Genomic DNA, 45,631 nt, shown 5'->3' on the forward strand with positions numbered 1-45,631 from the left:
CGTCCGACCCCCGCCCGTCCGACCGGGGCGCGGCGGGCCGGGGCGCGGGTCAGGGGGCGATGCGCCGGGCGAGCCAGGCGAGGGCCATCGGGTAGCGGTAGTCGATGCCGCCGTGCGCGGCGTCGAACAGCTCGAAGCGGACGGCGTCGTCGGCGACGCCCGCGTCCCGCAGGGCCGCCCGGAACGCCTCGGCGCCGACGTCGAGGTACCACTCGTCGCGGGTGCCGCCGTCGATCCAGATGGCGCGCTGCGCGCGCAGCGCGTCCGCGTGGGCGGGGGCCATCCGCACCGGGTCCCAGGCGAGCCACCGCTCCCACACGTCCTGCCGGATCACGCCGGTGACCGGGTCGAACGGCAGCTCGGGGGTGCCGTCCTCGCGGGCGGAGTAGCAGACCGCCATGCCGAGGACGTTGAGCAGCGCCATGTCCTCGGGCTCGGTGAACGCGACCCGGGAGTTGAAGGCGTCCCACCAGCGCATGATGTCGCCGCCGTACTTGCGCAGGTGCCGGACGCACTTGGGGAACTCGGTGAGGTAGCAGTACTCGAACAGCGCGTCGCCCGCGTGGGTGGCGAGGGCGCCGAACAGGTCGGGCCGCAGCATCGGGGTGACCATCGCGCCGTAGCCGCCGCTCGACTTGCCGCTGATGGCGCGGTGCCCGGGCGCGTCGAGCGTCCGGTAGCGCGCGTCGACCCACGGGACGATCTCGTCGCAGATGTACGAGTGGTAGCGGCCGGTGCCGGGGGAGTCGATGAACTGGCTGCCGCCGTGCGCGGTCCAGGCGTCCACGAAGACGACGATGGCGGGCGGTGCCTCGCCGCCCGCGAAGACCGCGTCGGCCGCCTCGGGGAACGTCCGCCGGTACGGGGTGCGGTTCCGCCAGATCCCGACGTGCCCGGTGAACCCGGTGATCACGTAGACGGACGGGTAGCGGCGTTCGGGCTCGTCGTCGTACCCGGGCGGGAGGTACACCAGGACGGGGCGTTCGTGCGGGTCCTTCAGCGGGTTGCCGCGCAGCAGCTCGCTGCTGACGACGTGCTCTTCCAGGCGTCCGGCGAGTTCCGCCGACCACGGCAGCATGCGCACTCCCTCGTGCAGACTGATGATCGTTCCCGAGGGTACGCGCCGGATGTCACAGATCACGGGGCCGCATCGTCCTACTTCGGACGATCACCCGCGGACCAGGGGGAGGACCTGATGGCCGACACGGCGAACGGCAGTGCGAACGGCGAGGCGAAGGGCAGGGCGGCGCGGCTGCGCGACCTGCACCGGCCGGGCGACCCGCTCGTCCTGCCGAACGTGTGGGACGCCGCGAGCGCGCGCGTCGTCCAGGAGGCGGGGTTCCCGGCGCTCGCCACGGCCAGCGCGGCGGTCGCCGCGATGCTCGGCCACCCGGACGGGGAGGGCGGGCCGGTGGACGAGATGCTCGCGGCGGCCGCACGGGTGGTGCGGGTCGCGGAGGTGCCGGTGACGGTGGACGCCGAGGCCGGGTACGGGCTGCCGCCCGCGGAGCTGGTGGAGCGGCTGCTGGCGATGGGCGCGGCGGGCTGCAACCTGGAGGACAGCCGCGGCGGGGCGCTGACGGACCCGGACGAGCAGGCCGCGTACCTCGCCGGGGTGCGGGACGCGGCCGGGGACGCGCTCGTCGTCAACGCGCGGGTCGACACGTTCATCCGGCAGGCGCCGGACCCGCTGGACGGCGCCCTGGACCGCGGCCGCCGCTACCTGGCGGCGGGCGCGGACTGCGTCTACCCGATCATGGCGCCGGCGGACGCGGTGCGGGCGCTGGCCGAGGGGCTGCCGGGGCCGGTCAACGTGAACCAGTTCCCGGGGACGGCGCTGCGCGAGCTGGCCGAGGCGGGCGCCGCCCGCGTCTCGTACGGGCCGTTCCCGCACCACCACGCGATGGAGGCGCTGAAAGGGTTCGCCGAGCGGCTCCGCGCGGGCGAGGACCCGGCCTAGGGGCGGCGGGGACGGCGGGGGCGGCCGGGACGCCCGCGGCGCGCGGGCGTCCCGGGGCTTGCAAGTGACCACTTACTGAGGCACAGTGGTACGCGCAACGCACTTTCGTTCCCCCCGGGAAGTGAGGCCCCCCGAATGACCGTGACGCCGGAGCAGGCGCCGCCCAAGGTCGTCACCGACGCCATCAGCGGCCTGGCCCTCGCCGCCGCGGCCGCGAACGTCGTCATGCAGCTCGCCCGCCTCCCCGTGGGACACGGTGTCGCCAACAGCACGGTCGAGAGCGGCCGGATCGACAAGCACCCGATCAAGCGCGCCCGCACCACCCTCAGCTACATCTCCGTGGCCATGCTCGGCTCCGAGAAGGAGCGGGCCGCGATGCGCGACGAGGTCAACCGCTCCCACCGGCACGTCAACGCCCGGGAGCCCGTCAAGTACAACGCCTTCGACCGGGACCTCCAGCTCTGGGTCGCCGCGTGCCTCTACATGGGCACCGAGGACATCTACCGGATCCTCTACGGGGAGCCGACCGGCGAGCAGCGCGAGATCCTCTACCGGTACGGCGCCCGCTTCGGCACCACCCTGCAGATGACCGAGGACATGTGGCCCGCCGACCGCGAGGCGTTCCAGAAGTACTGGGACGCCTCGGTGGCCGAGATCGAGATGGACGACCTCACCCGCGGCTACCTGCGCGACCTCGCGGAACTGAAGTTCCTGCCCGCGCCGTTCCCGCAGCTGCTCGGCGCCTTCAACCGCTTCCAGACGGTCGGGTTCCTGCCGCAGCCGTTCCGCGACGAGCTCGGCTACCGCTGGACGGCCCGCGACCAGGCCCGCTTCGACCGCCTCATGCGCGTCCTCGGCCGGATCAACCGCGCCCTGCCGCGCCCCGCCCGCGAGTTCCCGTTCAACGTCTACCTGTGGGACGTGCGCCGCCGCATCCGGCGCGGCCTCGCGATCGTCTGACGCTCCCGCCCCGAGCCGAGGACCCGCGGCGTCCGGCATCCGCGCCCGCCGGACGCCGCGGGTCCTCTTCTTCACGCGCGCGTCAGCGCAGGGACGCGAAGAACGCGCGGACGTCGTCGACGAGCGCGTCCGGCTCCTCCATCGCGAGGAAGTGCCCGCCCTTCCCCAGCTCGGTCCAGCGGACGACGCGGTGGTCGCGCTCCGCCCACGGCCGGACCGTCACGTCGTGGGCCGAGACGAGCACGCCGGTCGGCACCGTCCCCCGCTCGGGCGCCCAGCCGCCGGACGCCCCGTCGCCCCCGTCGCCCTCGTCGTCCGCACCGGCGCCCCAGTCGCCGTCCGCGCCGTCGCCCGTCCACGCGTTGGCGGTCATCTCCTCGTAGTACACCTGCGCCGCCGACGCCGCCGTGCCCGTCAGCCAGTACAGCGACACGGTGGTCAGGACGCGGTCGAGGCCGAGCACGTCCTCGGGGAGCTTGTCCTCGGGCTCGGTCAGCTCCTTGAACTTCTCCACGATCCACGCGAGCTGCCCGGACGGCGAGTCGTGCAGGCCGTACGCGACCGTCTGCGGGCGCTTCGCGTTGCACCGCAGGTAGCCGTCGTTGAAGTCCTGCATCCGCCGCCACCGGCCGCGCTCGGCGTCCGACAGCCCGTCCATCTCGCCCTCGACCCCCGCCGGGAACGTGATCATCGCGTTGACGTGGACGCCGACCACCCGGTCGGGCGCCGCCTTGCCCAGCTCCGGCGCGACCCACGAGCCGGTGTCGTAGCCGTGGACGCCGTACCGTCCGTACCCGAGCCGGTCCATCAGCTCCGCGAGCACCGCGGCCATCCGCGCGGCGCCCATGCCCGGCCCGGCCAGCGGCGTCGAGAACCCGAAGCCCGGCAGCGACGGGATCACCAGGTGGAACGCGGCGGACGGGTCGCCGCCGTGCGCCCGCGGGTCCGACAGCGGCCCGATGACGTCGAGGAAGTCGGTGAACGCGCCCGGCCAGCCGTGCAGGAGCAGCAGCGGGACGGCGTCCGGCTCGGGCGACCGGACGTGCAGGAAGTGCACCCTCTGGCCGTCCATGACGGTTTCGAAGTTCGGCAGCGCGTTGAGCGCCGCCTCGTGGGCGCGCCAGTCGTAGCGGGTCCGCCAGTGCTCGGCCAGCTCCCGCAGGTACCCGGCGGGGACGCCGCGGCTCCAGCCGACGCCGGGAAGCTCGTCCGGCCAGCGGGTGCGCGCGAGCCGGTCGGCGAGGTCGTCCAGTGCCGCCCGGTCGATGTCGATGGCGAAGGGGCGGATCTCGTGTTCGGTCGTCATGCGGAGCACGCTAGGAACGGGTTAGGTCGGGAACGGTCCTAACCGTCCGGCAGACTCGGTGGCGTGCCGACGACCTCCTCCGCGCGGCTGCTGAGACTGCTGTCGCTGCTCCAGACCCACCGTGACTGGTCGGGCGCCGAACTCGCCGGCCGCCTGGGCGTGACGCCCCGCACCGTCCGCCGGGACGTCGACCGGCTGCGGGACCTCGGCTACCCGGTGCACGCGGCGCGCGGCACCGCCGGGTACCGGCTCGGCGCGGGCTCGTCCCTGCCGCCGCTGCTGCTCGACGACGACGAGGCCGTCGCCGTCGCCGTCGGGCTCCGCACGGCCGGCACGGTCGCCGGGATCGAGGAGACGGCGCTGCGGGCGCTCGCCAAGCTCGAACGGGTGCTGCCCGCGCGGCTGCGGTACCGGGTCGGCGCGCTGAACGCGGCGACCGTCCGGACCGGCGCCGCGCCCGGCCCCGCCGTCGACCCCGGCGCCCTCGTCGCGATCGCCGATGCCTGCCGCCGTCACGAGAGCCTCCGCATCGACTACCGCAGCCCGCGCGGCGGCGAGACCCGCCGGACCGTCGAGCCGCACCGCCTCGTCAGCTTCGGCCGCCACTGGTACCTCGTCGCGTGGGATCCGGGGCGCGACGGCTGGCGCACGTTCCGCGTCGACCGGCTCACCCCGCGCACCCCGCCGGGGCCCCGGTTCGTCCCGCGGCCCCCGCCGGACGGCGACGCCGCCGCGTACCTGGAGCGCACGCTGTCGTCCCGGGCCTGGCCGGTGCGGGCGACGGTCGTCCTGCACGTCCCGGCGGCCGACGCCGCCGAGCGCGTCTGGCCCGGCATGGGCACCGTCGAACCCGTCGACGACCGCAGCTGCCGCCTGCACGTCGGCGCCGACACCCCCGCCGATCTCGTGTGGATGATCACCTCGGTGGGCGTCGGCTTCACCCTCGCCGACGGCCCGCCGGAGCTCGCCGACGCCCTGCGCGTCCAGGCCCGCCGCTGCCTGGACGCGCTCGGCTGACCGTCAGGACTTGCGGACGTCCGGGTCGGGCCGGTCCGCGGTGTACTCCTCCTCGGGGAACGCCTTCTTGGTGATGCCGCCCTCGGTGTCGTCCCCGTCGCCGGACGGGCGGAGCGCCAGCTCGAAGTCGCCCTGGTGCTCCCGGACGCCCGTGACGACCGCGTCCTCCAGCACCTCGACGCCCTTGCGCTGGCGCCGCATCATCGGGTCGTTCCGCAGGTCCTTCGCGAGGGCGGCGCACAGGACGATCAGCACGATCGTGAACGGCAGCGACCCGATGAACGTGATGTTCTGGATGCCGTTCAGCGCCTCGTCCCCGCCGATCACCAGCATGATCGCCGCGACGGCGCCGGTCACCGCGCCCCAGAAGATCACGATCCAGCGGGCGGGGTGCACCGAGCCCCGCTGCGACAGCGTCCCCATGACGATGGACGACACGTCCGCGCCGGAGACGAAGAAGATCGCCACCAGGATCATCACCACGACGGCGGTGATGCCGGACCACGGCAGGTCGCCCAGCACGTTGAACGTGATCGCCTCCGGCGAGCCGTCGCCGTACGGGTCGTTGCCGTTCTGCTGGTCGCGGATCGCGGCCCCGCCGAACACCGAGAACCAGAGGAGGCTGACCACGCTCGGGACGACGATGACCCCGGCGACGAACTGCCGGATCGTCCGGCCGCGGCTGATGCGGGCCAGGAACATCCCGACGAACGGCGCCCACGAGATCCACCACGCCCAGTAGAAGATCGTCCAGTTGGAGAGGAAGTCCTCCATCTCCTCCCCGCCGGTGGCGCCCGACCGCGACGCCATCTGCCCGAAGTCCTGGATGTACACGCCGACGGACGTGGGGATCATCTGCAGCATGAAGACGGTCGGGCCGACGACGAAGATGAACAGCGCCAGGACGATGGCCAGCACCATGTTGATGTTGGACAGCCACTGGACGCCCCGGGCGACGCCCGACACCGCCGACAGGATGAAGCAGATCGTCAGCACGACGATGATGAGCACGAGCACGGACGTGCCGAGCGTCTCGATCCAGCCCGCCTCCTGCATGCCGGTGCGGATCTGCAGCGCGCCGATGCCCAGCGAGGCCGCGGAGCCGAACAGCGTCGCGAACAGCGCGAGGATGTCGATGATCTTGCCCGCCGGCCCCTCGCCGCGCCCCCTCGGGAACAGCGGCGCGAACGCCGAGCTGATCAGCTGCCTGCGCCCCCGCCGGTAGTGCCCGTACCCGATCGCGAGCCCCAGCACCGCGTAGATCGACCACGGGTGCAGCGTCCAGTGGAACAGGGTGGTGGCCATCGACGTCTCGACCGCCGCCTCGCTCTGCGGCGGGTCGGTGCGCGGCGGCGGGTTGACGAAGTGCTCCAGCGGCTCGGCCATGCCGAAGAACATCAGGCCGATCCCCATGCCCGCGCTGAACATCATCGCGATCCAGGAGACGGTGCGGAACTCCGGTTCGTCGCCCTCCTTGCCGAGCGGGATCCGGCCGTACTTGCTGACCGCGAGCCAGAGGGAGAACACCACGAATCCGGTGGCCGCGAGCACGAACATCCAGCCGACGTTCGTCAGCAGCCAGTCGAGCGTGCTCTGCGCGACCGAGCTGAGGTTGTCGGTCCAGAACGACCCCCAGACGATCAGCGCGAGGGCCAGCACCGCACTGATCCCGTAGACGATCCAGTCGGTGCGCGGGCGCCCCCTGGAGCCCGGCGGCGCGCCGTGGCCCGGCTCTCGATCGGTCCCGTGATCGGTGATCCCCATGACCCAGGCTTTTCCCGAGAATCTACGTTCTCACTTGAACGCGTTGGTAAAACGTTCCCGGCCGCCGGGTCAGCCCGTTCCGGCCGCGCCGCTGCGCCGCTCCAGCAGCACCACGTCGCGCCACCGCCCGTGGTGCCGTCCGATCCGCTCCCGCATCCCCACGGTGCGGAAACCCGCGCCGCGGTGCAGCCGCAGGCTCGCGGCGTTCTCGGGGAAGACGCCCGCCTGGAGCGTCCAGATCCCGGCCCGCTCGGCCGCGCCGACGAACGCGTCCAGCAGCACCGTGCCGACGCCGCGCCCGGCCGCGTCCGGCGCCACGTACAGGCTGTGCTCGACGACCCCCGCGTACACGGGCCGCGCGGACACCCGCGAGCCCGCCGCCCAGCCGAGCACCGCGCCGCCCGCGGCGTCCACGGCGACGAGCCGGGGCTCCTCCAGCTTCGCCGCGTCGAACTCCGCCCACGACGGCGCCGCCACCTCGAAGCTCGCCTGCCCGGTGTCGAGCCCCGCCTGGTAGATCTCCAGCACCCGGGCGGCGTCCGCCCGCCGCATCTGCCGAACCGCGACCCGTCCCGCCTCCATGCCGCACGTATACCGCACCGCCGCCCCGGGCGGGACCGGCAGGATGGGGGCGTGGTCGAGGTCGCGGTGCTGATCGGGTTGCAGGCGTCCGGGAAGACGACGTTCTACCGGGCGCGGCTCGCGGCGACGCACGTCCACGTGAGCAAGGACCTGTTTCCCAGGGCGCGGCGGAAGCAGGCGCGGCAGATGCGGCTCGTCGCGGCGGCGCTGGAGGCCGGGCGGGACGTCGCCGTCGACAACACGAACCCGTCGCCGGACGAGTGGGCGCCGCTGATCGGGGCCGCGCGCCGGTTCGGGGCGCGGGCGGTCGGCTACTGGTTCCCGCCGGACGTCGCCCTGTCGATGCGCCGCAACGCGCTGCGCCCGCCGGAAATCCGAGTGCCGGACGTCGGCGTCTATGCGACGCTCAAGCGGCTGCGCCGCCCGGGGCCCGGGGACGGGTTCGACGAGCTGTGGACGGTGCGGCCGGACGGGCGCGGCGGGTTCGCCGTCGCGCCGCTGGAAGGCGGGACCGATGAAGTTCGACGACCTTGACGCGCGGATGCGGGCACGGGAACGGTTCCACGCGCTGACGCTGCACCCGGGCGCGTGGGCGATCGTCCGGGTCGACGGCCGGGCGTTCTCGAAGTACACCGAGGGGCGGTTCGACAAGCCGTTCGACGCGCGGTTCTCCGCGCTGATGGCCGGGACGGCGGAGGCGCTGCTCACCGAGCTCGGCGGGCGGTACGCCTACACCGAGAGCGACGAGATCTCCGTGGTCCTCGACCCGGCGTACGAGCTGTTCGGGCGCGGGGTCGAGAAGCTGGTGTCGCTGTCGGCGGGCATCGCGTCGGCCGCGTTCACGCAGGCCGCCGGGGAGTACGCCGTGTTCGACTCCCGCGTCTGGACGGGGACGGGCCCGGACGACGTCGTCGACTACCTCTCGTGGCGGCAGGCGGACGCGGCGCGGTGCGCGCTGAACGGCTGGTCCTACTGGACGCTGCGGAAGGAGGGGCGCAGCCCGCGGCAGGCGTCGCGGGAGCTGTTCCGCGCGTCGGTGTCCGACAAGAACGAGTTGCTGTTCGCGCGCGGGATCAACTTCAACGACGTCCCCGCCTGGCAGCGCCGCGGGGTCGGGCTGTGGTGGGAGACGTTCGAGAAGGCCGGGCGCGACCCGGTCGCGGACGTCGCGGTCACGGCGACGCGGCGGCGGGTGCGCGTCGAGCGCGAACTGCCGATGCGGGACGAGTACCGCGCGTTCGTCCGGGACCTGCTGTCGCGGTGACGCGGCCCTGGCGGGACCGGCGCGGGTGCTCCAGGATGATCGACCATGGTGTTCGTTCGGCGTGATGTCCGGCTCTCCGCACTCCCCGACGGGCTGCCGGACGAGGTCGCGGGGCCCGTCCTGGACGCGGTGGAGGCGCTCGCGATCGGCGGCGACGGCCTCCACGCGGGCGGCGGCGTGGTCGCGGCGGCCCGGCTCGTCCAGGGGAGGCACCTCGCGGCCGGGTCCCGGTACGCGGTCGAGCTCCCGGACGGCGGCGCCGCGGAGATCACCGTCCGCTCGTGGGACCGGGCGCGGCGGATCCGGCTGGACGGGACGTTCGCGTGGGACGGGCACGAGGTGACGGCGGCCCTGGACGTCGGCCTGACCGCCCGCCGGATCCGGACGGTGCGGCTCACCGGCGGGTACCGGGCGACGCGGGGGCGGCTGCGCTCCCTGCGCCGCGCGGACTGGACGGGCGAGGCGCGGCTCGGGGACGGGACGGCGGCGCCGGAGCTCGCGCTCCGCGTCGCGCACCGGTTCGGCGCCGCGACCGCGCGGGTCGAGCCGAAGGGGGCGCGGCGCGGGGAGTGGCGCGCCCGCGTCGCCGCGGGCGGGCGCGGCCGGGGCGTCCTGCGCCCGTTCGCCGCGCTGGGCCTGCTCGTCGCCCGGCGGCGGATCGGCGCGGGGTTCGCCGAGGCCGTCGACGGGTTCGCGGACCGGTGGAACGCGGCCGTCCCGGGGCTCGCGCAACGCGACCTGGACGCGCCCGTCACGCTGCGGCACACGGTGACGGCGCGGGCGGTGCCCCGGGAGTGGGCCGGGGAGTTCGTCGCGGGCCTGCGCGCGGCGGTGGAGGGGCTCGAGTTCCGGCGCGGCCGCCTGGTGCGCGGCGGCGGCACGACGGACGACGTCCGGCTCGACGGGAAGCACCTCGCGCGCGGCGCCCGCTACCGGCTGGCCGCCGTCCACCGGCACCCGGCCGAGGCGACCGTGGCCGCGTGGGACGACGACCGGGTCCGCGTCGAGTTCCGGACGGACGACGGCGCGACGACCGGCGCGTTCGAGGTCCGGACGGCCGGCCGTCCCGGCGCGGTCCACGCGGAGTGGCGCGGCGGGCGGCCGGGCCCGTGGGCGGCGCTCGACACGGCCACCGGCCGGATCGACGCGGACCTGGACGGCTGGTGGACGTCCGGCGCGCCGATCGTCCGCACGAACGTCCACGTGCTCGGGACGGAGACTTTGGCGGTGGCGTGCGCCCCGGCCGGGGACGGGTGGGCGGTGACCTTCACGGAGACGCAGGAGCCGCGGGAGTGGGCGCGCCCGCTGGTCTCCGTCGTCGCCGCGCTCGCCCCGGCGGAGGACGCGTTCCGCGACCTGGCCGAGGGCGCCGCCGAACGCTGGAACGACGCCCTCGCCCGGGCGGGCGACGACCCGCGCGCGGCCGCGGCCGCGCTCGTGGACGCCGTCCTGGCGGGCGGCCTACTTGAGGACCTCCGCCTCGCGCGACCCGCCGGGGTGGACGACCAGGAGGTGCCGCCGGGCGGGGAGCGGCCATGAGTCGGGCTCGCCGCGTAGAGGACACCTACGACAAGTCGTTCAGGGGGCGGAGTGGCGCTCGGCATCGAGTTCGCGAACGTGGTCGGGCGGGTCGCGGAATGCGACCGCGCCGTTCCCGGCGGGCTGGACGGGTTCGCGGAGGCCCGGCACAACTACACCGAGGACGCGCACCTGTTCCGCGTCGGGTTCATGAGCACCGGGGAGGCTCGCGCCCTCGCCGCCGGGCTGCCCGGCGGCGCCGCCGCCGTCGTGGCGTCCGACGGCCCGCTGCCCGGCTGGCTGCGGCGCGGCGAGGTCGGCGGGTCGCGGGCGGTCTGGCTCGCCGGGCACGCGCCGGGGCCCGTCGTCCCGCCCCTGCAGGGCGTCCTGCTGCAAGGGCCGCCGGGCCTGCGGGACGCGCTCGCCCGGGACGGCGCCGCGACCGTCCGGCGGCGGGCGTCCGGCGGGGACGGGGAGTACGAGGTCGTCCGGGGCGGCGGGCTCGTGGACCTCGACGTGATCGGCGTCCCGGGCGGCGCGTGCGTCTACCGGGCGGCGCGGCGGCGGGAGCGGAACCGCCGCTGCGGGCCCGACATCGCGCTGCTGCGGTGGCTCGACGCGGCCCTGCGGGACGCGGGCGCCCGCGGGTGAGGACGGGCCGGCGGCTTACGAGGCCAGCCGCGCGCCCGGGCCGGGGCCCGAGCCCGCGAGTCCGGCGTCGCCGTCGGAGCGGTTGATCTCCGCCCACACCGCGTCGAGGGAGAGGCCGAGGACGGCGGCGATGGCGGCGATGGTCGGGAAGGCGGGGGTGGCCACGCGGCCGGACTCGATCTTCCGGAGGGTCTCCGGCGAGACGCCCGCGTCCAGCGCGGTGCGGAGCATCGACCTCTCCCCCCGGGCGCGCCGCAGGAGGGCGCCGAGGCGCTGCCCGCGTTCGATCTCTTCGGAAGTGAGCGGCAACCTGACCATGCCGCCGATTCTAGTACCGGGATAGTATGGCCGGGATAGTTATTGGCAACGCCGAGGAAGGCGCCGGATGATCGAGATCCTGACCCCCACCGAACTGCCGCGCGCGCGGGCCGCGGGCGCGCTCGTCGCCGACATCCTGCAGGCGATGCGGAGCCGCAGCGAGGTCGGCACGAACCTCCTGGACATCGACCGGTGGACCCGGGAAATGATCGTCGAGGCCGGGGCGGAGTCCTGCTACGTCGACTACGAGCCGTCCTTCGGGCGCGGGCCGTTCGGCCACTACATCTGCACGTCGGTGAACGACGCCGTGCTGCACGGGAAGCCGCACGACTACGAGCTCGCCGACGGCGACCTGCTGTCGCTCGACCTGGCGGTGTCCCTGGACGGCGTCGTCGCGGACTCCGCCGTCAGCTTCATCGTGGGCGGCGCGCGGTCCGCGGAGAGCACCGCGATGATCGGCGCGACGGAACGCGCGCTGAGCGCGGGGATCGCCGCGGCCGGGCCGGGCGCCCGCATCGGCGACATCTCCCACGCCATCGGCTCGGTCCTCACCGAGGCGGGCTACCCGATCTGCACCGAGTTCGGCGGGCACGGCGTCGGCTCGACCATGCACCAGGACCCGCACGTCCCGAACCAGGGGCGGCCCGGCCGCGGCTACAAGCTGCGCCCCGGCCTGCTGCTGGCCCTGGAGCCGTGGATCATGGCGGACACCGCCGAGCTCGTCACCGACGCCGACGGCTGGACGCTGCGGAGCGCGACGGGCTGCCGGACGGCGCACAGCGAGCACACGATCGCCATCACCGAGGACGGCGCCGAGATCCTCACCGTGCCGACGCGGCGCTGACGGCGGTCAGCCCGCGGGGGCCGCGTACAGGGCGGCGATGGAGCGTTCGACGCCGGCGCGCGCCGCGTCCGGGGCGGTGATGCCGATCAGGACGTAGTACGCGAGGCCCTCGGCGTGCGCGACCAGGCCGACGGCGGCGGCGTCGGGGTCGGTCCCGGCGGGCAGGGCGGCCGGGTCGCGGCGCAGCAGGTCGGCGACCCGCCCGTGGAACCGGGCGTACTCGTCGCGCATCCGGGCGGCGATGGCCTCGTCGGCGAGGGCCAGCGCGGTGAACGACTGGCGGACGCGCAGGTGCGCGCGGGTCTCGGCGTCGTGGGCGATCAGTTCGGTGAGGACGACCGTGAGGACGTCCCGGGGCGCGGCGTCGGCGAGTTCCCGGCCGACCTTCGCGCGGATGCGGGCGGCGCTCAGCGCGTTGCCGCGGTCGAACGCCGCCTCGATCAGCCGCTGCTTGGCGGGGAAGTAGTGCTGGACGCGTCCGGGCGAGACGCCCGCGCGCGCCGCGACCTCGGTCAGCGAGACCGCCGCCAGGCCCCGCTCGGCGACGATCGCGAGGACCGCGTCCGCGATCTCGTTCCGCCGCTCCTCGTGCCGGGCCCCGGGCCCGCGCGTCCGCCGCTCCATGCACTCTTTCCAATGTGATCGCATCGGATTGACCGCTCCCAGTGTAGCCGCCTAGCCTGCGAGGCAAAGCGATGCGATCACATCGATCCGGGGGTGCCGATGGCGCGGACCGTCCTCGCGCTCGCGTGCGCGGCGCAGTTCATGGTGGTCCTGGACGTCTCGGTGGTGAACGTCGCGCTGCCCGCCGTGCAGGACGACCTCGGCTTCACCGACGCCGGCCTGCCGTGGGTCGCGGGCGCCTACACCCTCGCGTTCGCCGGGTTCCTCCTGCTCGGCGGGCGGCTCGCCGACCTCGCGGGAGCCGGGCGGGTCCTCCTGCTCGGCCTCCTGCTGTTCTGCCTGCCCAGCCTCGTCGGCGGCCTCGCCGCGACGCCCGGCCTGCTGGTCGCCGCCCGCGCCGCGCAGGGGATCGGCGCCGCCGTGCTCGCCCCCGCCACCCTGACGGCCATCACCACGACGATCCCCGAGGGGCCCCGCCGGACCCGCGCCCTCGCCGTCTGGACGGCCGTCGGCCTGGTCGGCGGGGCGTCGGGCAACCTCGTCGGCGGGCTGCTCACCGAGGCGCTGTCGTGGCGGTGGATCCTGCTGGTCAACGTGCCGGTCGGGCTCGCCGCCGCCGTCCTGGCCCGGCGCGTCCCGGACGGGCGCCGCGCCCGCGCCCGCCGCCTCGACGTCCCGGGCGCGGCCGTCGCGACGGCCGGGCTGACGCTCCTCGCGTTCGGCATCATGCAAGCCGAGACCCGGGGCTGGACGGACGCCCGCACGGCCGGGGCGCTCGCCGCCGCGGCCGTCCTGCTGGCGGTGCTCGCCCGCGTCGAGGCGCGCGCCGCCGACCCGCTCGTCCCGCCGCGCCTGCTCCGGTCCCGCGCGATCGGGCTCGGCAACGTCCTGATGCTGCTCGCCGGGGCCTGCTTCGCGGTGCCGATGTGGTACTTCCTCACCCTCTACATGCAGGACGTCCTCGGCTTCTCCGCGCTGGAGACCGGGCTCGGCTTCCTCCCGCACACCCTGCTGACGATGCTCGTGGGGCTGCGCGTGACGCCGCGGCTGATGCGGCGCCTGGACGACCGGGTGCTCGTCGCCGCCGGTGCCGCGGCCGCCGCCGCGGGCTTCCTCTGGCAGGCCGCCGCGGCGGGCGGCGACCCCTCGTACGTCCGCGGCGTGCTCGGCCCGGCCGTCCTCGTCTCCGTCGGCGGCGGGCTGCTGAACACGCCGCTGACCGCGACGGTCACGGCGGGCGCCGCCGGGGGCGACGCGGGCGCCGCGTCCGGGCTGATGAACACCGCCAAGCAGGTCGGCGGCGCGGTCGGCCTCGCCGCGCTCGCCGCCGCGACCACCACGTACGGCGCGGCGTTCCTGGCCATGGCCGCGGTGCTCGCGGTCGTCGCGGTCGCGTCGCTCGCCCTCCCCGCCCGCCGCGACACCCCGGCCTCCCGGTCCTTCCGTCACCGCCGGGTCTCGCGGTGACGGAAGGACCGGGAGGCCGGAGTGCGACGCATCCTTCCGGGCCGTCGTCGGCGGGGACGCCGATACGTAGCGAGGTGCCGCCCACGGCATCACTCATTGATCGGCGCCGGGGTGCTTCCGGGGCCGGAAACGCGGACGGGCCCCGGGTGGGTACCCGGGGCCCGTCGCGAGGTCGTGCGTCAGCCGATGGTGATGTTCTCGGCCTGCAGGCCCTTCTGGCCCTGGGTGACGTCGAAGGTCACCTTCTGGCCCTCCTGCAGCTCGCGGAAGCCCTGCGCCGCGATGTTGCTGTAGTGCGCGAACACGTCGGCGCCGCCGTCGTCCTGCGCGATGAAGCCGAAGCCCTTTTCGGCGTTGAACCACTTCACGGTACCGGTAGCCATGATCGTCTCCTTCATGGTTCTCTCCCGGCCCGCACCTTGCGGGCTCGGGTCGCCGCGTCGAACCCATCCGGAGAATCCAGATCAACAAAAAATGCGCCCGAGGTGGAAACCCTCAGGCGCATGCAAGAGTCTATGGGAACCGCAACTTCGACCGATGCTACCACACGCCTCCCGAGTGGTGGGTCAACACGCGTGTCACCCGGCGCGGCGGCGGAGATCCGCGGAGCCGATGCCGCCGCGAGGCCGCCGTGCGCGGCGCCCTACGTATCCTGGCGGGCAGTATGTACGAATTGTTCGCTGAGACCGTGGTCAGCCCCGGGCTCGGCGACCGTGCCTTCGCCCGCGACGCCTCCACCGCGTTCTTTCCGGCCGCGACCTGCCCCTCGCCACCGAAAGCCGTCGAGTCGCCGCGTGCGGCCCGCCCGGCCGCCCCCTCCGAGGAGACGCCATGACCACCACCGACCCGTTCACCCCGGACGTCGTCGCCGCCATCGCCCGCCACATGAACGACGACCACGCCGCCGACTCGGTGCTGATCGTCCGGACGCTCGGCGGCGAGCCCGACGCCGAGTCCGCCGCGATGACCGGGCTCGACGCGGACGGCGCCGACTTCGCCGTCCGGGCGGGCGGGCGCGACGTCGCCGTCCGGATCCCGTGGAGCCGCCGGCTCACCGAGCGCGCCGAGGTCCGCGCGGAGGTCGTCCGGATGTACCAGGAGGCGCGCCGCACCGCCGAGCCGTTCTCGGTCCGGCTGCGCACCGCGACCCGCGCCGACCACGGCGACACCGAGAGCACCCCCTACATGACGGCGCTCCTCGACGGCCGCCTCACCCCCGACCAGTACGGCGCCCTCATCGGGCAGCTCCACTTCGTCTACGACGTCCTGGAGCGGGCCGCCGACCACCTGCGGGACGACCCGGTCGCGGCGCGGTTCGACCTCGCGGGGCTCCGCCGCCTCCCCGGGCTCGAAGCCGACCTCGTCCACTTCCACGGCCCGGACTGGGCGTCCCGGATCGAGCCCGGCGACGCCACCGCCGCCTACTGCGCGCGGCTCCGCGAGGTCTGCTTCGGCTGGCCGGGCGGTTTCGTCGCGCACCACTACACCCGCTACCTCGGCGACCTGTCCGGCGGCCAGGCCATCGGCGCCCGCGTCGCCCGCGCCTACGGCCTCGACCGCGACGGCGTCCGGTTCTACCACTTCGACGAGAAACCGAAGGTGCTGAAGGACCGCTACCGCGCCCTCCTGGACGCCGCGCCGTGGAGCCCCGCCGAGCAGGACCGCGTCATCGGCGAGGTCCGCACCGCGTACCGGCTGAACGCCGACCTGGCCGCCGCGCTCGACGCGACCCTGGGGTGACCGGGACCGGGCGCCCGCTTCGGGCGCCCGGGCCTCCGCCCGTCCCCCGTTCAGGCGTGCACCGCGACCGCGGGCGCGTCCTCGGGGTCGTCCTCCCGCCGGGGGCGCGGCGCGTTCATCAGCAGGCCGACGGCCAGCGCCCCGGCCAGCATGATCCCGGCGGCCCACGCGCCCGCCACCTGGAAGCCCTCGACCACGGCCTGCCCGGCGGCGGCCGGGCCGTGCTCGGCCAGGTGATCGGCGGTCGCGCCGGTCGCGATGGTGTTGAGCACCGCCGTGCCGATCGACGCGCCGATCTGCTGCGCGGTGTTGACCCCGGCCGACGCCACGCCCGTGTCGTCCGGGTGCACGCCGCGGGTGGCGTAGTTGAGGGCCGTCGGCAGGATCATCCCCGCCCCGAACCCGAACAGCAGCAGCGACACCAGCACCCCGCCCGCGTAGCCGCCGCCGACCTCCAGCCTGAGCATCCACAGCATGCCGCAGGAGCCGATGAGCATACCCGGCACGACCAGCGCCCGCGGCGGGACCCGCGGCAGCAGCCGGGTGGTGAGCCCGCCGGCCGACACCAGCACCGCCGTCACCATCGGCAGGAACGCGACGCCCGTCCGGACCGGCGAGTACCCCATGACGCCCTGCATGTAGTAGGTCAGGAACAGGAACGCCGCGAACATCCCGATCACGCTCAGGCCGACGGCCAGGTAGGCGGCGCCCCGCGTGCGGTCGGCGACGAGGCGCGGCGGCAGCAGCGGGTGCGGGACCCGCCGCTCCACCAGCGCGAACACCGCCAGCAGCAGCGCCCCGCCCGCCAGCAGGCCGGTGACCGTCGGCGAACCCCACCCGCTGGACTCGGCGCGCCCCGCCGCGTACACGATCGCGACGAGCCCGCCGGTGACCAGCAGGACGCCCGGCACGTCGAACCGGGCCCCGCCCGCGCGCCGCGACTCCGCCAGGACCCCGATCCCGCCGACCGCCGCGACCAGCGCGAGCGGGACGTTGATGTACATGCACCAGCGCCAGTCCAGGTACTGGGTCAGCGCCCCGCCGGCCAGCAGCCCCACCGCGCCGCCCGCCGCGGAGATCGCGCCCCATATGCCGAACGCCTTGGCGCGCTCGTCCGGCCGGGTGAACGTCACCGTCAGCAGCGACAGCGCGGACGGCCCGAGCAGCGCCCCGAACGTGCCTTGCAGGACGCGCGCGACCAGCAGCGTCTCGAACCCGGACGCCGCGCCGCCCAGCATCGACGCGCCCGCGAACCCGACCAGCGCGACCAGGAAGGTCCGCCGCCGGCCGACGTGGTCGGCGATCCGGCCGCCGAGCAGCAGCAGCCCGCCGAACGCGAGGGTGTACCCGGTGACGATCCACTGCCGGTCCCCGTCGGAGACCTCCAGGTCCCGCTGGATGGACGGCAGCGCGATGTTCACGACCGTGGCGTCCAGCACGATCATGAGTTGGGCCAGTCCGATGCAGAACAGCGCGGCCCAGCGGCGCGTGTCGCCCGCCGGTGCCTGCGCCTTCGTGGTTGCCATGACCTCGTCCTCGCTCGTGGTCCCGTGCGCCGCCCCCGCCGGCGGCGCTCCGACGCACACGAGACGCCGCCGCCCCGCGCCCTGTGACGGGCCCCCTCTGTGACCTGCGCCACCCCGCCGCCGGGACCGGACGCGCGGGCGGGCGGGTCAACCGGCGCGGCGGATCCGGGCGAGCGCCAGCCCGCCGAGGGCCGTCGCCGCCAGGCCGACGAGCAGCGCCACGTAGGCGCCGCCGAGGCCGTTGCCGGTGCCGACGCCGCCGTCGGCGGTCGCGGCGACCACCGCGCCGGCGGCCATGCAGGACGGGCCCGCGACGAGCGCCGCGAGGGCGCCGCGCCGCGGGTTCCCGGTCCCGGGGCGGCGGACCGCGCGGGCGAGGGCGAGCCCGCCGAGCACCGCGCCGGCGAGCCCGACGAGCCCCGCGACGCTGGACGCGAGCCGCCCGGCGGACAGGGTGTAGGCGTCGGCGGCGGCGGGCTGCGCCAGGACGTGCGCGAGCGGCGACGCGGTGAGAACGGTCAGGAGCGACATGGCTGCTTCCTCTCCCTTGCATGGACGTGTGCCGATCGTCCCCGCCGGGACGTGCGCCCGTCGTCCGGCGAGCGCGGACAATCCGGGCTGCCGTCCGTGCCGCATCCGGCTACCGCGCAGGGCGCGGAAGCCGCGCGGGTACCGCGGGCGCGGTAGCCGGACGATCGTCCCGGCGCAGGAGTCGCCCGCGCGGGGCGGCCGGTTAGTGTTCGCGCATGAGCGGGAGGCGGATCGGGGTCACCGACGGGGCGATCGCCGCGGGCACGGCCGCGATCCTGCTGGTGACCGGACTGGCGGAGCGGCCCGGCACGGGCCTCGACGCGCTCGGCGGCGCGCTGCTGGTCGCCGCCGGCGCGCTGCTCGCGGCGCGGCGGCGCCACCCGGTGCCGGTGCTGGCCCTCACCGGGCTGTGCTCGGCGGGGTACCAGGCGGCCGGTTTCGACGTGCCCGCCGTCGCGTTCCTCGTCGCGGTGTACGCGGCCGTCCGGGCCGGGCACCGCGCCGCCACGGCGGCGGCGAGCCTCGCGATGATGGCGGCGCTCCCCCTCGCGGCCCTGGCCTCCGGCCCGCCCGACGCGGCGGAGGTGCTCGCGCGGGCGCGCGGCGCGCTGGAGCTGGCCTGGCTGATCGCCGCGGCCGCCGCGGGGGAGGCGCTGCGGCAGGCCGAGCGGCGCGCCGACGAGGCGGAACGCACCCGCGAGGAGGTCGCGCGGCACCGCGCCGCCGACGAGCGGCTGCACATCGCCCGCGAGCTGCACGACTCGCTCACCCACCAGATCTCGATCGTCAAGGTGCAGGCCGAGGTCGCCGTGCATGTGGCCCGCAAGCGCGGCGAGCACGTGCCGGAGGCCCTGCTGGCGATCCAGGAGGCCGCCCGCGAGGCCACCCGGGAGCTGCGCGCGACGCTGGAGGCGCTGCGCGACGACGACACCGCCCCGCCGCGCGGGCTCGACCACGTCCCCGACCTGGTGGAGCGGGCCCGCGCCATCGGCCTGGACGCGACGCTGACGATCGAGGGGCGGCGCCGCGACGTGCCCGCCGCGGTGGAGCGCACCGTCTACCGGATCGTCCAGGAGTCGCTCACCAACGTCGCCCGGCACGCGGGCGCCGCCGCGGCGTCCGTCCGGATCGACTGCCGCCCGGACGGCCTCGCGGTGCGCGTCGCCGACGACGGCACCGCGGCGCCGGGCACGGTCGCGGCGCCCGGCATCGGGCTGCTGGGCATGCGGGAGCGGGTCGCCGCCCTCGGCGGCCGGCTGAGCGCGGGACCGCGGGGCGAGGGAGGATTCGTCGTGCACGCCGAACTGCCGGTGGACCCGTCGTGATCCGCGTCCTGCTGGTCGACGACCAGCCGCTGATCCGCAGCGGGTTCCGCGCGCTCCTCGACCTGGAGGACGACATCGCCGTGGTGGCCGAGGGCGGCGACGGCGCCGAGGGGCTCGCGCTGGCCCGGGAGCACCGGCCGGACGTCGCGCTCATCGACGTCCGGATGCCGGTGGTCGACGGCATCGAGGCGACCCGGCGCATCGCCGCGGACGCGTCCCTCGCGGGGGTGCACGTCGTCATCCTGACCAACTACGGCATGGACGAGTACGTCTTCGACGCGCTGCGCGCCGGGGCCGCCGGGTTCCTCGTCAAGGACATCGTGCCGGAGGACCTGCTGCACGCCGTGCGGGTCGCCGCGCGCGGCGACGCGCTGCTCGCCCCGTCGATCACCCGCAAGCTCATCGACCGGTACGTCGCCCACCCGCTCGACGGCGGCACCGGCGCGGGCCTGGACGGGCTGACGGCGCGCGAGCGCGAGGCCGTCGCCCTGGTCGCGCGCGGCCTGTCGAACGACCAGATCGCCGAACGCATGGTGATCAGTCCGATGACCGCCAAGACGCACGTCAACCGGGCCATGAGCAAGCTGCACGCGCGCGACCGCGCGCAGCTCGTCATCCTCGCCTACGAGTCGGGACTGGTGACCCCGCGCGACCGCTGACGCCCGTCCGTCCGCGCCTTCGGGAAAAGCGCCGGGGCGGGGCGGTCGAGCAATTTACGGTTCGGCGACGAGCGGGCGAATGCACGGTTAAGGCCGGGCAGAATTCCGGCGACGCGACCGCGAAATGCAGGCGAATATCGGATGACGTTCGGACGGTTCGCAGAAGTGAGCGCCGAGGACGTTCCCGTTCGTGCGCGGCGAAGCCCGAGGGTAGCGCGGTCGGCGGGCGTCCAGCGCGCAGGTGGTGGGCGGACGGGCGCCGGGGCGCGCGGCCGCGCAGGCGATCGAAATGGTTCGGTTGCGAATTTTTCATGTGTCCGTACAGGCTCGGCCGTAATTTGGCAACAATGCTTTAAGGTGCGTGCTGCGCGCTCGGCGCTTTAGTTACAATCCGACCGTTAAGCGAGACTTTCCAGGTCCGCGCCGCCGCCGCGTGCTCTTTTCCGAGGGCCCCGCACGGCCGCCGCAATGAGGAGCTGCCCATGCCCGAGGAATCCGGGGAACCCGTTCCCGCGGCGCGACCGGTGATCGGCGACGCGGAGATCGACGCCGTGGTCCGGGTGCTGCGCGGCGGACGGGTCGTCCAGGGGCCGGAGGTCGCCGCGTTCGAGGAGGAGTTCTCCGCGCTGGTGGCCGGACGCCACTGCGTCGCGGTCAACTCGGGGACGTCGGCGCTGCACCTGGCGCTGCTCGCGCTGGGCATCGGGCCCGGCGACGAGGTGATCGTGCCGTCGTTCACGTTCGCGGCGACGGCGAACGCGGTGCGGCTGGCCGGCGCGGAGCCGGTGTTCGCCGACATCGAGCCGGGCTCGTTCTGCCTCGATCCGGACGCCGCCGCGGCGATGATCACGCACCGCACCGCGGCGGTCATGCCCGTGCACCTGTACGGGCATCCGGCGGCGATGGACCGGTTCGCGGCGCTCGCCGGGCGGCACGGCCTGGCGCTGGTCGAGGACGCGGCGCAGGCGCACGCGGCGAGCCTGGACGGCGTCCCGGCCGGGGCGCTCGGCACGGCGGGCTGCTTCAGCTTCTACCCGACGAAGAACATGCACACCCTGGAGGGCGGCATGGTCACGACGGCGGACGCCGGGACGGCGCGGACGCTGCGGCTGCTGCGCAACCAGGGCATGGCGGAGCGGTACGCCAACGAGATCGTCGGGGCGAACCTGCGGCTGACGGACGTCGCGGCGGCCGTCGGGCGGGTGCAGCTCGGGCGGCTCGCGGAGTGGACCGAGCGGCGCCGGGCGAACGCGGCCTTCCTCGACGCGAAGCTCACCGGGGCGGTGCCGCCGCCGGTCGCCGCGGGGGCGCGGCACGTCTACCACCAGTACACGGTGCGGGTGCGGGAGGGGCGCGAGGCGATGCGCCGGCATCTGGACGGCCGCCGCATCGGCCACGCCGTCTACTATCCGACGCCCGTCCACCGCCTGCCGCCGTTCCTGCGGGACGGCGTCCCGGATCCCCGCTGGGACCTGCCGGAGACCGACCGGGCGGCGGCCGAGGCGCTGTCGCTGCCGGTGCACCCGGCCCTCACCGGGGCGGAGCTGGCGCGCGTGGCCGACGCCGTGAACGAGGGGGCCGCGGCGTGAGGGCGCTGCGGGCGGGCCTCGTGGGGTTCGGCGTGATGGGCCGCAACCACGCGCGGGTGCTGGGCTCGACGGACGGCGTCGAGCTCGCCGGGGTCGTCGACCCGCGCGGCGGGGCCGCGCCGAGCGGGGTGCCGCTGCTGGACTCGCTGGACGGGCTGCTGGCGCTCGGCGTCGACTACGCGGTGGTCGCGTGCCCGACGGCGCTGCACGAGGAGGTCGGGCTGCGGCTCGCGGAGGCGGGGGTCGCGGCGCTGATCGAGAAGCCGCTGGCCGACTCGGTGGAGGCGGCGGGACGGCTGGTGGCGGCGTTCGAGTCGCGGGGGCTGGTCGCGGGCGTGGGGCACATCGAGCGGTACAACCCGGCGCTGCAGAGCATGCGGGCGCGGCTGGAGGCGGGCGAGCTGGGCGAGGTGTTCCAGGTGGTCACGCGCCGCCAGGGACCGTTCCCGCACCGGATCTCCGACGTCGGCGTCGTGAAGGACCTCGCGACCCACGACATCGACCTGACCGCGTGGGTGACCGGCCAGGACTACGTGTCGGTGTCCGCGCACACGGTGGCGCGCAGCGGCCGCCCGCACGAGGACATGGTGGCCGCCGTGGGGCGGCTCGCGGACGGCTCGATGGTGAACCACCTCGTGAACTGGCTGAGCCCGCTGAAGGAGCGGACGGCGGTGGTGACGGGGGAGCGCGGCTGCTTCGTCGCCGACACGCTCACCGCCGACCTGACGTTCCACGCGAACGGCGAGGTCAGCAACGAGTGGGAGGCGCTGCGCAACTTCCGCGGCGTCTCGCAGGGCGACATGGTCCGCTACGCGATCCCGAAGCCGGAGCCGCTGCGGGTCGAGCACGAGCGGTTCCGGGACGCCGTCCGCGCGGGCGGCGGGACGGGCGGGATCGTCACGCTGCGGCAGGCGCTGCGGACGGTGGAGGTGTCGGCGGCGGTGCTGGAGTCGGCGGAGACGGGCGAGACGGTCGCGCTGAAGGCGCCGTCGGAGGTGCTGGGTGTCGGCTGAGACGGCAAGCGCGACGGGAAGCGGGACGGGAAGGCGGAGCATGCGGATCTGCGTGGTCGCGCTCGGCAAGATCGGGCTTCCGCTGGCGGTGCAGTTCGCCCGCCGGGGCCACCGGGTGGTCGGCGCGGACGTGGACGCGCGGGTGGTGGCCGACGTGAACGCCGGCCGGGAGCCGTTCCCCGGCGAGGCCGACCTGGGCCGGTACCTCGCCGAGACGGTCGGGGACGGGCGGCTGACCGCGACGACGGACACCGCGGCGGCGGTCGCCGGGTCCGAGGCGGTCGTGGTGGTGGTGCCGCTGTTCGTCGGCGCGGACGGCGCGCCCGACTTCGGCTGGATGGACGACGCGACGCGCGCCGTCGCGCGGGGGCTGCGCCCGGGGACGCTCGTCAGCTACGAGACGACGCTGCCCGTCGGGACGACGCGGACCCGGTGGGCGCCGATGCTCGCCGAGGGGTCGGGCCTGGCGGCGGGCACGGACTTCCACCTGGTGTTCAGCCCCGAGCGGGTGCTGACCGGCCGGGTGTTCGCGGACCTGCGGCGCTACCCGAAGCTCGTCGGCGGCATCGACGACGCGTCCGCCCGGCGCGGCGCGGAGTTCTACGAGCGGGTGCTGGAGTTCGACGAGCGGCCCGACCTCGACCGTCCGAACGGCGTGTGGGACCTGGGGTCGGCGGAGGCCGCCGAGTTGGCGAAGCTGGCGGAGACCACGTACCGGGACGTCAACATCGGGCTCGCGAACCAGTTCGCCCGGTACGCGGGCGCGATCGGCGTGGACGTCATGAAGGTGATCGACGCCTGCAACACGCAGCCCTACAGCCACATCCACCGGCCGGGCATCGCGGTCGGCGGGCACTGCATCCCGGTCTATCCGCGCATGTACCTGTGGAACGACCCGGACGCGACGGTCGTCCGGGCGGCCCGGGACGCCAACGCCGCGATGCCCGGGTACGCGGCGGGGCTGCTCGCCGGCGCGTACGGCGACCTGACGGGCGCGCCGGTGCTGGTGCTCGGCGCGGCGTACCGCGGCGGCGTCAAGGAGACCGCGTTCTCCGGCGTCTTCCCGACGGTCGAGGCGCTGCGCGCGCGCGGAGCCGTCCCGTACGTCTCCGACCCGATGTACACGGCGGACGAGCTGGACGCGCTGGGCCTGCCGCCGCACCGGGGCGAGCCCGTGACGGCCGCGATCGTCCAGGCCGACCACGCCGAGTACCGCACGCTCGGCTCGTCCGACTTTCCCGGGGTGAAGGTGCTGGTGGACGGCCGCCGCGTGACCGACGCGGCCCGCTGGGCGGGCGTGGCCCGCGTCGTCATCGGCGCCCCGGCCGCGGGGACCGGCCGCGGGACGCCGCCCTAGGCGGCCCCGCCCGTGCCGGGCACCGCCGGACCACTGGAGAACGGACCACTGGAGAACCGAATGCAACCCGAAGACCGGACGGCTCCCGCCGCGCCGCGCGGCCGCGTCGTCATGCTCGTCGACAACGACGTCGCGCGCGACTCCCGGGTGCAGAAGGCGGCGACGTCCGCCGCCGACGCGGGGTGGGACGTGCACCTCCTCGGCTGCACCGGCGGCCCGCCGCGGAGCTGGGAGCTGGGCGGCGCGCACGTGCGCCTCGTGCAGCTCCGGCACATGCTGGTGCCGGGGAAGCGGCCCGGCGTGCTGCGGGCGACGCTGCGCCGCCCGCTCGCCTACGGGCACCCGACGGCGGCCGACTACCGGCGCCGGCTCGTCCAGTCCCGGCGGGCCGACCTGGCGGCGAGCCGGCTGGAGCCGGGGGCGGGGCCGCCGCGGAAGGGCTGGCTGCTGGCGCGGCGGGCCGCGGCGAAGGCGCAGGCCCGGTGGGTCGCGGTGCGGGCCCGGCAGACCGACGCGCTCGCGGCGGCCCGCAAGAACCGCGACTCGCCGCTGGAGCGGCTGGCGATCCGGTACTGGCAGGCGCTGCTCGGCGACCGGGCCTGGCGCGTCCTCGACCGCAACCTGTGGGACTGGGACAGCGCGTACAAGAACGTCATCGACGAGCTCGACCCGGACATCATCCACGCGAACGACTTCCGGATGCTCGGCGTCGGGGCGCGGGCGGCGCGGCGGGCCCGCGCGCGGGGGCGGGCGACGAAGCTGGTCTGGGACGCGCACGAGTTCCTGCCCGGCATCCGGCCGTGGGGCACCGGGCCGCGCTGGCTCGCCGCGATGTGCGCGCACGAGCGCGAGTACGCGGGCGACGCCGACGCGGTGCTGACGGTGTCGGAGGCCCTCGCGGACCGGCTCGTCGAGGGGCACGGCCTGCGCGAGCGGCCGACCGTCGTGCTGAACGCCCCGGTCACCGAGGCGGCGCCCGCGGGCGGCGATCCGGTCCCGGACATGCGGGAGCTGTGCGGCGTCGGCCCGGACGTCCCGATCGCCGTCTACAGCGGCAGCGCGTCCGTGCAGCGCGGCCTCGGCATCATGATCGAGACGCTGCCGCGGCTGCCGGGCCTGCACGTCGCGCTGGTCGTCGCGACCGCGCGGTCCGAGTACGTCCGGGGGCTCGCCGCGCGCGCCGCCGAGCTCGGCGTGGACGATCGGGTGCACGTCCTGCCGTACGTACCGTTCGACCAGGTCGTCCCGTTCCTGGCGGCGGCCGACTTCGGCGTCGTCCCGATCCACCACTGGCCGAACCACGAGATCGCACTGATCACGAAGTTCTTCGAGTACTCGCACGCGCGGCTGCCGATCGTCGTCAGCGACGTCCGGGCGATGGGCGACATGGTGAAGAACACCGGGCAGGGCGAGGTGTTCCGCGCCGAGGACCCGGACGACTACGTGCGGGCCGTCGAGGCGGTGCTCGGCGACCCGGGGCGGTACCGGGCCGTGTACGACGAGCGTCCCGACCTGCTCCGCGACTGGACGTGGGAGGCGCAGGCCGGGGTCCTCGACGGCGTCTACACCCGCCTGGCGCCCCGCCCCGCCCGGACGGCTCCGCCGGGCGGGGCGGGCGAGGCGCCCGGCGCGCCGCTGATCGGCGCCCGGGACCGGGCGTGACGGGGCCCGGCGACCGCGACGTCGCGGTGGTCACCCCCTGGTACCCGAACCCCCAGCAGGAGTGGGCCGGGGCGTTCGTCGAGGCGATGGTCGGCGCGACCGCGCCGGGCTGCGGCGACGTCACCGTCTACCACACCGAGGCGTGGCTGATGCGGCAGCCGCCGGAGGAGGTCGAGGCGGCCCGCGCGGCGCACCGGCGCCTGCTGCCGCTCGCGCTGCACCCGCAGCCCGCCGCGGCGGGCGCCCGGCTGCTGCGCGTCCCCGTCCCGACGGTGCCCGGATACACGTTCGCGGACCTCGCCCGCGAGCACGCCGCGTGGCTGCGGGAGGCGCTCGGCGGCGCGCCGATCCCGGCGCCGGTCGTGCACGCGCACGTCGGGCTGCGCGGCGGCTGGACCGCGCTGGAGAACGCCCGCCCGGACGCGCGCGTGTTCGTCACCGAGCACGCGTCCTTCCTCGGCACGGTGCTGGAGCAGCCCGACTCGCGGGAGCTGTACGAGCAGGTCCTCGACCGCTGCGACGGGTTCTTCGTCGTGACGGACGTGCTGCGGGACCGGCTCGCCGCCGCGTTCCCGGCGCTCGCCGGGAAGATCCGGCCGATCGCGAACCCGGTCTCGTTCGCGGCGCCGCGGCGCCGTCCCGTCACCGCGCTGCGCCGCTGGCTGTACGTCGGCACGCTCGTCGAGCGCAAGGGCGTCGGCCCGCTGCTGGAGGCGTTCGCCGCGTGCCGCGCCGAGGACCCCGAGTTGACGCTGACCGTGGCCGGGACGGGCGCGCTGGCGGGGCCCCTCGCGGAGCGCGCCGCCGAACTCGGCGTCGCCGGCGCGGTGTCGTTCCTCGGCGCCGTCCCCCCGGACCGGGCGGCGCGGCTGATGCGCGAGCACGACCTGCTCGTGCACGCGGCCCGCTACGAGACGTTCGGCGTGACGGTCGTCGAGGCGGTCGCGGCGGGCCTGCCGGTGCTCGTCACCCGCTGCGGCGGCCCCGAGCGGACGCTCGCGGGCGTGGCGGACGCGGCCGGGGAGATGATCGACGTCACCGACGACCCGGCGGTGATCGCCGCGGGCTACCGCCGGCTCCGCGACCGCTTCCCGGACGGGCTCGACCTGCCGCGGGCCCGGGCCGTCCTGGACGGCCGCTTCGGGTACCGCACCGTCGCGGAGGCGCACCACCGGCACTGGTTTCCCGGCGCGGAGGACGCGGACGGGGACGCGGAGGAGAGGGAGGTAGCGTGAACGTCCTGTTCGTCGCGCTCGGCGCGACCCGACGGCCCGCCGTCGTCCGGGAGTCGGCGCGGGTCGTCGCGGACGGCGGCGAGGCCGCGGTGCTCGTCGGCGCCGCGTCCGCGTGGGCGCGGGAGCCGCTGCCGGACGGCGTCGACGCCGTCGAGCTGCCCGCGCTCGAACGCCGCTACCGCCCCGCCGCGGTGCGGATCCCGCTGTACCGGCTGCCGCGGCTGCTGGTCCGCGCGTGCCTGCCCGGCCCGCTGCGCGGGCTCGGGAACCGGATCGACGCCGCGTACCGGCGGCGCGTCGCCCGCCCGGTCGACCGGCTGCTGGCCCGCGCCTACCGCCGCGACCCGGCCGCGGTCCGGCGCCGGGTGTTCGAGCGCGAGGTGCTGCGCCGCCGCGCGGTCGACCTCGTCGTCGTCGGCGACCCGCAGTCGCTGGTGACGGCGTCCGAGCTGGCGGACGTCATCGCGGGCGCGGGCGCGCGGCTGGCCTACTCCATCGCCCCCGACCGGCCGCGGGCCGGGTACGCCGGAGGATGACCCCCGCATGACCGAACGCCGCCCCCGGCTGCTCTACCTCGCGTTCTACTTCCCCCCGTCCCGCGCCAGCGGCGTGTACCGGCCCCGCGCGACCGCGAACCGGCTGACCGAACTGGGCTGGGACGTCACGGTGTTCGCTGCGCCGCTGCCGTTCCTGTACGACACGATCGGCTCGGTCGACGACGGGCTGCTGGCCACGATCGACCCGCGCGTCACGATCGTCCGCCCGGACCTGAACCGGTTCGTGTGGCAGACGGACGTGCGCGAGTACAGCCGGTTCCGGGGGGCGTTCCCGCACCTCGCGCAGTCGGTGTACGCGTGGGGGCAGGACCACGTGTTCCCCGAGCGGTACGCGTCGTGGGCGCGCGACAGCGTCCGGAGGGCGCTGCGGCTGCACCTGCGCCGCCGGTTCGACGTCGTCCTCGCGACCGGGAACCCGTTCGCGTCGTTCGGCGCCGCGTGGGCGTTCGGGAAGGCGACCCGGACGCCGTACGTCGTCGACTACCGCGACTCCTGGACGCTCGACCAGTTCACGGAGGAGCCGCGGTTCGGCGACGGCCATCCCGCGTGGCGGTGGGAGCGCCGGATCCTGCGGTCGGCGGCGAACTCGCTGTACGTCAACGACGCGCAGCGCGCGTGGCACGCCGAGCGCTACCCGGAGGCCGCCGGCCGGATGATGACCGTCCTGAACGGGTGGGACGCCGACACGCTCCCGGCGGCGGAGCCGCCGCCCGCCGCGCGGACCGCGCCGGGCGGGCACGCGCCCCGGTTCGCGTTCGTCGGCACGGTGACGAGCGAGCAGCCGATCGAGGCGCTGGCCGAGGGGTTCGCGCGGGCCCGCGAGCACGCCGGGATGGAACGGGCGACCCTCGACCTGTACGGGTACTTCGGGTTCTTCAAGGAGTCCGACGCCGCGCTCCGCCGCCGCTTCGGCGGCGAGCCCGGCGGCGAGGACCTCGCCCCGGGCGTCCGCTACCGCGGCCCCGTCCCGAAGACGGCGCTCGCCGGCGTCTACCGGGACTCCGACGTCCTCGTGTTCCTGAACGGCGGCGGACGGTACGTCACCTCGGGGAAGATCTTCGAGTACATGGCGGCGGGACGGCCGATCGTGTCGGTGCACGCGCCCGGCTCGGCCGCCGGGGAACTGCTGCGGGACTACCCGCTGTGGTTCGACCCCGGCGGGCTCGCCCCGGCGGCCGTCGCCGCGTCGATGGCGGCGGCGGCGAAGGCGGCGGCCGGCCTGGACGCCCGGCAGGTCGCCGAGGCCCGCGCCTACGCGGACCGCTTCGAACGGACCGTGGCCCTCGAACCGCTCGTGCGGCGGCTCGGCGAGCTGGCCCGGAGAGGGGAGGCGCCGGCGTGACCGGAACGCCACGGGTGATCGTCCTGGCGATGGACCCGAACCTGACCATGGACCCGCTGCCGGGCGCGGACCCGCGCGTCCAGTACCGGCGCGTCATCGGGCTCGCCGGCCACTTCGCCGAGGAGGGCGCCGAGGTCCACGTGGTGACCGCCGAACCGGACGGCTGGGACGCCCTGGACGGCCGGGCGCGCCTGCACCGGCTGGACGGCGCCGAGGCGCGGCACCCGCTGCCGCGGCTGGAGCACGCGCTGGTGGTCCGGGTGCCGCGGCTCCTCGCGCGTCCGGTGCGGCGGCTCGGCCGCCCCGGCGCCCGAATGGACCGCGCGCGCAGCACCGCCTCCACCACCGTCCACCGGCGCGCGTTCCTGCCGCTCTACCGGCACGCCCGGCCGCTCGTGCTGGCCCGCGCCGCGCGCCGCGGGTTCCTCCGCGAGGCCGCGGCGGCCCCGGTCGCCCGCGTCATCGTGATGGACCGGACGTCCGTGCCGCTCGCCCGCAGGCTCGCCCGCCTGCACCCGGACGCCGTCGTCACGACCCGGCAGGACCGGAGCCTGCACGCCAAACCGTGACCCGCGTCAGTGCTTCTCGGTGGGCGCTTCTCGGTCAGTGCTTCTCGGTCAGCGCGCCGGACGCCTCCACGTAGACCTCGCCCGTGCTCGGGCACTCCCACGCGCCCGGCTCGTCCGGCCGCTCCGCCAGCCGGACCCCGGCCCGCCCCACCCAGCCGATCCGGCGCGCCGGGACGCCCGCGACGAGCGCGAAGTCGGGGACGTCGCGGGTCACGACCGCGCCCGCCGCGACCATCGCCCACCGCCCGACCCGCACCGGCGCGACGCACACGCTGCGCGCGCCGAGCGACGCGCCCGCGGCGACGTGCACCCCGACGGCCTCCCAGTCCGCGGCGCGCTTCAGCCGGCCGTCCGGGTCCACCGCGCGCGGCGCCCGGTCGTTGGTGAGGACGACCGCGGGCCCGACGAACACGCCGTCCTCCAGCACGGCCGGCTCGTAGACGAGCGCGTGGTTCTGCAGCTTCACGCTGTCGCCGATCCGCACCCCCGCCCCGACGTACGCGCCGCGCCCCACGATGCAGCCCGCGCCGAGCCGGGCGCCCTCGCGGATCTGCGCGAGGTCCCACACGGTCGTCCCGTCCCCGATCTCGGCGGACGGGTCGACCTGGGCGCTCGGCAGGATGCGATGGTTCATGCGGCCAACCTAGGTCCGCGGCCTGAACGGGGCGTGTCCGGTGGATGGCGGTCCGTCGGTCAGGGCCAGGCGGAGTGGAGGCCGGTGCGGAAGAGGGTCGCCATCGGCTCCTCGCCGAGGGCGGCGGCGATGGACTTCTCGCAGTCGCGGCGGGCCTGCGCGAGCCGGGGCGCGGTGCAGCGGGCGCGGCCGCCGTCGGGCGCCCACAGCCGGGTGCTGACGCCGAGCAGGACGGCGGCGCGCTCGTGGGCGCCGTCGAGCTGGTCGGCGATCGCGATGACCTCCAGGTTGAGGGCCATGTTGGACGCGTCGTGGAGCAGCTTGAAGCTCTCGAAGGCGTGCCCGGCGCGGGTCGCGGCGGTGCCGTGGTCGCCGCTGAACAGGGCGACGAGCGCGTCGATGTAGTGGCCGTAGCCGCGGAACCGGTGCTCGCCGCGGCGCTCCCCGTCGCGCCGCAGGTCCTCGGCGACCGCGGACGCGGACGGGTAGTCGTCCAGGAGGACGTGCGCGAACGCGAGGGCGGCGCGCGCCGTCATCCAGGTCGCCTCCTGGAGTGGGTCGTCCCACGGTTCGGCGGCGAGGCGGCGCAGCCGCTCCACGCCCTCGGCCGGACGGCCGCTCATCGCCCGGTCGGCGGCCTCGATGCAGTCGGCGGCGCGGACGGCGGTGGGGTCGGGCGCGGCGGCGCGGCACTCGGCGACGCACCGGTCGACGCCGGCCGTGTCGCCCTGGAAGTTCATGACCGAGCCGAGGGCCCACGCGGCGCGGACCCGCAGCGGGCCGGGCGCGGTGTCGGCGTGCGCGAGGGCCCGGGCGAGGATGTCGCGGCCCGCGTGCTCGAAGGCGCACGACACCCAGACGAACCAGAGGGCGCCGGCGAACTCGAGCGCGAGCGGCCCCGGGTCGGCCAGGCACGTCTCGAGCGCCTTGCGGACCTCCGCGAACTCGCCCGAGAGCCGCCGGTGCCAGTCGACCTGCCCGGCGCGCGTCCACTCCGGGTACGCCTCGCGGGCCATGGCGAGGTAGCGGTCGCGGTGCCGCCGCTGCGTGTCCCGCTCCTCGCCGAGCGCGCCCAGCCAGGACGCGCCGTACTCGCGCAGCGCCGCGGGCAGCCGGTGGCGCCCGTCCGCCCGCCGGATCATGACGGACTTCTCGACGAGCCCGTCGAGGGCGTCCGCGACGTCGGTGAGGGGGCCGCCCGCGCAGACGTCCTCGGCGGCCTCCGGCGTGAACGCCCCGGCGAACACGGCCGCGCGCGCCCACAGCAGCCGTTCGGCGGGCGTGCACAGCTCGTGGCTCCAGCCGATGGCCGTCCACAGGCCGCCGTGCGGGGCGAGGACGGGGGACCGGCCGGGCGCGGCGTCGTCCGGCGGGAGGCCGGGGTCCGCGGCGAGGTCCGCGGCGGACCGCCGGGCGAGCTGGGCCGCCGCGCGTTCGAGGGCGAGCGGCAGCCCGCCGAGGCGGCGGCACAGGGCGGTGACGGCGGCCGCGTTGCCGGGGGTGACGGCGAAGCCCGGGTCGTGCTCGCGGGCCCGTTCGGCGAGCAGCGCGGCGGACGGGCAGCGGGCCACGTCGGCGGCGTCCGCGCCGTCCGGCGGCACGGGGAGCGCCGCCAGGTCGACGACCTCCTCGCCGGGGAGGTGCAGCCGCCGCCGGCCGGTGGCGAGGACGCGGGTGCCGGGGGACGCGGCGATGATCATGGCGGCGAGCGCGGCGCAGCCCTCGACGAGGTGCTCGCAGGTGTCCAGGACGATGAGGCAGCGGCGCCCGGCGAGGTGCTCGCTGATCAGGCGGGTCTCGGGGCGGGCGGACCGGTCGCGGGCGGTCCGGTCGCGGGCGGTCCGGTCGCGGCCGCGCAGTGCGAGCGCGACGGCCCGCGGGACGTGCGCGGGGTCGACGACCTGGGCCAGCGGGACGACCCAGACGCCGTCGGGGAACCGGTCGGCGGCGTCGGCGGCGGCCCGCAGGGCGGCGTGGGACTTGCCGACGCCGGCGGTGCCGGTCACGGTGACGAGCCGGTGGAGGCGGAGCGACCGGTCGATCTCGGCGAGGTCGACGGCGCGGCCGACGAGGCTCGGGAGGCCCGGGGGAAGGTTCCCGGGGCGGCGGTCGGGCGCGATGTCCATGATCCCCCTGTGGCTGCGGAACGTGCCGGAAAGGACACAGATCGTATGGAGTGCGGCCGAGAGTGACGGGCCGATTCCGTAAAGTCATCGAACCGTAACCGTCCGGCGGGTGTGCGCGGGACCGGAACGTCGATTCCGGCATAGGGCCTTACCTGGGATGAACCGGGAGAGGGGAATAAGTTAGCCTGCCCTAACTCGCACGCGCGCGACGTGCGCGTGGACCGTTCCGTTCGAGCGTCGGGAGTGCGCACGTGGCCCCTCAAGCGACCGGCGACGTCCTGCTCGGCGCCCGCGGCCTCACGGTGGGCCACCAGGGCCGCGCCGTGCTCTCCGGCGTCGACCTGACGCTGCGGGCCGGCGCCGTCACCGTGCTCGTCGGCCCCAACGGCTGCGGCAAGTCGACGCTGCTGCGCACCGTCGCCGGACTCCAGGACGCCATCGCGGGGACGGTCGAGGTCGGCGCGGGCACGGAGCGCGCCCCGCTGCGGTCGCTGTCGCGCCGCGACCTGTCGCGGCGGCTCGCGTTCCTCCCGCAGACGCCGCTGGTGCCCGCGGGCGTGACCGTCCGCGAGCTGGTCCGGCACGGCCGGTACGCGCACCGCGGCGCCTTCGCCCGGCACACCGCCGACGACGTCGCCGCGATCGAGTGGGCGCTCGGCGTCGGCGACGCGGCGCCGCTCGCGGACCGCCGCCTGGACGAGCTGTCGGGCGGCGAGCGGCAGCGCGCGTGGCTCGCGACCGTCCTCGCGCAGCGCGCCGGGATCCTGCTGCTCGACGAGCCCACGACGTACCTCGACCTGAAGCACCAGTTCGAGGTGCTGGACGTGGTGCGGCGGCTCGCCCGCGAGCACGGCATCGCGTGCGGCGTCGTCCTGCACGACCTGATGCAGGCCGCCGCGTACGCCGACGAGGTCGTGGTCGTCGCGGACGGCGGCGTCGCCGCGGCCGGGCCGCCCGCCGGCGTCCTGACGCCCGAGACGATCGCGCACGCGTTCGGCATCGAGGTCGACGTCGTCCGCGACCCGGCGAGCGGGCACCTCGCCTGCTTCCCCAAGCGGACCGAGCCGACCGAGCGGGCCGCAACCTGAGCCTTCCCCCGGTAACGACCCTTTCACCTTGAGGAACCCCTGATGAAACGACTTCTGCGCGCCCTCGCGGGCGGCGCCGCCGCGACGGCGCTCGTCCTCGCCGCCGCCGGGTGCGGCGGCTCGGCCGGCGACACCGCGGGCGGCGACGCCCCCGGCGGCGCGGGCGCGATCACCGTCCAGACCGCGCGCGGCCCGGTGGCGCTGGACGCGCCCGCCACCCGCGTCGTGTCGCTGGAGTGGACGTACACCGAGAACCTCCTCGCGCTCGGCATCAACCCGATCGGCAACGCCGACCCCGCCGGATACGCCAAGTGGGTCAGCGCGCCCGAGGCGAAGCTGCCCGAGGGCGTCGCCGACGTCGGCACCCGGCAGGAGCCGAGCCTGGAGAAGATCCGCGCGCTGAAGCCGGACCTGATCGTCTCCGACGAGAGCCGCATCGCCGCGAACCACGACCAGCTCGCCGACATCGCGCCCGTCCTCGCGTTCGACCCGCTCGCCGACCCGGCCCTCGGCACGATGAAGAAGAACTTCACCGAGCTGGCGAAGGCCGTCGGCAAGGAAGGCGAGGCCCCGGCCGTCCTGAAGAAGATCGACACCGCGGCGGCGGACCTCGAGTCGCGGCTGGAGAAGGCCGACAAGGCGGGCCTGGAGTACGCGGTCGCGCAGGCGTTCACCGCGAACGACGCCCCGCAGATCCGGATGCACACCGACAAGGCGCTCGTCGCGCAGGTGCTGAACCTCGCCGGGATGAAGAACACCTGGACCGGCAAGCCCGACGACTGGGGCATGACGACCGTCGGCGTCGAGGGCATCACGAGCGTCCCCGACGACGCGACGTTCCTGTACGTCGCGGCCGACGACGACAACCCGTTCAAGGAGCAGCTCGCCGACAACCCCGTCTGGACGGGCGCCGCGTTCGTCGAGGACGACCGCGCCCTCGCCCTCGACCCGGGCACCTGGTTCTACGGCGGCGTCCTGTCGAGCGTCCACATCCTCACCATGACCGGCAAGGCGCTCGGGGTCTGATGACCGTCCCGACCGGCGGGGCCGGGCTTCCGCCGCGGGCGCGCCCGACCGCCCTCGCGGCGGGCGGCGCGCTCGCGGCGGCGCTGTGCGCGGTGGCCGTCCTGCACCTGACCCTCGGCGCGTCCGGCGTCGGCCTCGGCGACCTGGCCGCGTTCGCGGCCGGCGGCGCCGACGCCGACGCGGAGGCCGTCCTGCTGGGCAGCCGCCTGCCGCGCACCCTCGCCGGTCTCGCCTCCGGCGTCGCCCTCGGCGTCGCCGGGGCCCTCATCCAGGGCTCCACCCGCAACCCGCTCGGCGCCCCCGACACCCTCGGCGTCAACGCGGGCGCCTACCTCGCCGTCGCCCTCGCCGCCTACCTCGGCCTGGAGACCGGCACCCTGCTGTCCGGCGGCGCCGCGTTCCTCGGCGGCCTCGCCGCCGCCGCGACCGTCTACCTGCTCACCGCGCGCGGCGTCCTCACCCCCGGGCGGCTGCTGCTCGCGGGCGCCTGCGTCACCCTCGGCGGCATGGCCGGCGCCGAGTTCCTGCAGCTCGTCGACGAGCCCGCCACCCGCGGCGTCTTCCTGTGGGGCAACGGGACGCTGCTGCAGTCCGGGCTGGACCGCCCGCTGACGATCGGCGCCGTCGTCCTCGCCGCCGCGCTGCTCGCCCCCGCCCTCGCCCGCCCGCTGGACGTCCTCGCGCTCGGCGACGACACCGCCGCGTCCCTCGGCGTCCGGGTGGCCCGCACCCGCGTGCTCGCCTGGCTGCTCGCCGTCCTGCTCGCGGCCGCCGCCGTCACCCTCACCGGCCCGATCGGCTACGTCGGCCTGATGGCCCCGGTCGCCGTCCGCCGCCTCGGCGTCCGCCGCCACCTCGCGCTGCTCCCGCTCGCCGGGCTCGGCGGCGCGCTGCTCGTCCTCGCCGGGGACGCCGCCGCCCGCGTCGCCCTCCCGCCGTCCGCCGGGTTCGGCGAACTGCCCGTCGGGGTCGTGACCGCGCTGATCGGCGGGCCCGTGTTCGTCCTGCTCGCCCGCCGCACCCAGACCGGGGACGCCGACGCGGGCGCGGCCGTCGCGGTCACCGCGCCGCCGGGCGGCCCCCGCTACGCGGCCGTCCTCGCGGGCGGGCTGCTCGCCCTCGCCGCCGCGGCGCTGGTCGGCCTGCGGATCGGCGACGTGGACGTCTCGTGGGGCCAGGTCGCCGCGTCCCTCACCGGCTCCGGCACCGACGAGACCGACGCCGTCGTGTTCTACCGGCTGCCCCGCATCCTGGTCGCCGCGCTGGCCGGGGCCGTCCTCGCGGTCGCGGGCGCGGCCGTCCAGTCGGTGGTGCGCAACCCGCTCGCCGAACCCGGGTTCCTCGGCGTCACCGCGGGCTCGTCCGCGGGCGCCGTCGCGCTGATCACCGTGCTGCCGGGCGCGCCCGCCGCGCTGATCCCGGTGTTCGCGGCGGCCGGTGGCGTCCTCGCGCTCGCCGTCGTCGTCGCGCTCGCCCGCGACCGGCACGGCCTCGACCCGACCCGCGTCGTCCTCGTCGGCCTCGGCGCCGCCGTCACGCTGAGCGCGGTGACGAACCTGATGGTCGTCGCCGAGCAGATGAACGTGTCGGCGGCGCTCACCTGGATGGCGGGCAGCACCTACGCCCGGGACGCGTCGACGCTCGGCTGGCTCGCCGTGCCCGCGCTCGCGGCCGTCCTGTTCGCGCTGTCGGCGCGCCCGGTGGACATGCTCGCGCTCGGCGACGACCTGCCGCGCGCGCTCGGGCTGAACCTCGGCCGGGCCCGGCTGCTGGCGCTGCTCGCGGGCGCGGTGCTGGCGTCGGGCGCCGCGGCCGCCGTCGGGAACGTCGGGTTCGTCGCGCTCGTCGCGCCGCACCTGGCCCGCCGCCTCGCGGGCGGCGCCACCGCCCGCCTCGTCCCGGTCGCCGCGGTCCTCGGCGCCGTCCTCGTCGTCGCCGCCGACGCGCTCGGCCGCACCCTACTCGCCCCTGTCGAGATCCCGGTCGGCATCATGACCGCCGTCCTCGGCACCCCGTACCTGATCTGGCTGATGCGCCGCACCGCCCCCTGACCGGCGGCCGGAACGGAGCGCAGCGGAGTGGAGGCCGCCGGTCAGGGGCTGCTCTTGCCGGGGGGTGTGGGGGGTCGCCCCCCACAATGACGCGCTTACCGGTGGCCGGAACGAGACGCGGCGGAGTGGAGGCCGCCGGGCAGGGGGCCGCTCTTGCCGGGGATTTTGCTCCTTCGCGGATGTCATCACCGGCCGCGGGGGCATGTCCCGACCGACGCGAGGAGGGACGATGGCCGACACCGTGGTCGTGGTGGGGGCGGGGATCGCCGGGCTGGCCTGCGCCGTCCGGCTCCGCGAGAACGGGGTGCCGGTGCGGGTGCTGGAGGCGTCGGACGGCGTCGGCGGACGCATGCGCACCGACGTCGTCGAGGGGTTCCGGCTCGACCGGGGCTTCCAGGTGTTCAACACCGCGTACCCCGAGGTGCGGCGCCTGCTCGACCTGCGGTCGCTGCACCTGCGGCCGTTCGCGTCCGGGGTGGTCGTCTACGACGCGGGACGCCGGGAGCGGGTCATGCTCCCGTGGCGGCACCCCTCGTACACGCTCGGCACCCTCTTCGCGGGCATCGGGTCGCCGCGCGACAAGGCCGCGCTGGTGGCGATGACGGCCCGCGACATGGCCGCGCCGCCGTCCCGGATCCGCACCGGCGCCGAGCGCACGACGCTGGACGAGCTGCGCCGCCGGGGCATCTCGGACACGATGATCGACCGGCTGCTGCGCCCGTTCCTGGCCGCCGTCCTCCTCGAACGCGACCTGGAGACCTCCAGCCGCTACTTCCACATGCTCTGGCGGTCGTTCGCGAGCGGCACCATCGGCGTGCCCGCGCTCGGCATGGGGCGGGTCCCGGCGCTGCTCGCCGACCGGCTGCCCGAGGGGACGGTCGAACTGGAGAGGCCCGTCCGGGATATCACCGACGACGGCGTCCGGACGGCGTCCGGCGAGACGATCGCGGCGCGCGCGGTCGTGGTCGCGGCGGACCCGACGGCGGCCGCGGCGCTCGTCCCCGGCGTCGAGGCGCCCGCGATGCGGTCCGTCACGACCTTCTACCACACGGCCACGTCGTCGCCGATGCGCGAACCGGTGCAGATCATCGACGCGCAGGGGGTCGTCGCGGACACGATCGTCCTCACCGACGCCGCCCCCGAGTACTCGCCGGACGGGCGCGCGCTCATCTCCACGTCCGTCCTCGGCGTGCACGGCGACGCGGACGAGCCGCGGGTGCGGGACCGCCTCGCGGAGATCTACGGGCACACCAACGGGTGGCGGCACCTCGCGACGTACGCGGTGCCGGAGGCGCTGCCCGCGATGCCGCCGCCCCTGCGGTTCCGGCAGCCGGTGCGGCTCGGCCCCGGGCGGTACGTGTGCGGCGACCACCGCGACACCGGCTCCATCCAGGGCGCCCTGGTCTCCGGGCGCCGCGCCGCGCAGGCCGTCCTGGACGACCTGCGCGCCCTCGACGCCCGCCGCCGGATCGCCGCGGTGCCGGAGTCACAGCCGTGACGCGGCGGGCATCGCCTGCCCGCGCGGCTCGAACGCCCGGATCATCCCGTCCTGGGTGAAGGACGCGAGGAGCCGCCCGTCCCCGGTGACGATCTGGCCGCGCACGTGGCTCATGCCCGCGCCCGCGTACACGCTCTCGTGGTGGTACCGGACCCAGCCGTCCCACCGGACGGGCTCGTGGAAGTGCACGGCGATGCCCATGACCGCCGTCGACACCGTGTCGTGCGCCTGCGCCGTCCCGATGCCGGGGTGCGCCCGCATGGTCGTCGAGATGGCGAGGTGGCCGGTGAAGTGCGCGAGCAGCGCGCGCCGCAGGTCGTCCCGCTCGGGGACGGCCTCGTAGCGCACCCACGCGTCGATGACCGGGGGGCCGACCTCGTCGGGGTCGCCGTAGTCCCGGACGTCCTCGATGCGGATCTCGCGGCCCCGCATCGGCATGTCGACGGGGTGCGCCGCGCCGGGGCCCGCGGGCGCCGGGCCCGTCCACGCGTCGTGCCGGACGACGTCGGGTCCCGGGCGGTCGAGGAGGACGGTGCAGGTCGCGCACGTCCGGCCGCCCTGCCCGACCGCGATCGTCGCGCTCGCGAACGAGCGGCCCTCCCGGACGGGCGCGACCGCGAACTCCAGCGGCTGCGCGGGGTCGGCGACCGCGACGAACAGCGCGTGCGCCGAACGCACGGTCCGTCCGGGGAACGTCTTCGACGCGGCGACGACGCACTGGGCGAGGAGCTGGCTGCCGTCGGCGACCCGGCGGCCGCCGCCGTCGCTGCCCCCGGTGAACGCGGACCGCCCGGCGCCGGCCGGGGCCACGTCGAACACGTCGAGCATCCGGGCGAGGGACGAACCGGTCACGGCCGCACCCCCGTGAAGACGCCCGCGCCGAGCGTCACGCCGACGGCGTCGAGGTCGAACGCGACGTGCCCGGCGAGCCGCGCCACCTGCGGGAAGGGCTCCGGGTAGGCCCACGCGATCCCGGGGCCGCCGCCGCCGGACGCCCGCCAGTGCACGGCCTCGCCCTTGAACGGGCAGACGGTGCGGCGGCCGGTCGGCTCCAGCCGCGCGAAGTCGACGGCCTCCTCGGGGAAGTAGACCGCGAGCCCGTGGTCCTGCTCGTCCACGAACAGGCACGCGCGGCTGCGGGCGAGGAGCGTCCCGCCCAGCCGCGCCGTCACGAGGTTCGTGCGGGCGAGCAGTTCGACGCGGTAGTCCGGGCGTTCGTGGTACATCGACCGTGCGGCTGCCAAGGCTGCGACCTCCCTCGGGCGGACGCCTCCATCCTCGCAGCGGGCACCCCCGAGTGGAAGGGGCATTCTCCAATTCGAGATTACCGTTGCCGAGGTTGCGCGCCGCGGACCGGGTAGGCCGGTGACATGGGCGAACGCAAGGGGGAACCCTCGATCGGGGACGAGGTCGAGTGGAGCAGCCACGGGTCCACGGCCGAGGGAAAAGTCGAGAAGAAGGTCACCGACCGGCGGAAGGAGGCCGGACGCACGGTCGCCGCGTCACCCGACGAACCCCAGTACGTCGTGCGCAGCGAGAAGAGCGGCAAGAAGGCCGTCCACAAGCCGTCCGCGCTGAAGCGGAAGAAGAAGTGAGCGGCGACGGCGCGGGCGTCGAGGCCGAGTTCGGCGAGGTCGTCAACATGACCCCGAAGGAGCTCGAACGCTGGCTCGACTCCGACGAGTCCCGCTCCGTCGGGCAGAAGGACGGCGGCGGCGAGTCGACCGGCCACGCGTCGGGCCGCAGGATCATCGAACTGCTCCGCGCCAGGTCGTCCGACCTGACCGACGACGACCGGGCGCACATGAACAAGGTCGTGGGCTACGTCCACCGCCACCTCGCGCAGCGCCCGTCCGGCGACATCGAGCACACCAAGTGGCGCTACTCGCTGATGAACTGGGGCCACGACCCCCTCAAGTAGCGAACGCGCCCGCGGACGCCGCGAGGACGGCCGTCCGCGCCGCCTGGCCGGGCAGGTCCGGGTCGGGCGGCGTGCCGAGCAGGACCAGGTGGTGGTAGAGCGGCGCGGTCGCCGCGATGAGCAGCCGCCGCGCGTCCACGCCCGGCGCCAGCTCGCCCCGCGCCACGGCCCGCTCCACCACGACCTCGCAGCGGGCGTACCGGTCCTCCCACAGCCGCCGCTGGGCTTCGGCGGCCTGCTCGGAGCGGAACGACGCCGCGATCAGCGCCGCCATGACCGGCGGCCGCGCGGCCATGCCGTCCTGGATCTCGCGGTTCAGCCCCGTCAGATCGCCCTCCAGCGAACCGGTGTCCGGGGGCCGCCAGTCGTCGTCGCCCGCCGCGTCCAGCACGTCCGCCAGCAGCCCCCCGACGTCCTTCCAGCGCCGGTACACCGTCGCGCGGTGCACGCCCGCCCGCGCGGCGACGCCGTCCATGGTGAGCCCGTCGAAGCCGTGCTCGCCCAGTTCCGCCCGCACGGCGTCGAGCACCTGCGCGCGCACGCGCGCGGTCCGGCCGCCGGGGCGCCGGGCCCGTCGATCTTCCGGTTGCGCCGGGGTGGTCGTCATGGCACCATCTTAAAGTAACAGTTGTCGCATTAGTGGAGTCGCCGATGCTCATCCGGAGCGTTCACCCGGTCCCGCGGTCCCCGGCCGCCCGCCCCTCGAATGCTTCGGAGTGCCCGCATGCCCACGCAGATCACCGCGCTCGCCGCGTCCAAGTCGTACAACGGCCGGGTCGTCCTCGACTCGGTGACGTGCTCGCTCACCGCGGGCGAGCGCACCGGGATCGTCGGTGAGAACGGTTCCGGCAAGACCACCCTCCTCCGCCTGCTCGCGGGCCGCGAGCACCCCGACGCGGGCGAGGTCGTCGTCCAGGCGGACGGCGGCGTCGGCTACCTCCCGCAGGACGAGCGGCTCCCGCCGGACGCGACCGTCCAGCAGGTCATCGACCGCGCCCTGAGCGACCTCCGCGCCATCGAGGAGCGGATGCGCCGCCTCGAGAAGGCGATGGCCGGCGGCGACGAGACCGCCATGGCCGAGTACGGCGAGCTGCTGACCGTGTTCGAGCTGCGCGGCGGCTACGACGCCGACGCCCGCGTCGAACGCGCCATGCACGGCCTCGGCCTCGGCCTCGTCGACCGCGCCCGCACCGTCGGCGGCCTGTCCGGCGGCGAGCAGGTCCGGCTCCGACTCGCGGCCGTCCTCGCCGCCGCGCCCGAGGTGCTCCTGCTGGACGAGCCGACCAACCACCTCGACGACGCCGCCGTGGCCTGGCTGGAGGACCACCTGCGCACCCGCGCGGGCACCACCGTCGCCGTCTCCCACGACCGCGCGTTCCTCGAACGCGTCGCCACGACCCTGCTGGAGGTCGACGCCGACCGGCGCACCGTCGTCCGGTACGGCAACGGCTACGCGGGGTACCTCGCCGAGAAGAAGGCGGCCCGCGAACGCTGGGTCCAGGCCCACGACCGGTGGCGGGCCGACGTGGAGCACCACCGCGAGTCCGCCGCGACCACCGCCCGCCGGGTGGCGCCCGGCCGCGCGATGAAGGACGGCAACAAGATGGCCTACGACCGGGCGGCCGGACGGGTGCAGCAGTCGCTCGCGAGCCGGGTGCGGAACGCGGAGGAGCGGCTGCGGCGGCTCCTCGCCGACCCGGTCCCGCCGCCGCCCGAACCGCTCCGCTTCACCCCGGTGCTCCGCGCCCGCCGCCTGGAAGGGAACGTCCTCGACGCCGCCGGCGTCGCCGTCGCGGACCGCCTGCGCCCCACCGACCTCGCCGTCCCCGCGGGCTCGCGGCTGCTGGTCACCGGGCCGAACGGCGCGGGCAAGAGCACCCTCCTGCGCGTCCTCGCGGGCGACGCCGCCCCCGACCGCGGCACCGTCGCCCGCCGCGGCCGCGTCGGGTACCTCCCGCAGGAGCCCCGGCCGGGCGCGCCCGGCGAGACGCTCCTCGCCGCCTTCGCCCGCGGCCGGACCGGCGACCCCGCCGAGCACGCCGACCGCCTCCAGGCCCTCGGCCTGTTCGACCCCGCCCAGTTCACGACCCCCGTCGGCCGCCTCTCCACCGGTCAGCGCCAGCGGCTCGCCCTCGCGCGGCTGCTCACCGAACCCTGGGACGCCCTCCTGCTGGACGAGCCCACGAACCACCTGTCGCCCGCCCTCGTCGAGGACCTCGAAACGGCCCTCGCCGGGTACGGCGGCGCCCTCGTCGTCGTCAGCCACGACCGCCGCCTGCGCCGCCGCTGGCAGGGCGCCCACCTCGCCCTCTGACCCCGAAGGAACCCCGATGCCCGCTCCCGCCGACCCGACCGTCCTGCACCCGATGCCCGGCCAGCCCCGGCTCGTCCAGCTGAAACCCCTCGTCACCTCACCGCTCATCGAGGTGGGGGAGTACTCGTACTACGACGACCCGGACGATCCGACGGCCTTCGAGACCCGCAACGTCCTGTACCACTACGGCCCCGAGAAGCTGGTCATCGGGAAGTTCTGCGCGCTCGGCGAAGGCGTCCGGTTCATCATGAACGGCGCGAACCACCGCATGGACGGCCCGTCCACCTTCCCCTTCCCGATCATGGGCGGGGCGTGGGCGGAGCACTTCGACCTCATCACCGACCTGCCCGGCCGCGGCGACACCGTCCTCGGCCACGACGTGTGGCTCGGCTACCGCACGACGGTGATGCCCGGCGTCCGCATCGGCCACGGCGCCGTCGTCGCGTCGGGCTCCGTCGTCGTCGACGACGTCCCCGACTACGGCGTCGTCGGCGGCAACCCGGCCCGCCTCATCCGCCGCCGCCACGGCGACGCCGACGTCGAGCGCCTCCTCGCCGTCGCGTGGTGGGACTGGCCCGTCGAGCACATCACCGCCCACGTCCGCACCATCATGTCCGGCACCGTCGACGAACTGGAGCAAGCCGCCCCCTGAACGGCGTCAGCCGCGCCGCCCCGCCTTTACCGAGACTCGACCATGACGGATCCCAATGCCGGTAGCCCGGCGCGCGGACGGGTTGTGAGGATCGAAGCGCGAGTCGATTCCGGCATCCTCGACAGGGGGCACTCTGTGACATCGCAGCTCAATCCGTACATCAGCTTCGACGGCGACGCCCGGGAGGCGATGGCGTTCTACCGGTCCGTCTTCGGCGGCGAACTGGTGATGCACACCTTCGGCGAGTTCGGCGACCCGGACGCGCCCGGGGCCGACAAGATCATGCACGCCTTGCTGCGCTCCGAGCGCGGCTACGCGATCATGGGCGCCGACAGCCCGCCCGGCATGCCGTACAACCCCGGCGACAACATCACGATCAGTCTGAGCGGCGACGACGCCGACACGCTGCGCGGCTACTGGGCGAAGCTCTCCGAGAGCGGCACCGTGGTCGTCCCGCTGGAGATGCAGATGTGGGGCGACGAGTACGGCCAGTGCACCGACCGCTTCGGCATCGGCTGGATGGTCAACATCAGCGGCTCGGCCGCCTGACGGCGGCTACGCGCGCCGCACGGGCGTCCCGGCGTCGAGCGACTCCAGGTACCCGGCGACCTTCGGCGACCTGCGGCTCTCCGCTGGGACGGCGTCGGCGACCTTGCGGGCGAGGCTGTTCACCAGGGTGGTCCGGTGCTCGACCGGCTGGGCCTCGTAGACCGCCTGCGCGAGCCGGACCCCTTCGGTGACGTCCCCCGCACGGACATGCCCGGACGCATTCAGCAGCGAGAGCTGGGAGCGCGTGCGCGGATCGTCGGCGGGCAGGATCGCCAGCGCCTTGTCGACCGACTTGTCCACCAGCTCGCGATCACCCGCGTAAGCGTGCACCCAAGCCGCGGTGTAGTGCACGCGGTCCTCGGCCCAGTCGTTGACGGAACTCGGGTCCGCGGTCGAGGTGTTGGTTCTCTGAGTGATTTCCTCGCAGGACCGCAGAGCCGCCGCTGCTTCGGCGTCGCGCCCCTGCAACGCGTATACCTGCGCGCGGACCGAGTGGAGACCCGCCAGGCCGGGGCAGGGAGTGCCCGAGGACCGAGAGATCGCCTCGTCCGCCTTGCGCAGGAGCACTCCGGCGGGACGGTCTTCATATATTTCGCGGATGAGGCGGTTCTGGGTCACCCAAATGCTGAGGTGGATGTCGCCGGAGGCATCGGCCGCGTGGTGCGCGGTGGTCCACCACTGGCGTGCCAGACGAGGCTCGCCCAAATTGCACAGGGTCTTCGCCATGAGAAGGGACAAGGCGCTCGTCACTCGGCTCCAATCTTTCGAAAGCCGATCATCGGTGCGCCGCGCGGTGATCTGCTGAACGGCCACAAGATCGACCGCGAGGTCACGCATGAGTTGCTGAGGGGGAAGGAGAGTGTAGCTGTATCCGTACTCGGCGACCGTCTCTTCCCATTCGTCCAGTTGGCTTTCCTCACTGCGGCCCAGTGCGCGATCGACGCCGCCGTGAATGTGCTGGAGGGCTTCCATTGCCGGGGTCGTGGTGATGCCGAGGGCCGCCAGGGCCTGCAGAAGTCGACGTCGTTCCATGTCGTCGTCCTCCTCGTTCGGGACGCCGGGGTGTGGACTCGCCCGCTCCACGCTACGCCGCTCGCGGGTGCATGTCCGTGCCGCGGGCGCGAGGGCGGCGAGTTCGCCGTCGGCTTCGAGCGCCTCATCGAGCAACCGGGCGAGATCGGGCGACGGCGCGCGGAATCCGCTGCGGATCTTTGACAGGTGCCCCGCGTCGAAATGCACGGCGGCGGCGAGCCCGCGCAGTGACAGCTCGCGTTCGATCATGAGAACCCGCATCTTGCTGCCGAATTCCGTCATAACCGGCCCTATCTGTCGATAGTGGGTGTTGCCTGTTGCCTGGAATCGCAGGCAGCAGGCAACACCTTCCACGGTAATCGGGATTGCCTTTTCATGGCAGTGAAAACGAAAGCGGCCCCGGCCTGGTGCGGGAACACCAGGGAGCCCGGGGCCTTGGCCGGAAGGCGGTCCGACCCGTGGCGAATAGTACGGTCCCGCACGACCCGCTCGCAGCACTTGGCGCGTACTTGGGCGCCCGGCGGCTGGAGGTGGAGCTGACGGCGCGCGGGCTGCGCGTCCGGAACCCGGACGGGCGCGGCTGCTGCGACGAGGCGCCCGTCCCGTCCGTCCTGATCACGTGCCGCCCCCGGCCGGACGACTCGGGGCGCCTCTGGTACTGGACGTCCTGGAACGAGCCGATCGCCGAGGCCGAGCGTGTCGTGGACGCGACCGTGCTCGTCCTCGGGCGGCTGGCCGGGCGCGAGGAGGGCGCGCAGTGAGCGCGCCGTGGACGCCCGAGCGGGTGGCGGCCGAGGTGGCGCGGCGGTTCCCGGGGACGACGGCGTGGCTCGGACGCCACACGGGGAGCTGGTGGGCGGTCGCCCGCGACCGGGCGGGGCGCCACCGGCTGGTCGAGGCCGCCACACCTGCCGACCTCGTCCGGCGCCTGGACGAACTGGGCGTGCGGCGCGCCGGATCCGTGCAGGAGCCGAGACCGCCGAGCCGTCCGCCGTCCCGCCCGCCGACGCGGCCCGCGCCGCCGCCGAGGCGCCGCCCGGCCCGCGCCCGCCGCGGACGGCTGCGGTCCACCCTCGGCGCACTCGCCACCCCCTGACGCGGGCGGCGCCCGACCGGTGCTGGGTGGCGCGGCGGGTGCCGCGCGGCCGCTGCGCGCCGCCGGTGCGGCCGGACGACCCGGCTGGACGACCCGGCCGGCGCCGTCTGACCGTCGGGGTCACTCGGCGGTGTGGGCGAGGATGGCGGCGGCGCGGGGTTTGTGGGTCTCGGGCGGGAGGGGGTGGGCGAGGCCGGGCGGGGGGGGCAGGCGGGCGGCCCGGGCGCGGTCGGGGGTCGCGGCGCCCTTGGCCGGGCTGGCCGG

The 45,631-nt window shown here is 75.5% G+C and carries 46 protein-coding genes and 1 pseudogene; 32 read left to right on the forward strand and 15 right to left on the reverse strand.

Annotated features, from left to right (window positions below):
- Positions 1-49: 49 nt before the first annotated feature.
- On the reverse strand, positions 50-1,078 hold the full coding sequence (locus tag DMH08_RS16270) for an alpha/beta hydrolase (RefSeq protein WP_026403692.1): 1,029 nt from the start codon (positions 1,076-1,078) through the stop codon (positions 50-52).
- A gap of 117 nt (positions 1,079-1,195) precedes the next feature.
- Between DMH08_RS16270 and DMH08_RS16275 the strand changes: the two genes are divergently transcribed.
- On the forward strand, positions 1,196-1,960 hold the full coding sequence (locus DMH08_RS16275; protein WP_125615338.1) for an isocitrate lyase/PEP mutase family protein: 765 nt from the start codon (positions 1,196-1,198) through the stop codon (positions 1,958-1,960).
- 135 nt (positions 1,961-2,095) lie between these two features.
- Positions 2,096-2,920 (forward strand): oxygenase MpaB family protein, encoded by an 825-nt coding sequence (locus tag DMH08_RS16280; protein ID WP_026403693.1) that lies wholly within the window; start codon positions 2,096-2,098, stop codon positions 2,918-2,920.
- A gap of 82 nt (positions 2,921-3,002) precedes the next feature.
- On the opposite strand, the gene DMH08_RS16285 is transcribed toward DMH08_RS16280, so the two are convergent.
- Positions 3,003-4,226 (reverse strand): epoxide hydrolase family protein, encoded by a 1,224-nt coding sequence (locus tag DMH08_RS16285; RefSeq protein WP_125615341.1) that lies wholly within the window; start codon positions 4,224-4,226, stop codon positions 3,003-3,005.
- Positions 4,227-4,289: 63 nt separating this feature from the next.
- On the opposite strand from DMH08_RS16285, the gene DMH08_RS16290 reads away from it, so the two are divergent.
- Complete coding sequence (locus DMH08_RS16290) at positions 4,290-5,243, forward strand: helix-turn-helix transcriptional regulator (protein WP_125615344.1); 954 nt, start codon at positions 4,290-4,292, stop codon at positions 5,241-5,243.
- Between the two features lie 3 nt (positions 5,244-5,246).
- Here DMH08_RS16290 and DMH08_RS16295 read toward each other — a convergent pair whose 3' ends face one another.
- A complete protein-coding gene (locus DMH08_RS16295; RefSeq protein ID WP_125615347.1) occupies positions 5,247-7,007 on the reverse strand; it encodes a BCCT family transporter in 1,761 nt (586 codons plus the stop codon).
- A gap of 69 nt (positions 7,008-7,076) precedes the next feature.
- Positions 7,077-7,589 carry a GNAT family N-acetyltransferase gene (locus tag DMH08_RS16300; RefSeq protein ID WP_125615350.1) on the reverse strand — a complete coding sequence of 171 codons (513 nt, stop codon included), beginning with the start codon at positions 7,587-7,589 and terminating at the stop codon, positions 7,077-7,079.
- 51 nt (positions 7,590-7,640) lie between these two features.
- On the opposite strand from DMH08_RS16300, the gene DMH08_RS16305 reads away from it, so the two are divergent.
- Genes DMH08_RS16305 through DMH08_RS16320 form a run of 4 tightly spaced genes read left to right on the forward strand, consistent with a single transcriptional unit; the run spans position 7,641 to position 11,022 of the window.
- A complete protein-coding gene (locus DMH08_RS16305; RefSeq protein ID WP_125615353.1) occupies positions 7,641-8,123 on the forward strand; it encodes an ATP-binding protein in 483 nt (160 codons plus the stop codon).
- Entirely contained in the window at positions 8,104-8,853 is a 750-nt protein-coding gene (locus DMH08_RS16310) for a tRNA(His) guanylyltransferase Thg1 family protein (RefSeq protein ID WP_125615356.1), read from the forward strand. The genes DMH08_RS16305 and DMH08_RS16310 overlap by 20 nt, the downstream gene beginning before the upstream one ends.
- Positions 8,854-8,898: 45 nt before the next feature.
- The gene (locus DMH08_RS16315; RefSeq protein ID WP_125615358.1) at positions 8,899-10,392 is read left to right on the forward strand and encodes a hypothetical protein; all 1,494 of its coding nucleotides are present in this window, start codon (positions 8,899-8,901) and stop codon (positions 10,390-10,392) included.
- Between the two features lie 51 nt (positions 10,393-10,443).
- Complete coding sequence (locus DMH08_RS16320; protein WP_026403698.1) at positions 10,444-11,022, forward strand: hypothetical protein; 579 nt, start codon at positions 10,444-10,446, stop codon at positions 11,020-11,022.
- A 15-nt stretch (positions 11,023-11,037) separates the two neighbouring features.
- Here DMH08_RS16320 and DMH08_RS16325 read toward each other — a convergent pair whose 3' ends face one another.
- Positions 11,038-11,340, reverse strand: coding sequence for a helix-turn-helix transcriptional regulator (locus DMH08_RS16325; protein WP_125615361.1), 303 nt, complete (start codon positions 11,338-11,340; stop codon positions 11,038-11,040).
- A 67-nt stretch (positions 11,341-11,407) separates the two neighbouring features.
- Here DMH08_RS16325 and map point away from each other — a divergent pair, with 67 nt between their 5' ends.
- Positions 11,408-12,184, forward strand: coding sequence for a type I methionyl aminopeptidase (gene map, locus DMH08_RS16330; RefSeq protein WP_125615364.1), 777 nt, complete (start codon positions 11,408-11,410; stop codon positions 12,182-12,184).
- A gap of 6 nt (positions 12,185-12,190) precedes the next feature.
- Here map and DMH08_RS16335 read toward each other — a convergent pair whose 3' ends face one another.
- Entirely contained in the window at positions 12,191-12,808 is a 618-nt protein-coding gene (locus DMH08_RS16335) for a TetR/AcrR family transcriptional regulator (RefSeq protein WP_026403701.1), read from the reverse strand.
- A gap of 99 nt (positions 12,809-12,907) precedes the next feature.
- Between DMH08_RS16335 and DMH08_RS16340 the strand changes: the two genes are divergently transcribed.
- Positions 12,908-14,275, forward strand: a complete 1,368-nt coding sequence (locus DMH08_RS16340) for an MFS transporter (RefSeq protein ID WP_125615367.1) — start codon at positions 12,908-12,910, stop codon at positions 14,273-14,275.
- Positions 14,276-14,454: 179 nt separating this feature from the next.
- On the opposite strand, the gene DMH08_RS16345 is transcribed toward DMH08_RS16340, so the two are convergent.
- Positions 14,455-14,658: a cold-shock protein gene (locus DMH08_RS16345; RefSeq protein WP_026403702.1), complete on the reverse strand. Its 204-nt coding sequence runs from the start codon at positions 14,656-14,658 to the stop codon at positions 14,455-14,457.
- 448 nt (positions 14,659-15,106) lie between these two features.
- On the opposite strand from DMH08_RS16345, the pseudogene DMH08_RS41645 reads away from it, so the two are divergent.
- Both DMH08_RS41645 and DMH08_RS16350 read left to right on the forward strand, forming a co-directional pair.
- Positions 15,107-15,379: pseudogene (locus DMH08_RS41645) on the forward strand (DUF2470 domain-containing protein); the annotation flags it as partial.
- Positions 15,365-16,015: a biliverdin-producing heme oxygenase gene (locus tag DMH08_RS16350; protein ID WP_233617636.1), complete on the forward strand. Its 651-nt coding sequence runs from the start codon at positions 15,365-15,367 to the stop codon at positions 16,013-16,015. The pseudogene DMH08_RS41645 and the gene DMH08_RS16350, both read left to right, overlap by 15 nt.
- Before the next feature lie 50 nt (positions 16,016-16,065).
- Here DMH08_RS16350 and DMH08_RS16355 read toward each other — a convergent pair whose 3' ends face one another.
- Positions 16,066-17,541: an MFS transporter gene (locus tag DMH08_RS16355; protein ID WP_125615372.1), complete on the reverse strand. Its 1,476-nt coding sequence runs from the start codon at positions 17,539-17,541 to the stop codon at positions 16,066-16,068.
- A gap of 147 nt (positions 17,542-17,688) precedes the next feature.
- Positions 17,689-18,072, reverse strand: a complete 384-nt coding sequence (locus tag DMH08_RS16360; protein WP_125615375.1) for a DUF6223 family protein — start codon at positions 18,070-18,072, stop codon at positions 17,689-17,691.
- A gap of 215 nt (positions 18,073-18,287) precedes the next feature.
- Here DMH08_RS16360 and DMH08_RS16365 point away from each other — a divergent pair, with 215 nt between their 5' ends.
- The 10 genes from DMH08_RS16365 to DMH08_RS16410 all read left to right on the forward strand — a co-directional run bounded on the left by DMH08_RS16365 (position 18,288) and on the right by DMH08_RS16410 (position 29,380).
- Positions 18,288-19,397: a sensor histidine kinase gene (locus DMH08_RS16365; protein WP_026403707.1), complete on the forward strand. Its 1,110-nt coding sequence runs from the start codon at positions 18,288-18,290 to the stop codon at positions 19,395-19,397.
- A complete protein-coding gene (locus tag DMH08_RS16370) occupies positions 19,394-20,056 on the forward strand; it encodes a response regulator (RefSeq protein ID WP_125615378.1) in 663 nt (220 codons plus the stop codon). The genes DMH08_RS16365 and DMH08_RS16370 overlap by 4 nt, the downstream gene beginning before the upstream one ends.
- Positions 20,057-20,538: 482 nt before the next feature.
- Positions 20,539-21,645, forward strand: a complete 1,107-nt coding sequence (locus tag DMH08_RS16375) for a DegT/DnrJ/EryC1/StrS family aminotransferase (RefSeq protein ID WP_125615381.1) — start codon at positions 20,539-20,541, stop codon at positions 21,643-21,645.
- Positions 21,642-22,658, forward strand: coding sequence for a Gfo/Idh/MocA family protein (locus tag DMH08_RS16380; RefSeq protein ID WP_026403710.1), 1,017 nt, complete (start codon positions 21,642-21,644; stop codon positions 22,656-22,658). The genes DMH08_RS16375 and DMH08_RS16380 overlap by 4 nt, the downstream gene beginning before the upstream one ends.
- A 40-nt stretch (positions 22,659-22,698) precedes the next feature.
- Positions 22,699-24,015, forward strand: coding sequence for a nucleotide sugar dehydrogenase (locus DMH08_RS16385; RefSeq protein WP_125615384.1), 1,317 nt, complete (start codon positions 22,699-22,701; stop codon positions 24,013-24,015).
- Between the two features lie 60 nt (positions 24,016-24,075).
- On the forward strand, positions 24,076-25,677 hold the full coding sequence (locus DMH08_RS16390) for a glycosyltransferase family 4 protein (protein ID WP_199747826.1): 1,602 nt from the start codon (positions 24,076-24,078) through the stop codon (positions 25,675-25,677).
- A complete protein-coding gene (locus DMH08_RS16395; protein ID WP_199747827.1) occupies positions 25,674-26,912 on the forward strand; it encodes a glycosyltransferase in 1,239 nt (412 codons plus the stop codon). Before DMH08_RS16390 ends, DMH08_RS16395 begins: the two co-directional genes overlap by 4 nt.
- Positions 26,909-27,448, forward strand: coding sequence for a hypothetical protein (locus tag DMH08_RS16400; RefSeq protein ID WP_051301021.1), 540 nt, complete (start codon positions 26,909-26,911; stop codon positions 27,446-27,448). Before DMH08_RS16395 ends, DMH08_RS16400 begins: the two co-directional genes overlap by 4 nt.
- Positions 27,449-27,455: 7 nt before the next feature.
- Entirely contained in the window at positions 27,456-28,811 is a 1,356-nt protein-coding gene (locus tag DMH08_RS16405) for a glycosyltransferase (RefSeq protein WP_199747828.1), read from the forward strand.
- Positions 28,808-29,380: a hypothetical protein gene (locus tag DMH08_RS16410; protein ID WP_125615387.1), complete on the forward strand. Its 573-nt coding sequence runs from the start codon at positions 28,808-28,810 to the stop codon at positions 29,378-29,380. Before DMH08_RS16405 ends, DMH08_RS16410 begins: the two co-directional genes overlap by 4 nt.
- A gap of 34 nt (positions 29,381-29,414) precedes the next feature.
- Here the strand turns inward: DMH08_RS16410 and DMH08_RS16415 are convergent, their stop codons facing one another.
- Entirely contained in the window at positions 29,415-30,014 is a 600-nt protein-coding gene (locus tag DMH08_RS16415) for an acyltransferase (RefSeq protein ID WP_125615390.1), read from the reverse strand.
- A 59-nt stretch (positions 30,015-30,073) separates the two neighbouring features.
- Entirely contained in the window at positions 30,074-32,140 is a 2,067-nt protein-coding gene (locus DMH08_RS16420; protein WP_125615393.1) for an ATP-binding protein, read from the reverse strand.
- A gap of 251 nt (positions 32,141-32,391) precedes the next feature.
- Between DMH08_RS16420 and DMH08_RS16425 the strand changes: the two genes are divergently transcribed.
- The 4 genes from DMH08_RS16425 to DMH08_RS16440 all read left to right on the forward strand — a co-directional run bounded on the left by DMH08_RS16425 (position 32,392) and on the right by DMH08_RS16440 (position 37,803).
- Positions 32,392-33,228: an ABC transporter ATP-binding protein gene (locus DMH08_RS16425; RefSeq protein ID WP_125615396.1), complete on the forward strand. Its 837-nt coding sequence runs from the start codon at positions 32,392-32,394 to the stop codon at positions 33,226-33,228.
- 42 nt (positions 33,229-33,270) lie between these two features.
- Entirely contained in the window at positions 33,271-34,254 is a 984-nt protein-coding gene (locus DMH08_RS16430; protein ID WP_125615400.1) for an ABC transporter substrate-binding protein, read from the forward strand.
- Positions 34,254-36,305 carry an iron ABC transporter permease gene (locus tag DMH08_RS16435; RefSeq protein ID WP_026403715.1) on the forward strand — a complete coding sequence of 684 codons (2,052 nt, stop codon included), beginning with the start codon at positions 34,254-34,256 and terminating at the stop codon, positions 36,303-36,305. The genes DMH08_RS16430 and DMH08_RS16435 overlap by 1 nt, the downstream gene beginning before the upstream one ends.
- Positions 36,306-36,534: 229 nt before the next feature.
- Positions 36,535-37,803: an NAD(P)/FAD-dependent oxidoreductase gene (locus DMH08_RS16440; protein WP_125615425.1), complete on the forward strand. Its 1,269-nt coding sequence runs from the start codon at positions 36,535-36,537 to the stop codon at positions 37,801-37,803.
- Here the strand turns inward: DMH08_RS16440 and DMH08_RS16445 are convergent.
- Positions 37,792-38,655, reverse strand: coding sequence for an acyl-CoA thioesterase (locus DMH08_RS16445; protein ID WP_199747829.1), 864 nt, complete (start codon positions 38,653-38,655; stop codon positions 37,792-37,794). The two genes, DMH08_RS16440 and DMH08_RS16445, sit on opposite strands and share 12 nt — an antisense overlap.
- Entirely contained in the window at positions 38,652-39,047 is a 396-nt protein-coding gene (locus DMH08_RS16450) for a DUF427 domain-containing protein (protein WP_158642326.1), read from the reverse strand. Before DMH08_RS16450 ends, DMH08_RS16445 begins: the two co-directional genes overlap by 4 nt.
- Positions 39,048-39,173: 126 nt before the next feature.
- Here DMH08_RS16450 and DMH08_RS16455 point away from each other — a divergent pair, with 126 nt between their 5' ends.
- Both DMH08_RS16455 and DMH08_RS16460 read left to right on the forward strand, forming a co-directional pair.
- Positions 39,174-39,398, forward strand: coding sequence for a DUF2945 domain-containing protein (locus DMH08_RS16455; RefSeq protein WP_125615431.1), 225 nt, complete (start codon positions 39,174-39,176; stop codon positions 39,396-39,398).
- Positions 39,395-39,724, forward strand: coding sequence for a DUF3140 domain-containing protein (locus DMH08_RS16460; RefSeq protein ID WP_125615434.1), 330 nt, complete (start codon positions 39,395-39,397; stop codon positions 39,722-39,724). The genes DMH08_RS16455 and DMH08_RS16460 overlap by 4 nt, the downstream gene beginning before the upstream one ends.
- Here DMH08_RS16460 and DMH08_RS16465 read toward each other — a convergent pair.
- Complete coding sequence (locus DMH08_RS16465; RefSeq protein WP_125615437.1) at positions 39,717-40,331, reverse strand: TetR/AcrR family transcriptional regulator; 615 nt, start codon at positions 40,329-40,331, stop codon at positions 39,717-39,719. The genes DMH08_RS16460 and DMH08_RS16465 overlap by 8 nt on opposite strands.
- A gap of 117 nt (positions 40,332-40,448) precedes the next feature.
- Here DMH08_RS16465 and abc-f point away from each other — a divergent pair, with 117 nt between their 5' ends.
- The 3 genes from abc-f to DMH08_RS16480 all read left to right on the forward strand — a co-directional run bounded on the left by abc-f (position 40,449) and on the right by DMH08_RS16480 (position 43,239).
- A complete protein-coding gene (gene abc-f / locus DMH08_RS16470; RefSeq protein ID WP_199747830.1) occupies positions 40,449-42,038 on the forward strand; it encodes a ribosomal protection-like ABC-F family protein in 1,590 nt (529 codons plus the stop codon).
- Between the two features lie 16 nt (positions 42,039-42,054).
- On the forward strand, positions 42,055-42,690 hold the full coding sequence (locus DMH08_RS16475) for a CatB-related O-acetyltransferase (protein WP_125615443.1): 636 nt from the start codon (positions 42,055-42,057) through the stop codon (positions 42,688-42,690).
- A gap of 135 nt (positions 42,691-42,825) precedes the next feature.
- Positions 42,826-43,239: a VOC family protein gene (locus DMH08_RS16480; RefSeq protein WP_125615446.1), complete on the forward strand. Its 414-nt coding sequence runs from the start codon at positions 42,826-42,828 to the stop codon at positions 43,237-43,239.
- A 6-nt stretch (positions 43,240-43,245) separates the two neighbouring features.
- Here the strand turns inward: DMH08_RS16480 and DMH08_RS16485 are convergent, their stop codons facing one another.
- The gene (locus DMH08_RS16485; protein WP_125615449.1) at positions 43,246-44,553 is read right to left on the reverse strand and encodes a helix-turn-helix domain-containing protein; all 1,308 of its coding nucleotides are present in this window, start codon (positions 44,551-44,553) and stop codon (positions 43,246-43,248) included.
- Between the two features lie 176 nt (positions 44,554-44,729).
- Here DMH08_RS16485 and DMH08_RS16490 point away from each other — a divergent pair, with 176 nt between their 5' ends.
- A complete protein-coding gene (locus DMH08_RS16490; protein ID WP_125615451.1) occupies positions 44,730-45,032 on the forward strand; it encodes a hypothetical protein in 303 nt (100 codons plus the stop codon).
- Positions 45,029-45,367: a hypothetical protein gene (locus tag DMH08_RS16495; protein WP_125615454.1), complete on the forward strand. Its 339-nt coding sequence runs from the start codon at positions 45,029-45,031 to the stop codon at positions 45,365-45,367. Before DMH08_RS16490 ends, DMH08_RS16495 begins: the two co-directional genes overlap by 4 nt.
- The last annotated feature ends 264 nt before the right edge of the window (positions 45,368-45,631 follow it).

The sequence above is a fragment of the Actinomadura sp. WAC 06369 genome, from assembly GCF_003947565.1.
GTDB lineage: Bacteria > Actinomycetota > Actinomycetes > Streptosporangiales > Streptosporangiaceae > Spirillospora > Spirillospora rifamycini.

What these genes read in the sequence shown, in the direction of transcription:
- DMH08_RS16270 (WP_026403692.1), bottom strand. Translation starts at nt 1,078, where the DNA reads ATGCTGCCGTGGTCGGCGGAACTCGCCGGACGCCTGGAAGAGCACGTC.
- DMH08_RS16275 (WP_125615338.1), top strand. Translation starts at nt 1,196, where the DNA reads ATGGCCGACACGGCGAACGGCAGTGCGAACGGCGAGGCGAAGGGCAGG.
- DMH08_RS16280 (WP_026403693.1), top strand. Translation starts at nt 2,096, where the DNA reads ATGACCGTGACGCCGGAGCAGGCGCCGCCCAAGGTCGTCACCGACGCC.
- DMH08_RS16285 (WP_125615341.1), bottom strand. Translation starts at nt 4,226, where the DNA reads ATGACGACCGAACACGAGATCCGCCCCTTCGCCATCGACATCGACCGG.
- DMH08_RS16295 (WP_125615347.1), bottom strand. Translation starts at nt 7,007, where the DNA reads ATGGGGATCACCGATCACGGGACCGATCGAGAGCCGGGCCACGGCGCG.
- DMH08_RS16300 (WP_125615350.1), bottom strand. Translation starts at nt 7,589, where the DNA reads ATGGAGGCGGGACGGGTCGCGGTTCGGCAGATGCGGCGGGCGGACGCC.
- DMH08_RS16310 (WP_125615356.1), top strand. Translation starts at nt 8,104, where the DNA reads ATGAAGTTCGACGACCTTGACGCGCGGATGCGGGCACGGGAACGGTTC.
- DMH08_RS16315 (WP_125615358.1), top strand. Translation starts at nt 8,899, where the DNA reads ATGGTGTTCGTTCGGCGTGATGTCCGGCTCTCCGCACTCCCCGACGGG.
- DMH08_RS16325 (WP_125615361.1), bottom strand. Translation starts at nt 11,340, where the DNA reads ATGGTCAGGTTGCCGCTCACTTCCGAAGAGATCGAACGCGGGCAGCGC.
- map (WP_125615364.1), top strand. Translation starts at nt 11,408, where the DNA reads ATGATCGAGATCCTGACCCCCACCGAACTGCCGCGCGCGCGGGCCGCG.
- DMH08_RS16335 (WP_026403701.1), bottom strand. Translation starts at nt 12,808, where the DNA reads ATGGAGCGGCGGACGCGCGGGCCCGGGGCCCGGCACGAGGAGCGGCGG.
- DMH08_RS16340 (WP_125615367.1), top strand. Translation starts at nt 12,908, where the DNA reads ATGGCGCGGACCGTCCTCGCGCTCGCGTGCGCGGCGCAGTTCATGGTG.
- DMH08_RS16345 (WP_026403702.1), bottom strand. Translation starts at nt 14,658, where the DNA reads ATGGCTACCGGTACCGTGAAGTGGTTCAACGCCGAAAAGGGCTTCGGC.
- DMH08_RS16350 (WP_233617636.1), top strand. Translation starts at nt 15,365, where the DNA reads ATGTACCAGGAGGCGCGCCGCACCGCCGAGCCGTTCTCGGTCCGGCTG.
- DMH08_RS16355 (WP_125615372.1), bottom strand. Translation starts at nt 17,541, where the DNA reads ATGGCAACCACGAAGGCGCAGGCACCGGCGGGCGACACGCGCCGCTGG.
- DMH08_RS16360 (WP_125615375.1), bottom strand. Translation starts at nt 18,072, where the DNA reads ATGTCGCTCCTGACCGTTCTCACCGCGTCGCCGCTCGCGCACGTCCTG.
- DMH08_RS16365 (WP_026403707.1), top strand. Translation starts at nt 18,288, where the DNA reads ATGAGCGGGAGGCGGATCGGGGTCACCGACGGGGCGATCGCCGCGGGC.
- DMH08_RS16375 (WP_125615381.1), top strand. Translation starts at nt 20,539, where the DNA reads ATGCCCGAGGAATCCGGGGAACCCGTTCCCGCGGCGCGACCGGTGATC.
- DMH08_RS16385 (WP_125615384.1), top strand. Translation starts at nt 22,699, where the DNA reads ATGCGGATCTGCGTGGTCGCGCTCGGCAAGATCGGGCTTCCGCTGGCG.
- DMH08_RS16390 (WP_199747826.1), top strand. Translation starts at nt 24,076, where the DNA reads ATGCAACCCGAAGACCGGACGGCTCCCGCCGCGCCGCGCGGCCGCGTC.
- DMH08_RS16405 (WP_199747828.1), top strand. Translation starts at nt 27,456, where the DNA reads ATGACCGAACGCCGCCCCCGGCTGCTCTACCTCGCGTTCTACTTCCCC.
- DMH08_RS16415 (WP_125615390.1), bottom strand. Translation starts at nt 30,014, where the DNA reads ATGAACCATCGCATCCTGCCGAGCGCCCAGGTCGACCCGTCCGCCGAG.
- DMH08_RS16420 (WP_125615393.1), bottom strand. Translation starts at nt 32,140, where the DNA reads ATGGACATCGCGCCCGACCGCCGCCCCGGGAACCTTCCCCCGGGCCTC.
- DMH08_RS16430 (WP_125615400.1), top strand. Translation starts at nt 33,271, where the DNA reads ATGAAACGACTTCTGCGCGCCCTCGCGGGCGGCGCCGCCGCGACGGCG.
- DMH08_RS16435 (WP_026403715.1), top strand. Translation starts at nt 34,254, where the DNA reads ATGACCGTCCCGACCGGCGGGGCCGGGCTTCCGCCGCGGGCGCGCCCG.
- DMH08_RS16440 (WP_125615425.1), top strand. Translation starts at nt 36,535, where the DNA reads ATGGCCGACACCGTGGTCGTGGTGGGGGCGGGGATCGCCGGGCTGGCC.
- DMH08_RS16455 (WP_125615431.1), top strand. Translation starts at nt 39,174, where the DNA reads ATGGGCGAACGCAAGGGGGAACCCTCGATCGGGGACGAGGTCGAGTGG.
- DMH08_RS16465 (WP_125615437.1), bottom strand. Translation starts at nt 40,331, where the DNA reads ATGACGACCACCCCGGCGCAACCGGAAGATCGACGGGCCCGGCGCCCC.
- abc-f (WP_199747830.1), top strand. Translation starts at nt 40,449, where the DNA reads ATGCCCACGCAGATCACCGCGCTCGCCGCGTCCAAGTCGTACAACGGC.
- DMH08_RS16475 (WP_125615443.1), top strand. Translation starts at nt 42,055, where the DNA reads ATGCCCGCTCCCGCCGACCCGACCGTCCTGCACCCGATGCCCGGCCAG.
- DMH08_RS16485 (WP_125615449.1), bottom strand. Translation starts at nt 44,553, where the DNA reads ATGACGGAATTCGGCAGCAAGATGCGGGTTCTCATGATCGAACGCGAG.